Annotated in this window: 53 protein-coding genes and 1 pseudogene (1 of these 54 only partly in view); 37 read left to right on the top strand and 17 right to left on the bottom strand. The window is 51.4% G+C overall.

Annotated elements, in window-relative coordinates; translation table 11 throughout:
- The 13 genes from NWF35_RS14725 to NWF35_RS14665 form a co-directional block, all read left to right on the top strand.
- On the top strand, nucleotides 1-439 hold the 3' portion of the coding sequence (locus NWF35_RS14725; protein WP_301240116.1) for a hypothetical protein. It extends 197 nt beyond the left edge of the window; 439 of the gene's 636 nt are visible here — the last part of the coding sequence; its start codon lies beyond the left edge, outside the window; the stop codon is at nucleotides 437-439.
- A 682-nt stretch (nucleotides 440-1,121) separates the two neighbouring features.
- Nucleotides 1,122-3,545 carry a 3-hydroxyacyl-CoA dehydrogenase/enoyl-CoA hydratase family protein gene (locus NWF35_RS14720; protein ID WP_301240115.1) on the top strand — a complete coding sequence of 808 codons (2,424 nt, stop codon included), beginning with the start codon at nucleotides 1,122-1,124 and terminating at the stop codon, nucleotides 3,543-3,545.
- A gap of 282 nt (nucleotides 3,546-3,827) precedes the next feature.
- Nucleotides 3,828-5,009: an acetyl-CoA C-acetyltransferase gene (locus NWF35_RS14715; protein ID WP_301240113.1), complete on the top strand. Its 1,182-nt coding sequence runs from the start codon at nucleotides 3,828-3,830 to the stop codon at nucleotides 5,007-5,009.
- A 186-nt stretch (nucleotides 5,010-5,195) separates the two neighbouring features.
- Entirely contained in the window at nucleotides 5,196-6,971 is a 1,776-nt protein-coding gene (locus NWF35_RS14710; RefSeq protein ID WP_301240111.1) for an acyl-CoA dehydrogenase FadE, read from the top strand.
- A gap of 605 nt (nucleotides 6,972-7,576) precedes the next feature.
- Nucleotides 7,577-8,854: a nickel pincer cofactor-dependent isomerase, group 22 gene (locus NWF35_RS14705; protein WP_301240109.1), complete on the top strand. Its 1,278-nt coding sequence runs from the start codon at nucleotides 7,577-7,579 to the stop codon at nucleotides 8,852-8,854.
- 5 nt (nucleotides 8,855-8,859) lie between these two features.
- Complete coding sequence (locus NWF35_RS14700) at nucleotides 8,860-9,630, top strand: SDR family oxidoreductase (protein WP_301240108.1); 771 nt, start codon at nucleotides 8,860-8,862, stop codon at nucleotides 9,628-9,630.
- Nucleotides 9,631-9,883: 253 nt separating this feature from the next.
- Nucleotides 9,884-10,132: an excalibur calcium-binding domain-containing protein gene (locus tag NWF35_RS14695; RefSeq protein WP_301240107.1), complete on the top strand. Its 249-nt coding sequence runs from the start codon at nucleotides 9,884-9,886 to the stop codon at nucleotides 10,130-10,132.
- A 39-nt stretch (nucleotides 10,133-10,171) separates the two neighbouring features.
- Nucleotides 10,172-11,308 (top strand): hypothetical protein, encoded by a 1,137-nt coding sequence (locus NWF35_RS14690; RefSeq protein WP_301240106.1) that lies wholly within the window; start codon nucleotides 10,172-10,174, stop codon nucleotides 11,306-11,308.
- 235 nt (nucleotides 11,309-11,543) lie between these two features.
- The gene (locus NWF35_RS14685; protein WP_301240105.1) at nucleotides 11,544-12,428 is read left to right on the top strand and encodes a hypothetical protein; all 885 of its coding nucleotides are present in this window, start codon (nucleotides 11,544-11,546) and stop codon (nucleotides 12,426-12,428) included.
- Between the two features lie 63 nt (nucleotides 12,429-12,491).
- Nucleotides 12,492-13,253: an ABC transporter ATP-binding protein gene (locus NWF35_RS14680; RefSeq protein WP_301240103.1), complete on the top strand. Its 762-nt coding sequence runs from the start codon at nucleotides 12,492-12,494 to the stop codon at nucleotides 13,251-13,253.
- Nucleotides 13,222-13,971, top strand: coding sequence for an ABC transporter permease (locus tag NWF35_RS14675; RefSeq protein WP_301240102.1), 750 nt, complete (start codon nucleotides 13,222-13,224; stop codon nucleotides 13,969-13,971). Before NWF35_RS14680 ends, NWF35_RS14675 begins: the two co-directional genes overlap by 32 nt.
- A gap of 18 nt (nucleotides 13,972-13,989) precedes the next feature.
- Nucleotides 13,990-15,516: a sensor histidine kinase gene (locus NWF35_RS14670; RefSeq protein ID WP_301240101.1), complete on the top strand. Its 1,527-nt coding sequence runs from the start codon at nucleotides 13,990-13,992 to the stop codon at nucleotides 15,514-15,516.
- The gene (locus tag NWF35_RS14665) at nucleotides 15,494-16,186 is read left to right on the top strand and encodes a response regulator transcription factor (RefSeq protein ID WP_494515713.1); all 693 of its coding nucleotides are present in this window, start codon (nucleotides 15,494-15,496) and stop codon (nucleotides 16,184-16,186) included. The genes NWF35_RS14670 and NWF35_RS14665 overlap by 23 nt, the downstream gene beginning before the upstream one ends.
- 209 nt (nucleotides 16,187-16,395) lie before the next feature.
- On the opposite strand, the gene NWF35_RS14660 is transcribed toward NWF35_RS14665, so the two are convergent.
- The 4 genes from NWF35_RS14660 to NWF35_RS14650 all read right to left on the bottom strand — a co-directional run bounded on the left by NWF35_RS14660 (nucleotide 16,396) and on the right by NWF35_RS14650 (nucleotide 19,560).
- The gene (locus NWF35_RS14660; RefSeq protein WP_301240099.1) at nucleotides 16,396-17,019 is read right to left on the bottom strand and encodes a LysE family translocator; all 624 of its coding nucleotides are present in this window, start codon (nucleotides 17,017-17,019) and stop codon (nucleotides 16,396-16,398) included.
- 205 nt (nucleotides 17,020-17,224) lie between these two features.
- Complete coding sequence (locus NWF35_RS14655) at nucleotides 17,225-17,989, bottom strand: SDR family NAD(P)-dependent oxidoreductase (RefSeq protein WP_301240098.1); 765 nt, start codon at nucleotides 17,987-17,989, stop codon at nucleotides 17,225-17,227.
- 12 nt (nucleotides 17,990-18,001) lie between these two features.
- A complete protein-coding gene (locus tag NWF35_RS16895) occupies nucleotides 18,002-18,442 on the bottom strand; it encodes a VOC family protein (protein WP_363321625.1) in 441 nt (146 codons plus the stop codon).
- 197 nt (nucleotides 18,443-18,639) lie between these two features.
- Nucleotides 18,640-19,560, bottom strand: coding sequence for a proline dehydrogenase family protein (locus tag NWF35_RS14650; protein ID WP_301240097.1), 921 nt, complete (start codon nucleotides 19,558-19,560; stop codon nucleotides 18,640-18,642).
- Between the two features lie 183 nt (nucleotides 19,561-19,743).
- Here NWF35_RS14650 and pruA point away from each other — a divergent pair, with 183 nt between their 5' ends.
- On the top strand, nucleotides 19,744-21,291 hold the full coding sequence (gene pruA, locus NWF35_RS14645) for an L-glutamate gamma-semialdehyde dehydrogenase (protein WP_301240096.1): 1,548 nt from the start codon (nucleotides 19,744-19,746) through the stop codon (nucleotides 21,289-21,291).
- Between the two features lie 25 nt (nucleotides 21,292-21,316).
- Here pruA and NWF35_RS14640 read toward each other — a convergent pair whose 3' ends face one another.
- The 3 genes from NWF35_RS14640 to NWF35_RS14630 form a co-directional block, all read right to left on the bottom strand.
- Nucleotides 21,317-22,720: a DCC1-like thiol-disulfide oxidoreductase family protein gene (locus NWF35_RS14640; protein WP_301240095.1), complete on the bottom strand. Its 1,404-nt coding sequence runs from the start codon at nucleotides 22,718-22,720 to the stop codon at nucleotides 21,317-21,319.
- Entirely contained in the window at nucleotides 22,717-23,331 is a 615-nt protein-coding gene (locus tag NWF35_RS14635) for a DUF5819 family protein (protein WP_301240093.1), read from the bottom strand. The genes NWF35_RS14640 and NWF35_RS14635 overlap by 4 nt, the downstream gene beginning before the upstream one ends.
- 63 nt (nucleotides 23,332-23,394) lie before the next feature.
- Nucleotides 23,395-24,633, bottom strand: a complete 1,239-nt coding sequence (locus NWF35_RS14630; protein ID WP_301240091.1) for a cation:proton antiporter — start codon at nucleotides 24,631-24,633, stop codon at nucleotides 23,395-23,397.
- A gap of 646 nt (nucleotides 24,634-25,279) precedes the next feature.
- On the opposite strand from NWF35_RS14630, the gene NWF35_RS14625 reads away from it, so the two are divergent.
- From NWF35_RS14625 to NWF35_RS14600, 6 genes are all read left to right on the top strand, one after another.
- Nucleotides 25,280-26,008 carry an amino acid ABC transporter ATP-binding protein gene (locus NWF35_RS14625; RefSeq protein WP_301240142.1) on the top strand — a complete coding sequence of 243 codons (729 nt, stop codon included), beginning with the start codon at nucleotides 25,280-25,282 and terminating at the stop codon, nucleotides 26,006-26,008.
- 15 nt (nucleotides 26,009-26,023) lie between these two features.
- Nucleotides 26,024-26,863, top strand: a complete 840-nt coding sequence (locus tag NWF35_RS14620) for a glutamate ABC transporter substrate-binding protein (protein WP_301240090.1) — start codon at nucleotides 26,024-26,026, stop codon at nucleotides 26,861-26,863.
- A gap of 396 nt (nucleotides 26,864-27,259) precedes the next feature.
- Nucleotides 27,260-27,913, top strand: coding sequence for an amino acid ABC transporter permease (locus NWF35_RS14615; protein WP_301240089.1), 654 nt, complete (start codon nucleotides 27,260-27,262; stop codon nucleotides 27,911-27,913).
- A gap of 13 nt (nucleotides 27,914-27,926) precedes the next feature.
- Nucleotides 27,927-28,580 carry an amino acid ABC transporter permease gene (locus tag NWF35_RS14610; RefSeq protein WP_435873913.1) on the top strand — a complete coding sequence of 218 codons (654 nt, stop codon included), beginning with the start codon at nucleotides 27,927-27,929 and terminating at the stop codon, nucleotides 28,578-28,580.
- A gap of 472 nt (nucleotides 28,581-29,052) precedes the next feature.
- Entirely contained in the window at nucleotides 29,053-29,646 is a 594-nt protein-coding gene (gene uptA, locus NWF35_RS14605; RefSeq protein ID WP_301240088.1) for an undecaprenyl phosphate transporter UptA, read from the top strand.
- Nucleotides 29,647-29,837: 191 nt separating this feature from the next.
- Nucleotides 29,838-30,014 carry a twin-arginine translocase TatA/TatE family subunit gene (locus NWF35_RS14600; protein WP_363321624.1) on the top strand — a complete coding sequence of 59 codons (177 nt, stop codon included), beginning with the start codon at nucleotides 29,838-29,840 and terminating at the stop codon, nucleotides 30,012-30,014.
- A gap of 135 nt (nucleotides 30,015-30,149) precedes the next feature.
- Here the strand turns inward: NWF35_RS14600 and NWF35_RS14595 are convergent, their stop codons facing one another.
- The 5 genes and pseudogenes from NWF35_RS14595 to NWF35_RS14575 all read right to left on the bottom strand — a co-directional run bounded on the left by NWF35_RS14595 (nucleotide 30,150) and on the right by NWF35_RS14575 (nucleotide 34,173).
- A complete protein-coding gene (locus tag NWF35_RS14595; RefSeq protein ID WP_301240087.1) occupies nucleotides 30,150-30,839 on the bottom strand; it encodes a peroxiredoxin-like family protein in 690 nt (229 codons plus the stop codon).
- 94 nt (nucleotides 30,840-30,933) lie between these two features.
- Nucleotides 30,934-31,608 (bottom strand): haloacid dehalogenase type II, encoded by a 675-nt coding sequence (locus NWF35_RS14590; RefSeq protein WP_301240086.1) that lies wholly within the window; start codon nucleotides 31,606-31,608, stop codon nucleotides 30,934-30,936.
- Nucleotides 31,609-31,640: 32 nt separating this feature from the next.
- Nucleotides 31,641-31,756 (bottom strand): annotated as a pseudogene (locus tag NWF35_RS14585) (OsmC family protein); the annotation flags it as partial.
- A gap of 134 nt (nucleotides 31,757-31,890) precedes the next feature.
- Nucleotides 31,891-32,097, bottom strand: a complete 207-nt coding sequence (locus NWF35_RS14580) for a YbdD/YjiX family protein (RefSeq protein ID WP_301240085.1) — start codon at nucleotides 32,095-32,097, stop codon at nucleotides 31,891-31,893.
- Between the two features lie 12 nt (nucleotides 32,098-32,109).
- Complete coding sequence (locus NWF35_RS14575; RefSeq protein WP_301240084.1) at nucleotides 32,110-34,173, bottom strand: carbon starvation CstA family protein; 2,064 nt, start codon at nucleotides 34,171-34,173, stop codon at nucleotides 32,110-32,112.
- 571 nt (nucleotides 34,174-34,744) lie between these two features.
- Between NWF35_RS14575 and gatC the strand changes: the two genes are divergently transcribed.
- The 5 genes from gatC (at nucleotide 34,745) to NWF35_RS14550 (ending at nucleotide 39,316) form a co-directional block, all read left to right on the top strand.
- Nucleotides 34,745-35,035, top strand: coding sequence for an Asp-tRNA(Asn)/Glu-tRNA(Gln) amidotransferase subunit GatC (gene gatC / locus NWF35_RS14570; protein ID WP_301240082.1), 291 nt, complete (start codon nucleotides 34,745-34,747; stop codon nucleotides 35,033-35,035).
- A 12-nt stretch (nucleotides 35,036-35,047) separates the two neighbouring features.
- Nucleotides 35,048-36,514, top strand: coding sequence for an Asp-tRNA(Asn)/Glu-tRNA(Gln) amidotransferase subunit GatA (gatA, locus tag NWF35_RS14565; protein WP_301240081.1), 1,467 nt, complete (start codon nucleotides 35,048-35,050; stop codon nucleotides 36,512-36,514).
- Nucleotides 36,511-37,944 carry an Asp-tRNA(Asn)/Glu-tRNA(Gln) amidotransferase subunit GatB gene (gene gatB / locus NWF35_RS14560; RefSeq protein ID WP_301240079.1) on the top strand — a complete coding sequence of 478 codons (1,434 nt, stop codon included), beginning with the start codon at nucleotides 36,511-36,513 and terminating at the stop codon, nucleotides 37,942-37,944. The genes gatA and gatB overlap by 4 nt, the downstream gene beginning before the upstream one ends.
- 212 nt (nucleotides 37,945-38,156) lie before the next feature.
- Complete coding sequence (locus NWF35_RS14555; protein WP_301240077.1) at nucleotides 38,157-38,450, top strand: hypothetical protein; 294 nt, start codon at nucleotides 38,157-38,159, stop codon at nucleotides 38,448-38,450.
- An 86-nt stretch (nucleotides 38,451-38,536) separates the two neighbouring features.
- Nucleotides 38,537-39,316: a sirohydrochlorin chelatase gene (locus NWF35_RS14550; protein ID WP_301240075.1), complete on the top strand. Its 780-nt coding sequence runs from the start codon at nucleotides 38,537-38,539 to the stop codon at nucleotides 39,314-39,316.
- Between the two features lie 116 nt (nucleotides 39,317-39,432).
- On the opposite strand, the gene NWF35_RS14545 is transcribed toward NWF35_RS14550, so the two are convergent.
- Together NWF35_RS14545 and NWF35_RS14540 are read right to left on the bottom strand one after the other, a co-directional pair.
- On the bottom strand, nucleotides 39,433-40,173 hold the full coding sequence (locus NWF35_RS14545; protein WP_301240074.1) for a sulfotransferase family 2 domain-containing protein: 741 nt from the start codon (nucleotides 40,171-40,173) through the stop codon (nucleotides 39,433-39,435).
- Between the two features lie 84 nt (nucleotides 40,174-40,257).
- Entirely contained in the window at nucleotides 40,258-40,761 is a 504-nt protein-coding gene (locus NWF35_RS14540) for a hypothetical protein (protein ID WP_301240072.1), read from the bottom strand.
- A 111-nt stretch (nucleotides 40,762-40,872) separates the two neighbouring features.
- Between NWF35_RS14540 and NWF35_RS14535 the strand changes: the two genes are divergently transcribed.
- The 8 genes from NWF35_RS14535 to NWF35_RS14500 all read left to right on the top strand — a co-directional run bounded on the left by NWF35_RS14535 (nucleotide 40,873) and on the right by NWF35_RS14500 (nucleotide 49,830).
- Nucleotides 40,873-41,793, top strand: coding sequence for a YegS/Rv2252/BmrU family lipid kinase (locus NWF35_RS14535; protein ID WP_301240070.1), 921 nt, complete (start codon nucleotides 40,873-40,875; stop codon nucleotides 41,791-41,793).
- Nucleotides 41,794-41,880: 87 nt separating this feature from the next.
- Nucleotides 41,881-43,257, top strand: coding sequence for a 23S rRNA (uracil(1939)-C(5))-methyltransferase RlmD (rlmD, locus tag NWF35_RS14530; protein WP_301240069.1), 1,377 nt, complete (start codon nucleotides 41,881-41,883; stop codon nucleotides 43,255-43,257).
- A gap of 739 nt (nucleotides 43,258-43,996) precedes the next feature.
- Nucleotides 43,997-45,205 (top strand): MGDG synthase family glycosyltransferase, encoded by a 1,209-nt coding sequence (locus NWF35_RS14525; protein WP_301240068.1) that lies wholly within the window; start codon nucleotides 43,997-43,999, stop codon nucleotides 45,203-45,205.
- A gap of 147 nt (nucleotides 45,206-45,352) precedes the next feature.
- Nucleotides 45,353-46,810: an O-antigen ligase family protein gene (locus NWF35_RS14520; protein WP_301240067.1), complete on the top strand. Its 1,458-nt coding sequence runs from the start codon at nucleotides 45,353-45,355 to the stop codon at nucleotides 46,808-46,810.
- A gap of 121 nt (nucleotides 46,811-46,931) precedes the next feature.
- Nucleotides 46,932-47,531, top strand: coding sequence for a 5'-deoxynucleotidase (gene yfbR, locus NWF35_RS14515; RefSeq protein ID WP_301240066.1), 600 nt, complete (start codon nucleotides 46,932-46,934; stop codon nucleotides 47,529-47,531).
- 230 nt (nucleotides 47,532-47,761) lie between these two features.
- Nucleotides 47,762-48,409 carry a 3D domain-containing protein gene (locus tag NWF35_RS14510; protein WP_301240065.1) on the top strand — a complete coding sequence of 216 codons (648 nt, stop codon included), beginning with the start codon at nucleotides 47,762-47,764 and terminating at the stop codon, nucleotides 48,407-48,409.
- A gap of 362 nt (nucleotides 48,410-48,771) precedes the next feature.
- A complete protein-coding gene (locus NWF35_RS14505; RefSeq protein WP_301240064.1) occupies nucleotides 48,772-49,680 on the top strand; it encodes a DNA-3-methyladenine glycosylase family protein in 909 nt (302 codons plus the stop codon).
- 3 nt (nucleotides 49,681-49,683) lie between these two features.
- A complete protein-coding gene (locus tag NWF35_RS14500) occupies nucleotides 49,684-49,830 on the top strand; it encodes a hypothetical protein (protein ID WP_301240062.1) in 147 nt (48 codons plus the stop codon).
- Nucleotides 49,831-49,854: 24 nt separating this feature from the next.
- Here the strand turns inward: NWF35_RS14500 and NWF35_RS14495 are convergent, their stop codons facing one another.
- Both NWF35_RS14495 and NWF35_RS14490 read right to left on the bottom strand, forming a co-directional pair.
- Nucleotides 49,855-50,829: a mechanosensitive ion channel family protein gene (locus tag NWF35_RS14495; protein WP_301240061.1), complete on the bottom strand. Its 975-nt coding sequence runs from the start codon at nucleotides 50,827-50,829 to the stop codon at nucleotides 49,855-49,857.
- Nucleotides 50,830-50,844: 15 nt separating this feature from the next.
- Entirely contained in the window at nucleotides 50,845-51,711 is an 867-nt protein-coding gene (locus NWF35_RS14490; protein ID WP_301240060.1) for a YitT family protein, read from the bottom strand.
- Nucleotides 51,712-51,925: 214 nt separating this feature from the next.
- Between NWF35_RS14490 and NWF35_RS14485 the strand changes: the two genes are divergently transcribed.
- The 4 genes from NWF35_RS14485 to NWF35_RS16955 all read left to right on the top strand — a co-directional run bounded on the left by NWF35_RS14485 (nucleotide 51,926) and on the right by NWF35_RS16955 (nucleotide 56,225).
- Complete coding sequence (locus NWF35_RS14485) at nucleotides 51,926-52,249, top strand: hypothetical protein (RefSeq protein WP_301240058.1); 324 nt, start codon at nucleotides 51,926-51,928, stop codon at nucleotides 52,247-52,249.
- Nucleotides 52,250-52,251: 2 nt separating this feature from the next.
- A complete protein-coding gene (locus NWF35_RS14480; RefSeq protein ID WP_301240056.1) occupies nucleotides 52,252-53,631 on the top strand; it encodes a WD40 repeat domain-containing protein in 1,380 nt (459 codons plus the stop codon).
- Between the two features lie 13 nt (nucleotides 53,632-53,644).
- Nucleotides 53,645-54,751, top strand: coding sequence for an A/G-specific adenine glycosylase (gene mutY / locus NWF35_RS14475; protein WP_301240055.1), 1,107 nt, complete (start codon nucleotides 53,645-53,647; stop codon nucleotides 54,749-54,751).
- 76 nt (nucleotides 54,752-54,827) lie between these two features.
- Nucleotides 54,828-56,225 carry a VanW family protein gene (locus tag NWF35_RS16955; protein ID WP_435873912.1) on the top strand — a complete coding sequence of 466 codons (1,398 nt, stop codon included), beginning with the start codon at nucleotides 54,828-54,830 and terminating at the stop codon, nucleotides 56,223-56,225.
- A 678-nt stretch (nucleotides 56,226-56,903) separates the two neighbouring features.
- Here NWF35_RS16955 and NWF35_RS14465 read toward each other — a convergent pair.
- Nucleotides 56,904-57,581, bottom strand: coding sequence for a uracil-DNA glycosylase (locus NWF35_RS14465; RefSeq protein ID WP_301240053.1), 678 nt, complete (start codon nucleotides 57,579-57,581; stop codon nucleotides 56,904-56,906).
- Between the last annotated feature and the right edge of the window lie 90 nt (nucleotides 57,582-57,671).

The following is a 57,671-nucleotide window of genomic DNA, read 5'->3' as shown; positions in this document are numbered from 1 at the left end:
CATTCCCTTCTTTATCGAATGTCAAGGTTGTTGGTGCTGGTGGGTGTTGTTGACGGGAAATGAAGATCCACCTGTCATTGTGGAATGCTTGGAGGAAAATGCGCAGATTTTGGCTTGCGAACGGTTGTCCGATTTTATTTTTGCGTGTGCGTGGGACTTAACTATCAACGATCGGCCTTTTGTGATTCAGGGAGAATATCACAATGAATCGGAGTTTCTAGCCTGGCTTCGGAACAAATGGGAGGAAAAGCCCCGGACGAGATTGTCTTCCTCAATCCGTCGTTATCGTTTTGGGAAAAAGGACAGACGGCTCTTGCTTTGGGAGGAAACCCGTCAATTTTTTCTTTCCGCCGATACGAAAACTTCGGGGGAGGAAGCGCTCCGACAGATGGAACCTTTCGCGAAATATGTGGAAAGTAAAAACGGCCTCCATGTCTAGCTCCTCTTGTAACTTGACCCATTTTCCGAGTGGGAAGGGGAAAGATAGTTACCTGTATCATCAGCGTGCTTTTCGTTTGCTCGGTTTCCAACCTGCTACGTCAAAAACCAATCTTACTTTGCTGGATCGTGTGGAACAATCAATGGGAATTCGTTTGCCGTTATCGTTTCGTGAATGGTACTAGTATGATGGGAGAATCGAGATTTTAAGACAACACAGCAATCAAGATAATCCGGCCCCTTTGGAGAAGTTGGGGAAGTTTCGGAAGGGGATTGGTTTGCCTGGGCACCATCAAAGGAATCTCTGTTTGAATTGTTGCAGTTTCTCGATCGAGGAGGGATTCATTTCACAGGGAATGAAATGGATCATCATAAAGGTGCAGAATGGGCATTACAAAAAATTTGAAATCCCCAAACAAACTATCCGATCTGTAGAGATGAATCGTGAAAGTGCTCTATTCTATATTCAATGTGTTTTTCTGCGTGAAACGCCCCTTCTTTGCAAATGGTCCGAAAAATATGTATTCCCCTCTTGACGTCAGTGGTCGATCAGATAAATAATAATCTTTGAAAGGATTGTGAATGGAATGGAAACAAGCACCGACCCGGTTGGAGGGGTTTTTTTCTACACCATAAATGAATGATCATTCATTCACTATTTTGCCCATCGGGTCGACGCCAGTATGGGAGAGGAGGAATCCGTTTTGGCGAACATCAAACGAGCGGCTGTCATCGGTGCGGGCGTGATGGGAGCGGCCATTGCGGGACATCTGGCCAATGTGGGGATTCCCACCTTGCTGTTGGATATCGTGCCTCGGGAGGAGACGGAGGAGGAGAAGCAAAAAGGTCTCACCCTTCAGGACCCGCCGGTGCGCAACCGGCTTGCTGAGGCCGGGAAAAAACGGTTATTGAAAGAAAAGCCGTCTCCGGTCTATCACAAGGATGTCTTGGAGTTGATCACTCCGGGCAACCTGGAGGACGATCTCGAGAAATTATCCGAGGTGGACTGGATCATCGAAGCGGTTGTGGAAAATCTGGCGATCAAACAACAACTGTTTGAAAACATCGAAAAAGTGTGGAAAACAGGGACGATTGTCAGTTCCAACACGTCGGGGATTTCCATTCATGCTATGGTGGAAGGACGTTCGGAAGCGTTCCGCCGTCATTTTCTCGGCACACACTTTTTCAATCCGCCGCGGTACATGAAACTGCTGGAGATCATCCCGACTGAGGATACGGACCCGGCGATCGTCGACCAGATGAAAGCGTTTGCGGAGAGCGTGCTCGGAAAAGGCGTGGTAATGGCCAAGGACACGCCCAATTTCATCGCCAACCGGATCGGCGTGTACGGAACGCTGGTCACCTTACAGGCGATGTTTGAACAGAACCTGGGACCGGACGAAGTGGACGCTCTCACCGGCCCGGTGATGGGACGGCCCAAAAGCGCCACGTTCCGCACATTGGATTTGGTTGGACTGGATACTTTCGTTCATGTGGCTGAAAATGTTCGGGCCAATGTGGACGACCCCGAGGAAAAAGCGGCGTTCGAAGTGCCCGACGTGCTGAAGGAAATGGTGTCGCGGAACTGGTTGGGTGAGAAATCGGGACAAGGGTTCTTTAAAAAAGTGAAAACTGACAAAGGTAAAGAAATTCTTGCCCTGGATCTTGCGACGATGGAATACCGGCCGCGCAAAAAAGTGAAGGCGGCTTCGCTGGAGATGGCGAAACGGGCCAAAACCTTGCCGGAAAAGCTGCGCACCTTGGTATATGCGGATGACCCGGCGGGGAAATTCGCTTGGCAAATCATGAAAAAGGTGTTGCTCTATGCTGCGGCGCGTATCCCGGAGATCGCCGATGACATCGTCAGCGTCGACCAAGCGATGAAATGGGGCTTCAACTGGGAGTTGGGTCCGTTCGAAACCTGGGATGCGATCGGTGTGGAACGATCGGTTGCCCGTATGCGGGAAGAGGGAGAAACGATCCCGCCGTTGGTGGAGGAGCTGTTAGCCTCCGGTTACACATCGTTCTATGCCCGTGAGAAGGGCGAGGCCCCACGCGTGTTTGCAATCGACGGAAAATTTGTTGGCGTGGAGGAACATCCGAAAACGATCGATCTGGCACGTTTGAAAGAGCAGAACAAAGTGATCCGCTCCAACAAGGGCGCCTCCTTGATTGACATCGGGGACGACGTGGCGCTGTTGGAGTTCCACTCGCCCAAAAACGCTATCGGCGCGGACATTATTGCCATGATCAACGCGGCGGTCAAAGAGGTATCGGCCAACTACCGCGGATTGGTCATCGGCAACCAAGGAAGCCATTTCTGCGTGGGTGCCAACCTGATGCTGATTTTGATGGAAGCGCAGGATCATAACTGGCCCGAGTTGGACCTGATGGTACGCCAGTTCCAAAAAGCGATGGGGTCTCTGCGCTACCTTGACAAACCGGTGGTGGCGGCGCCATTCGGAATGACCCTGGGCGGTGGAGTGGAAGTGTGTCTGCCGTGTGACCGGATTCAGGCGGCGGCCGAAACCTACATGGGTCTGGTCGAAGTAGGCGTCGGCTTGATCCCTGGCGGTGGCGGCAACAAGGAGATGTTGCTTCGCTGGACGGAGGGGGTCGACCCCAAGGATCGCGTCACGTTGCAACCGTTGGTTAACCATGTGTTCGAAGTGATCGGAACGGCCAAAGTGACTACCAGTGCGCGCGAAGCACGGGATTACCGTTTCCTTCGTCCGGAGGACGGTATCACGATCAACACCGATCACCTGCTCTATGACGCCAAGCAAACGGTACTGGCTATGGACCGCGCTGGTTACCGCCCGCCGCAACCGAAGAAAATCCCTGTTGTTGGCGAAACGGGATACAACGTGCTTCGTTTGGGTGCGTACTCGATGCTGCAATCCGGATACATCACTGAACACGATTACAAGATCGCCAGCAAACTGGCCTACGTGTTGGCAGGCGGCAACGTGCCGGAAGGGACGCTGGTTACGGAGGAGTACCTCCTGGACCTGGAGCGCGAGGCATTTCTCAGTTTGTGCGGCGAGCCCAAATCGCAACAGCGGATGCAGTATATGCTGACCAAAAACAAGCCGCTTCGAAACTAAAAGCCTGTCTGAGTTCATCCATGGAATAGCGATGTTTTCCAGATGAGCAAAAACCTAAGCCCCGACTGAGCCTCGATTCGGAAAACGCAGAAATCAGCGCGGGCAATTTTCCCTTAAGCGAAGCTATTTTGCCACTTTGCCCGCGTCTGCGTTTCCGGTTCGAAGCTTGCCCTGCTCTTCTTTCCTGCAGAGCGTAAGTGGAGCGAGTCGGGAAAGCGAAGCGGACCATGATGCAGACCGTATGGATCAGACCAACTCGAAAAAGTCAAGGAGGAGAGTAGCATGCGTGAAGCCGTCATCGTCGCGGGTGTACGTACGGCGGTCGGGAAAGCGCACAAAGGCACCTTGCGGTCGACGCGACCGGACGAGATGGGCGCGGCCGTTGTCAAAGAGCTGATGAGACGCGTTCCCCAGCTGGACCCCCGCGAAGTGGAAGATGTGATTATGGGTTGCGCCATGCCGGAAGGTGAGCAGGGCCTCAATATCGCCCGCATCATCGCATTGCGGGCAGGTCTGCCGACCGATGTGCCGGGCATGACGGTCAACCGGTTCTGCTCGTCCGGCCTTCAGACGATTGCCAACGCGGCAGAGAAAATCATGTGTGGATTCGCCGACGTTGTGATTGCAGGCGGAGTAGAGAGCATGAGTATGGTACCGATGGTCGGGTACAAACCCGCGCCCAACCCTTACCTGATGGAGCATATGCCGCAAGTCTACATGTCGATGGGGCATACGGCGGAAGAAGTAGCAAAACGATACGAGATTTCGCGGGAGGATCAGGATCGTTTTGCCGTGGAAAGCCACCGCAAAGCGTACGAAGCGATTCAGTCCGGCAAGTTCCGGGACGAAATCGTTCCGCTCAACGTAACCCTTCGTACGGTGGACGACAACGGAAAATTGCATGAGCGTGAAGTGGTATTCGACACCGATGAGGGGGTACGTCCCGACACTTCGCTGGAATCGCTGGCCAAGTTGAAACCAGTCTTCCGCGTCGGCGGAACGGTGACGGCAGGCAACTCCTCACAGACCAGCGACGGTGCCGCGGCCGTTTTGGTGATGTCGGCTGAGCGGGCGCAACAGTTGGGGGTCCAACCGCTCGCTGTGTTCCGTTCCTTTGCAGTCGGCGGTGTCGACCCGGACGTGATGGGGATCGGCCCGGTCGTGGCGGTGCCGAAGGCGCTGAAATTGGCAGGCATCACGTTGGATCAGGTAGATCTGGTGGAGCTGAACGAAGCGTTCGCTTCCCAATCGGTGGCCGTCATCCGTAAGCTGGAGCTGAACCCGGACATCGTCAACGTCAACGGGGGAGCGATCGCATTGGGACACCCGCTGGGCTGTTCCGGGGCCAAACTGACCGTCACCCTGCTCAACGAGCTGAAACGTCGTGGCCAAAAATACGGCGTGGTCACCATGTGTATCGGTGGCGGTATGGGCGCAGCCGGCGTATTTGAGATGGTGCAGTGATACCGCATTAGGAATTACCGCTGTTGACAACTGTTTGTGATGCCAACTTTGGATGGCGTGAAGGGTGACCATTATTCCGCGATCCCGCAACGAACATGGTGCCCTCGTAAAAATGGACTGCTTTCCGTTGAAATTTGTCTCCATTTGTGAAATTGCCGGAAATCAATTATCAAGGAGGAACCGCGCATGTCCACGGATACGGTGATCAAAGGTGGATCGTTTCTGATTGAGCAACCTGCTCCGACCGATGTGTTTACCCCGGAAGATCTGACCGAAGAGCACAAAATGATCGCAAAAACAACGGAAGATTTCGTGAAAGAGAAAGTGTGGCCGGTGCTGGAGGAGATTGAAAACCACAACTTCGAGCATTCCGTCCGCCTGATGAAGCAAGCGGGTGAACTGGGTCTCCTCGGTGCCGACGTGCCGGAAGAATACGAGGGACTGGGATTGGACAAAATCAGCTCCACGCTGATCACCGAGAAAATCTCGCTCGCCCGTTCGTTCGGCCTGACCCACGGTGCCCACGTGGGGATCGGGAGCTTGCCGATTGTTTTCTTCGGTACGGAAGAGCAGAAGAAAAAATACCTGCCCGCTCTCGCTTCGGGTGAGAAAATCGCGGCCTACGCGCTGACCGAGCCGGGATCCGGTTCGGACGCCCTGGGAGCGAAAACGACGGCCAAACTGAGCGAGGACGGGAAGTATTACATCCTCAACGGTGAAAAACAGTGGATCACCAACAGCGGTTTTGCTGACGTCTTTGTCGTGTACGCCAAAGTAGACGGCGAGAAGTTTACCGCATTTATCGTCGAGCGGGACTTTCCGGGTGTATCCACCGGACCGGAAGAGAAGAAAATGGGGATCAAAGGCTCTTCCACCCGAACGCTCATTCTCGAAGACGTGAAGGTCCCCGTGGAAAACTTGCTGGGTGAAGTGGGCAAAGGACACGTCATCGCCTTCAACATCCTGAACATCGGCCGCTGGAAACTGGCCGCGGGGTGCTTGGGTTCGTCCAAGCGGGCGATTGAAATCTCGGTTAAATATGCCAAGGAGCGGAAACAGTTCAACACACCGATCGCCCAATTCCCGCTCATCCAAGAAAAATTGGCGCAAATGGCCACCAAGACGTTTGCGTTGGAGAGCATGGTGTACCGTACGGCCGGTTATTTCGAAGACAGCTTGAACCGCGTCGAGAATGCTGAGGGAGCGGATGTGGCCAAAGCCATCGCCGAGTATGCTTTGGAGTGCTCCATCAACAAGGTGTTCGGCTCGGAAACGCTGGATTTCGTGGTGGACGAGGGTGTGCAGATCCACGGCGGCTACGGTTTCATGCAGGAGTACGAAATTGAAAATATGTATCGCGACTCGCGTATTAACCGGATTTTTGAAGGGACCAACGAGATCAACCGCTTGCTGATCCCGGCCACCTTGCTGCGGAAAACGATGAAGGGCGAACTGCCCCTCCTGCAAGCCGCACAATCCCTGCAGGAAGAATTGCTGACGATGATGCCCAACTTGCCGGAAGAAGAACCGGCTCCGCTGGAAGAAGAGGCCAAACTGATCGACATGGCCAAGAAAGTCTTCCTGATGACCGCTGGTCTGGCTGTAGAAAAATACCAACAAAAGTTGGAAAAAGAACAGGAGATCCTGCGGGATACAGCGGATATCTGCATTGAGATCTATGCGATGGAATCCGCATGGCTCCGTGCCAAAAAAGCGCTGGATAAAGACGGATTGGAAAATGCGCAAGCCAAGGTGGATATGGTTCAGGCCTACGTCTACGATGCATTCGGTCGGATCGAGAAAAAGGCACGCCGCATCCTGTCCGCGATGGAAGAAGGCGATGTCCTGCGTACCCAACTCTCGATCCTGAAGAAGTTGACCCGCCACGAACCGATCAATGAAGTGGCGTTGAATCGCCGCATCGCCGCACGGGTGATCGAGGCGGAAAAATACGTGGTGTGACCCCATCCCTGTGCCCCGTCAGAAAGCACCTTCCCCAATTGGGAAGGTGCTTTTCAGCTTGTTGACAAAGTGCGTGGGCTCAGATTTCCCGTATCCGTGTCTGGCAAATCGATCAGGACGCAATGTTTCCCAGAAGAGCAACTGACTAAGCTCTACCGAGATTTGATTTCGGAAAGCGCAGGAATTCGTTTGCGGGTGATACCTTTAAGTTAATTGAAGGGGACCAAATCATTGTCAGCAGTCTCATGAGTAGTTCACTACTGCTCATTCTTTTTGGTTATACAGTCCTACGGGAAATTCATCGATGGTGTGCCATTGGGAAGCAGGTGGATGTAATGAAATTGGCTTATATAGCAAATTGGTTGCCCTTACCATCTCCAAAAGGGGCTGCCGAGCAACGCCGCCTTTCATCCCGCGATTGAAACCGTGGGGTTTCAGGCGACTTTTTCTGTAATACCCAACCGGCGGCCTATGGTCTTACATGGGTGACTCTTTGGATCAACTAACGGAAATCACCATAAACAAATCGAAATATTGTTAATTCCCATTCCATAGCTTTACAATAGAGGAAGAGACGGTGCAATCAGATTGGGAGGGGTGCCCGCGTGGGCGTATTGGAAGAACTGCTGCGGAATGTGCCGCTTCCCCGCATGGTAAGGGTTCGGCAACGGTTTGACGATTCACGCCTGGAGGATTGGGAACGGGAACTGATTCGGCAGTTACAGCAACCGGACGTGAGAGGACGCCTTTCCCGAGGGATACGGGTCGCCGTGGCGGTGGGCAGTCGCGGTATTGCCCGGATCGACGAAGTAACCCGCGTTGTCGTGACAGAACTGCGGAAGGCGGGAGCGTCTCCCTTCATTGTGCCGGCCATGGGCAGTCACGGTGGCGCCACCGCGGAAGGGCAGCGAGCAGTGCTGGCCAAGTTGGGTATCAGAGAAGAGACGGTGGGGGCACCGATTCTCTCCTCGATGGAAGTGGTACGCGTGGACACCTTGCCCAACGGCTTGCCGGTCTATGCCGACAGGGCCGCCGCGGAAGCGGATGCGATCGTGGTGATCAACCGGATCAAACCGCATACGGCCTTTCGTGCCAAGATTGAAAGTGGTCTGATGAAAATGATCAGCATCGGTTTGGGCAAACAGAAAGGGGCGGAAGTGTGTCACCGGCTGGGCTTCGGACAGATGGCGGAAAACATCGTGACCATGGGTCGTGTTCTGATCGCCCGTTTGCCGATCATCTTCGGAGTGGCCCTGGTGGAAAACGCGTACGACGAATTATGCCATGTGGAAGTGGTATTGTCCGAACAGATCGAAACCCGGGAACCCACTCTGCTGGAGATGGCCAAATCCCGCATGCCGCGGCTGTTGTTTCCCGATCTGGACGTGCTGGTGATCGACCGGATCGGAAAAAACATTAGCGGGGACGGGATGGACCCCAATATTACCGGACGTTATCCTACCCCCTACGCCCGGGGAGGCCCCCGGGTCAACAAAATGGTGGTGTTGGATCTGACGCCCGAGACAGGGGGAAACGCCAACGGTGTCGGAACGGCGGATTTTACTACACAACGTCTGGTGGATCGAATGGACAAAGTCGCCACCTACGCAAATGGCTTGACTTCAACGGTCGTCGCGCCGACCAAGATTCCGACCACGTTGCCCAACGATCGGTTGGCGGTTCAAGCCGCTGTCAAGACGTGTAATATCCTCGATCCGTACCGGGTGAAACTGGTTCGCATCCGAGACACATTGCATTTGGGGGAAATCCGGATCTCGGAGACATTGTTGCCGGAAGCCGAGCGGCATCCGGATGTGGAAGTGTTGTCTCAACCCGAACCGATGTCGTTTGACAGAGAGGGAAATTTCACGGATGGATGGTGAAATGCATGGGGAACCTGTTTGACCTGACAGGAAAAACTGCGGTGGTGATCGGAGGAACCAGCGTATTGGGCAGTGCCATGGCGGTGGGATTGGCGGAACACGGCGCACGCGTGGCCATCACCGGACGCAACCAGAAAAAAGCGGTGAACGTGTTAGAACAAATCGAAGCCGCAGGTGGGGAAGGACAAGCGTTTTTTGTAGAAGTAACAGTGAAGGAGAGCATTCAGGAGTTGGAGCGTTCCATTCGTGAATGGGCCGGCGGATACGACATATTGATCAATGCCGCAGGGGTGAATGCATCCACCCCGTTTTTTGATCTGGATATGGAAGAATGGGATTACATCATGAGCGTCAATCTGAAAAGCGTCGTGATGGCTTGCCAGGTGTTCGGCAAAGGTATGGTCGAGAGCGGAAAGGGCGGCAGTATCATCAACATTTCCTCCGTATCGTCGGGACCGCCGCTGTCCAAGGTGTTTACATATTCAGCGAGCAAGGCGGGTATCAACAACATCACACAATATCTGGCTCGGGAATGGGCCCCTCACCGGGTCCGGGTCAATGCGATCGTGCCCGGATTTTTCCCCGCTGAGCAAAACCGGAAATTGCTCACCCCAGAACGAACCGAGGCGATCATGCGCCACACGCCGATTGCTCGCTTCGGCAACCCCGAAGAGTTGAAGGGCACCGCGGTCTGGTTGGCTTCGGAAAAGGCGTCCGGCTTTGTGACCGGCGCATTGATCCGGGTGGACGGCGGATTCGGGGCGATGACGTTGTAATGGTACAGGTGAACGCGGAGACAGTCGTTTCCCGCACAAAAGGGAATGGTCTCCGCGTAACTGACACACCCAATCGCTTGCGATTTTATTTTCTCCCTCAAGACAATCCGTTCAAACTCTTCTTTGAGCGTGCTTTTGCCTCCGATACGAGGTCTTTTTTTTATGTCTTATCATGGATAGAAAAATATCGAGCTAAGTAGAAGTACAATTGCATGGATAGAGGTAAAACTGAGCGACAAGGGGAAGCAGTACGTTGTTGGTGGATACCCATGAAACCCATCCCATTGATCACTCGGGAGGATTCTGCCGGAACGTTGGTGGTCCGTCTTCTCCTCAACGCCAACCAGGAAATCCATATGGTTTAGATGGCGACCATGATGGTGTGGTTTGCGTACAGCTGATATCAATGGTGGATTTTAACAGAGTGGATTCAGCAGACCTTACCCGAAGTATTCATGAAATTTTAAACAAAATAAAGAAGGGATGGCAATTCTTGGTGTAGAAAAGAGGTATACACAATTTCGTGTCTTGAGGCGATGTGATGATCGCCGAAGGGAGCAATCGGCATGAAAAGGTGGATGGTCATCTGGTTGGTTTTTTTCTGGGGACGCCGGTTGTCGGAACGTTTATTCTCATCATCGCCTATCAGTTGGTATTGGACGGTGTGCGTTTTTATCCGTTTTGGCTGGGGGAATCGTATCTGTATCTGTGGTTTCCCGCCGCAGCGATCGCAACGATGACGACACACTGGGGAAAGCGGCATCCCAAAGGGTATAGTGCATTGACGATCACGCTGTTTGTATTGGTCTTTGTGCTGGGAACGGCGGATATCATGCGACAGTACGGCCCCGTCGTCAAAGGGACGGTCATACTCAAAGGCTATACTGCCGACTCCTTGGTGACCGACCGTCAGATGTATCGGGTGCCGTATTTTCCTTTTGATCAGGAAAGAGTCCTGCAGGCGGTAAGGGAAGGTCGGGCAGAACCCGTTTACCTGGCACAGGATGAAGGGATGATTCTGGCGTTTGCCGATCCCGCATACACCGGATATACATGGACCGACCGCATGGTGTACCTGACTGTGGGATTGACGGCATTAGGTGCCTTCGCGGGGTACTTCGCCTATGTGCTCAGTGTGTGGACTCGGTACGTCCAAATAACCGACGAAGCGCTCGTCTTTCACCGCTGGCGTTCCTTTACACTTCTGCCTTACAAAGAGATCATTCATATCCGTATCGATGAGAATCAAAACCGGGTCTCGGTCGAGACGGAAGAGGTGGTTCATCATTGGACAGCAGAACCGGAGGTGAAGGAACAGTTGCGACAAGCTGCCAAAAAGGCCGGTCTGATCGCTCATGCGCAGGGGAGATACAGTCGGCCGCAGCAGTACCGGGAGATTCGGTTGGCGGAAGATGCCGTCGTCATCATGGAGGATGGAGAGGAGACGCGCATTCCTTATTTGGATGTGAGGGAGGTATATTGGGATGGCGCCGTTCGGATCACTGCCAGCGACGAGGACGTACTGATCACTGATGAACGATACGTTCACCGCGATTGGTTGGAAGAATTGACGAAACGGTTGAAACAGGCCTGGCAGGAACGGGGCATCGGCCATACGATGGAAGTGAGCTTGGAAGAGGGATATGTATGGCTGGCATCGGAGTGGATATGGGAGTAAAAACAGTGGGATTTGCCAAACATGCCCGAGTACGACAGTTTTATTCGATCTAACGTACCAGCACCGACGGCGGGAAATTCAGCCCCGCTCCCAAATTGCGTGTATTGCCACCACTTTGTCAGCAGCCTCATTCCTGTTTAGCAATTTTTAAGGAATGGTTTAGGGGGCTGTTAGAATTACCATTTATATTAAAAGCATGAAAGCCATTTTGTGTATCAAATGAAGGGGTGGCAACATGAACAAAAAGAAGCTGGGGCTTTTGGCTCTGAGTGTGGGTGTCAGTGGAAGTGTTCTGTTTGCCAGTGGTTTTTCTGCAATGGCAAGTTCAACATCCGGTTATGACCAGTACAAAACGGCGTTTAAGCAGACAAAAGCGGTTCAAAATGTGACGGGAGATCTCTCCGTATCTGTGAAGGATAATGGAAAAAACTTGTTTGCCATCGATTCAACGATCAAAGAAGATATCAAAAACCATGAAGGAAGCGGAAAAATCAACATTCAAGAGAACGGAAAAACGCAAACCCTTTATGTGTACAAACAAGGAGACAAGAAGATCTTCAAATCAAGTGACAGCAATATTTATTACGTTACACAAGAAAAAGAAAAGAAACATCACGATCGGAAATATCATCGCGGCGAACACGATCAAGATGTGGAATATGTGATCGATGCGTTGATGGGTGGCTTGAGAAATGATGTTCATGCAGTAAACAAAGGGAATGGCGGTAAAGAAGTGACGCTGACCCTTTCAGGAAGCCAAATCTCTCCTGTCGTCCAAGCGCTCGGTTCGGTATTTGTCAAACATGCAACTGAAAAGCATGAATACGGTGATCACCACAAACTGCCGTTCTTCAAGGAGGAAGAGTGGAAATCAAGTTTGCCGAAGCTGACCCAGGATATCAAAATCAAACAAGTGAGCACCAAAGCAGAGATCAATAAACAAAATCTGATTCAAGAACAGACAGCCCAATTGATCGTTACCGGTAAGGACGCCGCAGGAAAAGAACACGAAGTCACTGTGAACATCAAGTTGGATCTCTCTCAATTTAATCACACAGTAACTGACAAAGTTGAATTAAAAGGAAAGAAAGTAGAAACCATTCAGCGTGAAAATCACTGACATCTTTACAGGTAGTGTCTGTCTGGTCAGACACTACCTGTAAACATGAAAAGAGGGAATTGGATGGAAAAAGTACTGGAGATAAAAGGCTTAACAAAGCGTTATCGAAATAACCGGGGCATTTTTGACATTAATTTAAGTGTGTATAAAGGTGATATTTTTGGTTTATTCGGTCCCAACGGAGTGGGAAAAACCACGCTCATTAAAACGATGACACGATTATGTAATGCAGATCAAGGTGAAGTTTCGATGTTTGGATATGATGTATTCCTTCAGTTTGAAAAAGCGATGGAAAAAGTGGGGTGCATCATCGAAACGGGTGTTTCCTTTGAGTATATGACCGCATTTCAAAACTTACAGGTCGTTTCTCGCTTTTATCCCCATATTCCCAAAACGCGGATAGATGAAGTATTGGAGTTGGTGGGATTAGAAAAATATAAGAATGAGAAAGTGAAAGGCTTCTCGTCGGGGATGAAACAACGCTTGGCCTTGGCAACCGCCTTATTCTCCAATCCAGAGCTGGTGATCTTGGATGAACCCACCAGCAGTATGGATATTGAGGGGATGATTGACTTTCGAAATATCATCAAACGGTTGTCACATGAACAGCAAACCACCTTCTTTATTTCCAGCCATTTCATTCATGAAATGGAGCGTATGTGCAATCGAATCGGGATTCTCTATGATGGAAGACTCATCACCAGCGGATTGGTTTCGGAGATCATCAATAAAAATGAGTCATTGGAAAACTATTATCTATCACAAATTCAACGAGTCAGGGGGGATGAATCCGATGTCTGTTTTGTACGCGAATACAATCAATGAAACGCAAAAAATCTTGGTACAGAGGAAAACAAAAGGTTTTCTTATTTTTACATTCATGATTCCCATCTTGATCGCGGGCGCGCTTCATTATATACAAAATAGGCTAGGAATGAACATTCTCTCCGAATCGGATTTTTCCTATTTGTTATTGGATTGGTTTACCTCCATAATTCTACCTTTGTTTATTTTTATGGTCGCCACTGATTTGTTTGTGGGAGAAGTTTCCGCTCGGACTTTGAAACTGACTTTGGTTCGTCCCATTTCCCGGTTCAAAGTGTATGTATCCAAGATCTTGGCCATGGGGATATCTATTATCATCCAATTGGGAATCATGTGGTTTACGTCCCTTGCAGTGGGAAGTCTTGTCTTTCATGGATGGTCTATGCACGACTTTTTTCAAGTATGGCTCGGATATGCGCTTGATTTTATCCCGATGTTTACGTTGGGTGTATTTGCTGTGTTGATCGGACAGTTTCTGACCAGTACCAGTGGCGCATTTGCGTTATGTACCGTGCTGTTTGTCATTGCAAAAATCTTGGGCATCTTCTTTCCTTCATTAAGCGCGTTTTTGTTTACATCTTATACAGATTGGCATTCTTTGTGGATAGACAGTTCTGCATCGGGAAGTCATCTCATCAGTGTAACTTTAGTCATTTTGTCAAGTTTGATCCTGTTTTTTTCAATCGGTTATTATCAATTTGATACCAAAGAAGTCTGATCAGTAGGGGGATTCTGTTTGTCGATTCGCGTGAAATTATTGCTATCGTATATAGTCATGCTGATTCTTCCCGTATTCTTGTTTTTGATCGCTATCTTGATGATGGGTTTTGCTTTTTTCGGCGATATCAAGAATACAACGAGGTTCTATAATATTGATTTGAAAGAACCTCATACCATCACACGATTAATTTATGCAGATGATATCTTTTTTACAGAGTTGAAGGATGTTGCAAAATATGCGCCGCAAAAACTGGAAGATCCTCGATTCCTGAGAGGCATGGATCGAGAACTGAACAAAGTTCAATCTGGACTGATCATTCGACAAGGTCGTCAACTGGTTTATACATCCCCATTTTTCCGAGATCCTGCGATCATTCATGCACTTCCCCCTGTTTTTCAAAAAAAAGTGAACGATGAAGAGGATGAACATGAACATCATGAGATCAGAGTTCATCATCATTGGTACTCTTATAAGCAATACGATTTTTTCACCCAAGATCATCAAGTGATGACCATCTTTATTTTGCGGGATGTTAGCACGCTCACTCATTTAGCGCGAAAATTTTTTCGTACCATTATTATTACCTTATTTCTGGCTTTGGCAGTTACCAATGGATTACTCACTTATCTGGTTTCCAGAAGCATTCTCAAACCTTTAAACGTCTTAAAACACGCAACGGAACAGATCAAAGAAGAAAACCTGGACTTTCGAATCGTCCCCACATCCAAGGATGAATTGGGAGAGCTGAGCCTCGCCTTTGAAGAAATGAGACAAAAATTGAAGGAGTCCATCGATCTGCAACTGCAATACGAAGAAAATCGAAAGGAATTAATCTCGAATATTTCCCATGACTTAAAAACACCGCTGACCGCCATTAAGGGATATGTGGAGGGGATTCGGGATGGAGTGGCAGATACTCCCGAAAAGATAGAAAAATATCTTTCCATCATCGCCAAAAAAGCGGAAGATATGGATCAATTAATCGATGAGTTATTTTTATTTTCGAAGTTGGATCTAAAGAAGTTGCCGTTTTTCTTTGAACATGTGGAAATCGTGAAGTATCTGGACGAGTGTATTGAAGAAGTGAAATTTGACTTAGAAAAACACGGGATTTCAATAAAATGGGCAAGGAAAATCGCTCCCACAATCGTGATTGCTGATCGAGAAAAATTAAAAAGAGTCATCATGAACATCATCGGAAACAGCGTTAAATTTATGAACAAAACAAAAGGCGAAATCGGCTTCAGTCTCATAGACAAACCTGAAAAAGTCGTGATTCAAATTACAGACAACGGACCGGGAATCGATCCGGAAGCTTTACCATTCATCTTCGATCGATTTTACCGGATCGACAAATCAAGAAATAGCCTGACAGGAGGGAGTGGTCTGGGGCTTGCGATTGCGAAACAGATCATAGAAGAGCACAAAGGTGAAATATGGGCAAAGAGCGAACTAAACAAAGGAACGACCATCTCTTTTACACTACAAAAAGCATCGAAAAGAACAAAGGGTGGTAGTTTTGAAAAGGATCCTGATCATTGAAGATGAAGCAAGCATTGCGGAGCTGGAGAAAGATTATCTGGAAATCAATGGTTTTGATGTGGACATTGAATGCTCAGGGAAAAAAGGGTTACAGCGAGCACTTCAAACTCCCTATGATTTATTGATTTTGGATGTGATGCTGCCCGAATTGGATGGGTTTGAAATATGTAAACAAGTACGGGACCATAAAAACATTCCCATATTGATGGTAACAGCCAAAAAAGAGGACATTGATAAAATCAGAGGTCTTGGTCTGGGGGCAGATGATTATATTGTAAAACCGTTTAGTCCTGGTGAGTTAGTGGCAAGAGTGAAATCTCATCTTTCACGATATGAGCGGTTAACTGGAGCCAGAGAGGCAAAAAAAGGAGATGAGATTCGAATCAGAGGACTTTATATCAATAAAGCTTCACGCAGGGTCTTTGTCAATGACAAAGAAGTAAAAGTGACTACCAGGGAATTTGATTTATTGGTTTTTTTAGCTGAAAATCCCAATCGTGTATTTAGTAAAGAACACTTATTTGAAAGAATATGGGGACTGGATGCGAAAGGTGATGTAGCTACCGTAACCGTTCATATCAGGAAATTACGAGAAAAAATTGAGATGGATCCTTCCAACCCACAATATATTGAAACGATTTGGGGAGCCGGCTATCGGTTTAATGTTTAGCAATACTGGGCCAAATGAATCGGAGCCCACTTTATGCGGCGAAGCGCGGCAATGTCAATCTTATCTCTTAAGAGGCTTCTTTACTGGTGGAAACGGAGCGAAGGGCCCCGAGCATATGAATGAGTCGCGTATCCTTCAACTGCCCGGATGCCCTGGAATGGGAATGATGGCTTCAAATATGAAGACATCTGACTGAGAGGGAAACGTCTTCAACGCTCCATCAGGGCGAGCCGGATTCCCAAAATGGCGAACAGGGCCGCCTTCACCTTGTTGACATGTCTCGCAACGGCCGGGCGCCGAAGCCATCGTTGCCCGATCATACCGGCAAATATGGAGACAGCGGTAAACACCACCAATGCTTGCAGGAGAAAGAGGAAGCCCAACAATATCATCGGCCACACGGCGTTCTCCGCAGACGGGGGGACGAATTGCGGCAAAAACGCAAGAAAAAACAATGATACCTTCGGATTGAGCAGATTCATGAAAATCCCTTTGCGATAGAGAGCCCAGTGCGGACGTTGTTCCGCTTGTGGAAGGTCAAACGTTGCTTTTCCTTCCCGCGCCGCCTGCCAAGCCAAATAGAGCAGATACAGTGCCCCGGCGTACTTCAAAACGGCAAACGCGATCGCCGATTGGTGCAAAATCGCTGCAACACCTAGGGCGGCGGCCAGTGTGTGAACGATCAATCCGGTACACAAACCGAGAGCAGTGGCGATCCCGGCGGTTTTTCCCCGGCTCATGCTTTGCGCGATCACGAACAAAATGTCGGGGCCGGGCATCAGTGTGATGGCCACCGAAGCGGTGAAAAAATACAGGATGTGGACGGTGTCCATTGTGCAACACCTCGCATTCAAGGATGGAAGGATACGCCGATATCATGGTGCGGATGAGCATGGATCAAGGGATATTCTAATATTTGGTGGTTACCTCAACAATCTTCGTGGAGGAGATCATAGGTAAGACCGTTCGTTTATCCTCCAATTCAAACCGGTATCAGATAGAGCCAACCATCATGTGAATGAACGGCGATCCGGACCTTCAACGATCCGGCCTTCGATCACGGAAAAAGACAGCGATGAGCCGCCGCATGGTTTTCCTCGACAAGAAGCGGGGCAACCTGGTGATCCAGCGGTTGCGGACCCCGGTCACCACGACCGTTTTTTGTTGTTCCCATCCGTCAAGTGCCTCCCGCACCACTTGTTCAGCAGGGACGGCATAGGGCTGCGTAATCCCCGTTCGCCCCGCAAATTCGCTTTGGGTACTGCCCGGACATACAACGGTTACGGTGATGCCGGTGCCTTTCAGCTCCTCAGCCAACGCCTCTGTGTAATGAAGCAAAAAAGTTTTGGCTGCTCCGTATACGGCCATGTAGGGAGTGGGGAAAAAGGCCAGAGAGGAGGACACTTGGATGATCCCGCCCTGCTTTCGTGTGATCATACCAGGCAAAACGGCACGGGTGAGGGCCAACGGCACTTGGATGTGAAGACGAACCAACGCCTGTTCCAAGCGCGCATCGGTATGAATGACAGGCCCGTACAGCCCGATTCCCGCATTGTTGACGAGCAGGTCGATTTGATGCTGAGTCATCCACTGACTGATCCGAGCAACCTCATCCTCGTTGGTCAAATCGGCCGTGATCACATTTGCCTTCGCCCCCCGTTGTTCGACGAAGTTTGCCACCTCTTGCAGCAAGGAGGTTCTGCGGGCGACCAGCACCAAATCATATCCCCTATTCGCCAGCTCCTCGGCAAACGCGCGGCCAATCCCCGACGATGCTCCGGTGATAAGGGCAACCGGTCGCATGATGTTTCCTCCTTACGAAAAACAACAAATCTCGATGCGGTTGCCATCGAGGTCCTGGAACCACATCCATTTTACATCTTTGTCATCGAAAATCTCACTTACGATTACATTATGTTTCAGCAGATGGTTTCTCGCCATCTCTGTATCGGAGACGTAAAAATTGAAAAACGCCCGCCTGGCAGGTTGGAACGGCTCACCGGGAGGGGATTGTATCAGGGTTAGTGGTGTTTCACTGATATTCAGGGAACAGATATCGTCATTTTCAAAACGAATAGAGAATCCGAATACATCCTGATACCACCTTTTTGCTTGTTCCAAGTCTTGAACATAGCAGAATACCGTGTCGACCCGTTGAAACAGCGAGGATATGTTCCCCCACCTCCATAGAAGGATCGTCCTTTTCTTCCATTCGTCATCATGGTCTTGAATCCCTATAGGAATTATGTAGATCACGCTGTAACGAAAAAACAAAAAAAGGCGGCCTGATCCATCCAGCCACCTTGTCAGAGCCGGGAAAGCAATGTGGACAGTATCCACCAGACACACCCTAAAAAAGGGTGGCCGTTTTCCAACGAGCAATCTTTGAGCTTTGTGGAAGAGGACCGAGAGGGAAAACAGCCCAAAATCGTGATTGGTTAATACCGCGTTTTTTAATCCTTGAAAAAGCTTTTGAGCACGAACAGTGCGTTGGCCGGGCGTTCGGCGATTCGGCGCGTGAAGTAGGGATACCAATCTTTCCCGAACGGTGTATACACCCGCACTTTGTAGCCTTCTGCCACCAGTTGCCGCTGCAGTCCGTTGCGCACCCCGTACAACATCTGGAATTCGTACAGGTCGTCAGGAATGTTGTTTTCCTTGACGAACTGTTTGGTCCAGTTGATGATGTTTTCGTCGTGGGTGGCGATGGCAGTGTAGCAGCCGTTTTTCAGGTGCATAGCGACCAACTTGAGATAGTTTTCGTCCACGTCCTTTTTGTCCGGGAAAGCTACATCCTTGGGCTCCTTATAGGCTCCTTTGACAATCCGCAGATTGACGCCCATCTCGCCCAGCTCTTTGACGTCTGATTCGGATCTGTACAGATAGGATTGAATGACAAGGCCCACATGTTCTTTCCCGTATTCATTGACCAGCGTTTTGAAGAGATCGATCGTTTGTTGCACTCGAGGAGAATCTTCCATGTCGATGCGGACAAAGTTGCTCTTTTCTTTGGCTTTGGCCGCAATTCGGTGCATGTTTTCCAAACAGAAGTCGTAGCTGATGTCCAATCCCAGTTGGGTCAGCTTGACGGAGACGTTGGAATGGACACCGCTTTGGGCGATGGCGTCAAATATCGCCAAAATGGCGTCGGTGGCTTGCCGGGCTTCTTCCTCGGTGGTCACACTTTCACCCAGCAAGTCCAAAGTGACGACCAAGCCCTCTTCATTCAGCTTTTTGACGATGTCCACCGCTTCGTCCAATGTTTCCCCTGCGACAAAACGGGATGCCCCCAGCTTCAATCCGTATTTGGAAACAAATCTCGTGACGAGAGGGTTTCCAGCAATTGTTAGGACCGCTTTGCGTGAGAAGGACATCCTCATCCCTCCTTTTTCGAGGTCAATTGTATATAATAGTCATAGCATTCACCTTTAAACCGTTTTCATTATACACTAGCATGGGTGATCTGCAATCCTTTTTATCATTCAAACGATTTGAAGATTTTCTATGAGGTAGGGTACAATAAGGGAGGCAAATCAGGATAAGAGGAGGCGTTTTCGTTGGTAGTCGAATTTCGCAATGAACCCTTCACCGATTTCTCCAAAGAAGAAAACCGACGCGCATTTGAAGAGGCACTGGCTAAAGTGGAATCCGAACTGGGGCGCGAATACGACTTGATCATCGGCGGAGAGCGGATCAAAACCGAAGAGAAGTACCGCTCCATCAACCCGTCCAATGTGGATCAAGTAGTCGGATTCACGTCGAAAGGCACGGAAGAGCACGCGGAACAAGCCATCCAAGTGGCGGCGAAAACGTTCGAAACTTGGAAAAAAGTTTCTCCTGAAGCCCGTGCCCGGATTTTGTTCAAAGCGGCGTCCATTTTGCGCCGGAAAAAACATGAGTTCTCTGCTTGGATGGTGTTCGAGGCGGGCAAATCCTGGCCGGAAGCCGATGCCGACACCGCCGAAGCGATTGACTTTTTGGAGTTTTACGGTCGTGAAATGATTCGTCTGAGCGAACGGCAACCGCTTACCCGCGTTCCGGGAGAGGACAACGAACTCACCTACATTCCGCTGGGAGTGGGGATCATTATCCCGCCGTGGAACTTCCCGTTGGCTATCATGGTCGGCATGACCTCCTCCGCGATTGTCGCGGGTAACACAGTGGTGCTGAAACCAGCCGGTCCGACGACGGTGATCGCTGCCAAGTTCATGGAAATCCTCGAGGAAGCCGGTCTGCCGGCGGGCGTTGTCAACTTCGTGCCCGGATCCGGACCGGTCGTGGGTGAGTACTTGGTGAAACATCCGTTGGCACGGTTCATCTCCTTCACCGGTTCCCGTGACGTGGGGCTGCGCATCAACGAGCTGGCTGCCAAACGGGCCAAAGGGCAAAAATGGATCAAGCGCGTCATCGCGGAGATGGGTGGAAAAGACTCTATCATCGTGGACAAAGAGGCAGACCTGGATCTGGCTGCGCAAGCGATTGTCACTTCGGCTTTTGGGTTCTCCGGTCAAAAATGTTCGGCTTGCTCTCGAGCGATCGTCCATCAAGACGTCTACGACGAAGTGTTGGCCAAAGTAACCGAGAGAGTAAAAAACCTCAAAGTGGCCGAAGCGCGTGAATTCGGCATCGATATGGGTCCGGTGATCGACGAAAACGCCTATAAGAAAATCCTGGAATATATTGAGATCGGAAAACAGGAAGGCCGTTTGGTGATCGGTGGCGGAAAAGCCGAAGGAAACGGGTACTTCATTCAACCGACGATCTTTGCCGATGTGGACCCGAACGCCCGGATCGCCCAGGAAGAGATCTTCGGTCCGGTAGTGGCGTTCATTAAGGCGAAAGACTTTGATCATGCGCTGGAAATTGCCAACAACACCGAGTACGGGTTGACCGGTTCCGTTATTTCCAGAAACCGCGCCAACCTGGAAAAAGCGCGTGAAGAGTTCCATGTTGGCAACCTGTACTTCAACCGCAAATGTACCGGTGCATTGGTGGGTGTGCATCCGTTCGGTGGTTTCAATATGTCCGGTACTGACTCCAAAGCGGGCGGCCGCGACTACCTGCTCTTGTTCACCCAAGCCAAAGTGGTCTCTGAGCTGTTCTGATGCCATAAGCAAAACCCCGGCAGGTTTATGCCTTGCCGGGGTTTTCGGTTTCTTCGCTGGCGGATGCAGTCTCTTTTTCTGCCGGGTTGACAGGGCAAGTATCATCGCAACCTCCCGCAGGAATCACCGTTCGTCGGCTGGCGATAAAATCGTACACTTTTTGGCCCATTCCGATCCGGCGCGCGATCCACATCAGTGGCACCAAGGGCCACAGGAGTGGCAGGCGGGAGGACATCTGGATGATACCGTCAATCCCGTCACGAAAATGTCGGCCGTCGGCGGTACTGTGCAAGCGTTTCTCCACTTTTTCCGCCGCCAATCCGTATCGTTCGATGACGCCCGGCTCCCGGAACGAGACAAACGAAAGCAGGGAGAACCAGTCCAGTTTGCGGGCCGTATCCACACTTTGTCTACAAAACGGGCACCATCCGTCATAAAACACGATGACACGGTGACGTTGCACCCAATTCTGTTCTCCGATCCATCGGGTCCAATTCTCCCATCCTAGCCTCAATTGATCTCCCACCCATCTGAAGGCTGTGCCGATTCGTCGGTAGTCGCGGTCGGTCAGCAAAATCATCTCACTGCCGATCATCACCCACGAAAATTCGATCAGTCCCATGAACATGGCGATTCCGATATGCATGGAGACGGCGAAACAGACAGCTGCGTATTTGGTATAGCGATTGAGCAGCAAAAAAGGAAATGAGACCTGAAATAATACGGTTGCATAGCTCAACAGAACCACTACAATATCATATTTCCAGATCCACTCGCTGTAACCGGGCCAGTAAAACTCGTTGACCCGCGTGGCATAGTAGATGGCTGTTCCGTGTTGCCACATGCTGCCCATCACTTTATACATACCCGAAGTAAAGTACACCATGGCCAGTTGGATCATGACAGCTAGTACTGCTGCGTTGTGAAGAACCGCCAGCATCTGGCGCGGGAGGGAGGCGGCCGTTTGATCCAGCTGCCTCCGGCGACGGCGGGCATCCCACGAGAAATAGGCGCCGGTGTTGGCGAACATGAGATAAAACAGGTCCAATCGGAGAACGTTGTCCCCACCGTTGGTGATATAAGGGTTGCGGATGAACAGGGACCAATACAGCACCGCGAGCAGTACGCCGGTGACCCGTGACCGGTAGCCGATCAGGTAGGCCAATGCGACCAAAATGGTCACATGATATACCCATTCGAAATAAATGCGATCCGCACTGAGTTGGTAAAGCGAAAAGGTGTGACGCTCCCGGAGATAACGCAAAAAGTCTTCGTATGGCCAAATGCCGTGAATGCCCCACAACAAATGGCGGTCGGTATAGTTGGAGAGTAAGTAATAGAGAATAGCCACAGCGACGGCGATCCGCACCAGACTGGCTCCGATCAATACATGTTCCTTGGTGAGAAAGCGAAAGATCCGGGTGGTCATCGGAAGTTCCCTCCCGTAGTTCCCGCATCGATGGGACGAACGTTCATCCAATCCGTTTCGCGGTAGTAAAACGTACCCTTGCGATCAGGTTTGTGCCGTTCGTAAAACCGCGGAAATACGTTCGTGACGATGCGCACTTTTACTTGCAGCACGTGGGGCCGGTGCGGAAAGTCGCGGATCGCGTTGGCGGCCACTCGCTCCAGCATATGTTCACCCATGGCCTTGCGGTTTTGGTCTTTGTCGGTGAACCAGGTGATGGCAGTGTATTGAAACCGGTACAAACGTCCGTCGTTGGAAAAACGGTCCTGTTGGATATGGGTGATCAGGGGCTGGGAAACATCGCGCCAAGGGGTCTCCTTGATCTGGCCGGTCTCAGGATCCTTCCACTTCGCCTTGACGAAGATATTCTGGTGTTGGGAGACAGGATTGGGAGCAAATAATTTCCAGTTCTGCATGAACAAAGGGTCCATATATTTCATCATGGGCTCAAACCATGCTTGTTTGATCGGGTTGGGTGGTGCCAGATACAATGCGGTCATGCCGAAGTGAAAGCCCAACAAGCACGCCAGTCCGATGATCCAAGCGCTCAATACAGCGGTTTTCCATTTCACGGACCTCACCTCGTCCGGGAAGGTTCAATTTTCATCCTACCATACTTGGGAAACAAAAAGCGTTCATTCTTTAGCTACAGCCACTCCGAGCCAACGGGCGACCACGCCGGTGGTGCTCGCCTGGAGCACGATAGTAAACAGGATAGCGATAAACGTGACCGCCGCAATCACGTTGGCATGAGCGACACCGGCACCGACGATCATGCCGGACAGTGCGGCAGGGATCACGCCGGTTTCCCGCACCCAAAAGAAAAACAACACCTCCCGCCACCGCCAACGCGCGAGTCGGTCGGGCAGGGTACATGCCAGCACGGTAAGCGGACGGGCAACAAACATCAACACAAACACGACCAGTATACCTTGCCACCAGTATTGGGACAATACAGCGAAATTGACTTGGGTCCCGAGCAGAACGAAAATCAGTTTGCGCAACAGCAATGTGACAGTGTCTCCGAATAAGACGATTTCCGAAACGGTGTCTTCCGGGATGCGCAACCGGAACAGATCTGGGTTACCGAAGACGACGCCCGCGGCAAAAGTAGCCATAAAACCGCTGGCGTGGATCGATCCTACCACCAAGTAGGAACCGATCGCCACCAGCAGGCTGACGACTGTACCATACCGGCGAAATACACCTATTCGATGCTCGGATGTGACCAACAAACCCAGCCAGCCAATCAGGATGCCGATGATCAATCCGCCACCGGCCTCGCGAACAAAACTCCAAATGGTATCGATGGCGGAAAAACGGGTTTCACCGAGGATCAGTTCCAAGACAGTGAAGGTGAGAATCGAGCCGGTGGCATCATTGAAAGCCGATTCGGACTCAACGGTTTGACGTACCCGGGGTTCCACCGCCACTTGGCGGAAGACGGGGATCAATGTCGCCGGATCGGTCGATGCGATCACTGCTGCCAACAAGGCGGCATACAGGACCGGCAGTTTCAATAAGGCGACCGCCGTTACTGTCACGATGGCAGCAGTGATGAGCACGCCGGGAACGGACAACAGGGTCACCGTGATCCATACGCGCTTTAACACGGAAAATTGAATCGCACGCCCCCCTTCAAACAGGATCAACGTGGACCCGATCAAAATGATGAACTGATAGGCCACAGAGTTGCCGGGTTGTACGATCCAGTTCAATCCCGCCGGACCGACGAGCATGCCAAGTATCAGGAATAATACGAAATCGGGGATGCGGATTCGTTGTGCCAGTCGGGTAGCGATCAGCCCGAGCAGAAAGACCATGGTAAACATGTACATTTCGGTTTGTGCGATTTCCATAACTTCGGATTTCATCGTGCTGACTCCTTCTGAGGTTCGACTGGTTGTTTCTTCAAGAGTGAGTCTGGTAATACTGTCCAATTGCTTTCCCGGTTGGCTCCACCTACGCCCTGCAAGGAAGCGGGTCATGGCCGCTCCGACCCGAAGCGCAGGATGCGGGCAAAGTACGCTTCGCTTAGAGGTGGTTGCTCGCGATTTCATTTCTGCGCTTTCCGGGTCTTCGCTCACCTGGGAGAGCATTTTCTCCTTCACGGATTTACCAGACACGCCCTAAAGGCGTTTTTCGTGCGTCTCCATTTCTATCCTGTTTCATACATGAATGGCTCGGCGGACCGTGTTCCATTTCGCCCCGCAGCGCGAAAAGGCCAACCTGAAACGGATGGTTTCAAGTCGCTCAGTCGGGGGAAGATCACGATTGCATGTGCAGGTGCCAATCTGATTATACCTTAATGATGAACAATTTGTCGGACAATGATGGGGTCATTTGGTAACATAACCAAAGCTCGCTCATTTAACCTCATTTCTTTCCGATAAGACAGAAGAATCGGATTCATTCCTTGACATTGGGAGGGAGGAATGGGTATATTCACCTTACGGATAGTGTTTTTCTTCCTCATTCCTCATATTGATTTCAAAATTGTCTGCAATGGAGGGATGTACGATCATTCAGTTCCGCCAGGTCAACAAATGGTTCGGAGATTTTCACGTCCTAAAAGACATCAACTTGACGATCCAAGCGGGCGAAGTGGTCGTGATTCTTGGACCCAGCGGATCGGGCAAAAGCACCTTGCTCCGCTGTATCAATCAGTTAGAAACGGTATCTGAGGGCGAAGTCATCGTGGACGGGGTAAAAATGAACGACCCCAAAACCAATCTGAACAAAGCACGACAGGAAATCGGCATGGTTTTCCAGCACTTTCATCTGTATCCTCACAAAACGGTGTTGGAAAACATTATGCTCGCCCCGATGAAAGTAAAGAAAATGCCTGAAGAGGAAGCGCGAAAGATTGCGGAATTTTACCTGCAAAAAGTAGGAATCCCAGAGAAGGCCAACGCCTATCCCTCCCAATTGTCGGGCGGCCAGCAGCAGCGCGTCGCGATCGCCAGAGGATTGGCGATGAAACCGAAGATCATGTTGTTCGACGAGCCCACTTCCGCACTCGATCCCGAAATGATCGGTGAAGTGCTGGACGTGATGCGAACGCTGGCCAAAGAAGGCATGACCATGGTGGTAGTGACCCACGAGATGGGGTTCGCGCGGGAAGTGGCGGATCGGGTGATCTTTATGGATGAAGGACGGATTTTGGAGGAATCCGAGCCGGAGACGTTTTTCAACAATCCAAAAGAAGAACGAACCCGGCAGTTTTTAAGTAGAATTCTGAAACATTAAAAAAGGGGGAATTCGATGCGGTTTTGGAAGCGTTGGTTGGTGTTTTGTCTGTCCGCGGTGTTGGCGTTTTCCCTGACGGCTTGCGGTGGTGGAAGCTCGGCCGACGGTTCGTCGCTTGCGGCGATCAAAAAGCGGGGGAAATTGGTCGTCGGTGTCAAGTATGACACCAACCTGTTCGGCTACAAAGATCCCGCTGACGGTCAAGTGAAAGGATTTGAAATCGATTTGATGCGCGAGTTTGCCAAGAGATTGCTGGGCGACGAAAAGAAAGTGGAGTTCAAGGAGGTCACCTCCAAAACGCGGATCAAGATGCTGCAAAGCGGTGATATCGACTTGGTCGCGGCGACGATGACCATCACCGACAAGCGGAAGAAACAGGTGGATTTTTCCCGCGTCTATTTCATGGCTGGACAATCCTTGCTGGTACCGACCAACAGTCCGATCACGGGGCTGAAATCTTTGAATGGAAAAGTGGTGGCCACGGCCAAAGGAGCCACGAGTGGCCGGAACCTGCAAAAATTGGTACCTGGTGTGAAGATCAAGGAGTATGAAAACTATGCCGATGCGTTCACGGCACTCAAGAGCGGTCAAGCGGATGCCGTGACGACCGATGACAGTATTTTGATGGGAATGCAGCAACAGGACCCCACCCACTTCAAACTCGTCGGCGGGCAGTTTACGCAAGAGCCGTACGGGATGGCGGTGAAAAAGGGGAACAAGGATCTGTTGAAAGCGGTGAACGATTTCTTGAACGAAATCATGAAAGATGGCACCTATCAGAAACTCTATCGGAAGTGGTTCAAAAAGAACCCGCCGGCCCATATTCCGGCAGAAGCAGTGCAAAAAGCTCCATGATCAAGCGTACATCTATTTAGGGTGTGTCTGTTCATTCCGTGAGGAGGCAATGTTTTCCCAGGTGAGGATCACCTTAGAGCCCGACCATGTGGACAACCGGAAAGCGCAGGAATGCATTCGCGGGCAATTTCCCCCATGCGAGGCGTGTTTTGCCCGCGTTCTGCGCTCCCCGGTCTCAAGCAGCCATGATCCTTTTCCGAGAGGGCGCATGTGGAGCGAACTGGGAAAGCGAAGAGGACTGTATTGATCAGGAATGCCCTAGCGATGGAGCCCATCGGTTCTGCAGTAAGGTGGCGAATGAGCTTCATTTAGGCGAAATAGGTACGATGCAGGAAAAGGCTCATCCAAAGGAATCTATTTACCAGATATGTTTTAGAGAGAAAGCGAGGGTGAGCGATGTTCGATATAGCGGTTTTAGCTGATTACAAGCAGGAGTTTATCGATGGGTTTCTTGTCACGCTTTCGGCAAGTGTACTGGCGTTGGGACTCAGTTTGGCCATCGGTACGTTCATCGCGGTATTGCGATTGTCCGGGGTGCGACCATTGGAAATCCTGGGAACGGCTTATGTGGAATTTTTCCGCAACACACCCATTGTGATTCAGGTGTTTATGTTTGCGATTGGACTCCCCACATTGGGTATTCGGTTTTCCGAGTTTACCAGCGGCGTGTTGGGACTGTCCATCTACACCGGGGCATTTATCGCCGAGGCGCTTCGTGCTGGGATTCAGTCCGTGCCAAAAGGACAGATGGAAGCGGCACGTTCATCCGGGATGAGTTATGTGCAGGCCATGCGATACGTGATTTTGCCGCAAGCGTTCAAGCTGGTCATCCCGCCCCTCGGCAACCAGTTCGTCAACTTGGTGAAAAACTCGTCGGTTCTGGCTATCATCGCCGGCGGGGATTTGCTGTATACCGCGGACAGTGTATCGTCGGATACGTTTGAGGTAGCGGTCGTCTACGGTTTTGTCGCTTTGCTGTATCTGGTCATCACCCTGCCGATCAGTATCGGTGTCAACTGGTTGGAACGTCGGCTCAGTAAAAATCGTTGAAAGGGGGATGCCGGTGGATTTCCAACACACATTCGCGCCCGAAACGCTCCGCACATTGATGGAAGGGTTACTGGTCACTTTGGAAGTGGCGGCATCCGCCATCGTGCTCAGTTTTATCTTGGGTATTATTCTGGGCATCCTGCGGTACACGAAATTGCCGGTATTGTCCCAGCTGGCGGTGTTGTACATTGAGGTGATGCGCAATTTGCCGCTGTTGCTCATCATCTTTTTCGGCTATTTCGGTTTGCGCGACATGGGGATTGATTTACCCGTGACCATGGCGGCGATTGCAGGACTCACGGTATTCACTTCAGCGTTGATCGCTGAGATTGTGCGAAGTGGATTGAACTCGGTGGAAAAAGGACAAATCGAAGCCGCACGTTCCCAAGGGTTTACCTATGTACAAACCTTGTGGTACATCATTTTGCCGCAAGCCCTCAAACGCATGATCCCACCGCTGGTCAGCCAGTTCATCACGTTGGTGAAGGACACGTCACTCGCGGTTGTGATCAGTTTGGAGGAAATGATGCACAACGCACAGATCGTTTACAACAAGTACGTGAATGCGACCATCCCGTTGCTCTTGTTGGTGGCGTTTATCTATTTCACCATCAATTACAGCCTCTCAAGGGTGAGCCGGTATTTGGAAAAACGGTTGGCGGGCTGACGCGGTTGACCTCCACTGATATTTCATCCCGGTATTGGTATTCGTTGACTGGTGTCACCACCAACAAATCATGCCCATCCCGGTCGATTTACCCCGAGGTGACTATTTTCCGGGACGAGAGAGTCTGGTCTGGCGAGCTTTTGGGTATTGGTGACCCAAGCGAAGGGTGGTCATTTTCCGGAGAGCGACATTAGAGTGTGTGTCGCAGATATGACATGGAAAATGGCTCACCCCAAGCAAAATGCTGAAACCAGACATGCCCTCATCGTGTGGATGCAGTTTCATCCAACACACAATCTTCACGGAATCCCTTTCGGCGAATATGGACACAACTACGTAGATGGAATAAGATCAAAATGGTGAACTCAATTCATACATATTCGTGGAGCCCGTTTGACGGGTTGCTTTTGATGTAAATCCCACTTTTGCATACACACTATGAATCAATGGAGCCGAAAGAAAGGGGTCAGGGATGGGCGGATTTATTCAATCTTTTTTACACTGGTTGGCGGATCTCGGTTATCTGGGCATTGCTTTGGGATTGATGGTGGAAGTGATCCCGAGCGAAATCGTTCTCGCCTATGGGGGGTACCTTGTCTCTCGCGGAGAAGTGACGTTTGTGGGTGCCGTAATAGCCGGTACGATCGGCGGTTTGCTGGCACAGTTATTCCTATACTGGGCAGGGTATTATGGCGGTCGACCCTTCCTGGAGAAATATGGGAAATACGTGCTTATCAAGAAAAAGCATCTCGATGTGGCGGAAGAGTGGTTTCACCGCTACGGCGCAGGCGTCATCTTCGGAGCTCGTTTCATCCCGGTTGTCCGTCATGCCATCTCAATCCCGGCTGGGATTGCCAAAATGTCATGGATGAAGTTTACGGCGTATACTACGATGGCCATTGTCCCTTGGTCGATTTTCTTTGTTTATATCGGTTGGGAACTGGGAGACCGCTGGGAAGACTTCAAACAGATCGCTGAACCGTATGTACAGCCGTTGGCGATCGCTGCGGTCATCCTCCTCGCTGGTTATGTGTTGGTGCAATCGATGAAGAAAAAACGCGCGTAAAACAATGGTTGATCTTGAATCATCCTCATTTGCACGATTGGGAAAAACTGAGGCCATGAAAATGTCAAGATGCTCTCCCATGGATACATGAATCTTTGTTACAATAAGGGCAGAATAGGATACGCTGAAAACAAACGCAGTCATGGAGCGTTCACATAAGGGAAATTGAAGAAACAGGGAGGGCGTCATCGATGCACATGCCTTCGTTGAGCGGATGGATCATTATTTTGGTGATCGCGCTGTTGGTGTTCGGCCCGAGCAAGTTGCCGCAGTTAGGTAAGTCTCTCGGCAGTGCCTTGCGGGAGTTCAAAGAAGCTGTCGGTGGTGTAGACAAGGACGATCAAAACAAAGACAAAACCAGCACCTGAGAAAAAGGGACGGGGAAAAAACCCCGTCCCTTTCTTTTACAACAGCGCCGGACATGCCACCGTATTTTTCATCGTTGGCCCAGCGATGAAATTCCCTTTCTGACATGGGCTGTTGGTCTTACATCAAGTCATTGGTTATCTCATTCCATCTACTTCTGCCTTAGAGGATTTAGCTACCACTTTTTTAAGTTCATCGAGGACTTCGGATGGTTCAACACGATCTTTATAATCTGCTTTCGTGTATTCAAAAGCGATTTTACCATCCTGTCCAATGATATAAGTGGCAGATACAGGAAGGGTCCAGGAATGGTCACCGTTATAGGAAGAAACATCCAATCCAAGCTCTTTATACAAGTCAATCAAGTAATCGGGTAAACGGTAAACGAGATTATATTTTTGAGCCACTTTATTTCCCACGTCACTTAACACATGGAACCGTAGCTCATTTTTTTCTTTGGTGCTCAAGGAATGGTCCGGCGTTTGGGGGCTGATTGCAATGAGTTGACCGCCTGCTTGATGAATGTCATCCAAGATACTTTGGTATGCCCGCAATTCCATGTTGCAATATGGACACCACCCTCCACGATAGAAAGTGAGGATGACTGGGCCTTTTTTAAGTTCTTCGTACAAAGATACGTCTTTTCCGTTTGCATCCGGCAATGTAAAATCCGGGGCCTGTTGTCCTTTACGTAAACCCGTCGCTACACCGGACGCCTCCAGTTCTTCAATTGCCCGATTCATTAATTCTTGCTGCTCTTGTGGTACTTTCTTTCGAAAATTTTCCAAATACTGTTTAAACTGTTCCCGCATTTGCGTTTTTGCCATCGATTTTCACTCCCTATCAGATGTTGATATTATCCTCTTTTCATCTGTATTTTTGGGATGACACCGATCTATTCAAAAAAATAGTTCTTTATTTTTAATAACAAACAATCCTGACTAATTCATTTAAATCAGAAATAATATAATCCGGTTGCTGACCCATACGATCAAAAACCAATTGAGATTTTCGGTTGACCCATGCTGTTAGGAACCCAAAGCTAGATGCACCTGTAATATCCCATGTATTCGATGAAACAAATAATATGTCCTCGCGTTTGCAATTGAATCTGTCGAGAACATACGAGTATGCTGCTGGCGAAGGTTTGTATTGTTTCACGTCATCAATACTCATCACTAGAGTAAAGTATGGGGTCAGATGATGATATTCAACTAATGTTTGAATCATGTTAAGTGTTCCATTGGTCAAAATGGCAAGCTGACAATGGTTTGCCAACTGTTTCAGTGCGTTCGGTACTTCTTCATATAAAGACAGGGTCAAATATGAATCGAGCAATTCCTTCTCCTTTTCCTTCGTCAGAGTTACTCCTAATTGTTCGCAAGTAAACCGAAGACTGTTTCTCGTAATTTCATCAAATGGTTGGTAACGACCGATGATTTGTTGGATGAACGCATACTCCAGTTGCTTCGTTCGCCATAACTCGCTGATCTGTCGACCACGAGTTGGGAAGAGTCTCTCACTTTTTTCTGAGACGGAATGTACGTCAAACAAGGTTCCATATGCATCAAAAACAATGGTTGTAAGGTGTTCCAACTCAATTCATAGCCTCCTTTTAGGGGCTTTTGTTATGCTTTTACCCAATTTGGAACTATTCTACACCCGCTGCTTTCGGTGTTGTGTAGACCGGGCAACGCAAATCGGTTTTTTCCAGCAATTCTTTTATACGTTCTTCTGATTCGCTATTTGGATCACACCTCTTCTCGAAGAGAGGGAGAGGCTATTGACAAACCCAGCGGTTTTTCCGCTGGGTTTGTTGAGACTAACCTGATACCCTTTGTTAGTAGTCTTGTGACAGTGTTTTTCACGTCCCTTTCTTCAACAACAGCGCCGGACACCTTTGCCACCGTATTTTTCATCGTTGGCCCAGCGATGAAATTCCCTTTCTGACATGGGCTGTTGGTCGGGATGGTAGCGGCGCATGTGTTCCAGGTATCTTTGATAATCAGGTACTCCGGCGATGGCGTTCAGATAGTTGGCTACCGCCTTGAACGGGCGCAGGCAACGCGTCAACAAACCGTCCATGCATCTCCCTCCTCATCGGGTCGACGTTACCGGTGTGTAGGGCGTTTCCATGAGCGGCAAGCGTTCCCGCTTAATGATCAATTTATACCATACGCGCAACGAATCCAGTATGATCAGGGCGATCAGCAGCATGAAGATGGCGGTCAAAATGGCGTCGATCTGATTGTTCAGCACGATGCGTTGCATTTCCTCCATTGATTGCGCCGGAGGCAGTACTTTGCCAGCGTTGATCGCTGCTTGGTATTTATCTGCTGCCGCCAGGAAGCTGACTTTGGCGCTGGGATCGAACAGTTTCTGCCATCCGGCCGTCATGGTAGCGGTAGTAAGCCAGACGGTCGGTAGCAGAGTCACCCAGGCGTAACGAGTTTTGCCCATTTTCAAAAGAATTGTCGTGCCGACGACCAGTGCGACGACAGCCAGCATCTGGTTGGCGATCCCGAAGAGCGGCCACAGTGTGTTGATGCCACCGAGCGGATCTACGACCCCTTGGTAAAGGAAGTAACCCCAAGCCGCCACGACCAAACCGCTCGTCAGCACATTGGCGAAATAGTTCGATGTATCGCCCAATTTTTTATGGAAGTGTCCGAGCAGATCCTGCAGCATGAACCGCCCGACGCGCGTACCGGCATCAATCGTTGTTAGAATGAAGACGGCTTCAAACAGAATCGCAAAGTGGTACCAGAAGGCCATGAATGCCTTTCCGCCGATAACAGCAGAGAAGATTTGTGCCATACCGACTGCCAGCGTGGGTGCACCGCCGGTTCTGGACAGCAGGGTTTGTTCGCCGATGTCTTTGGCCAATGTTTGCAATTGGTCCGGTGTTAATGTGAAGCCCCACGAGGTGATCGTCTTCGCCGCGGTCACCACATCGGTGCCGATCGCGGCCGCGGGGCTGTTCATCGCGAAATAGACGCCCGGTGTCAGCGCGCAAGCCGCGATCATCGCCATAATCGCGACGAACGATTCCATCAACATGGCGCCATATCCAATCATACGAGCATGGGATTCGCGGGCAATCATCTTCGGCGTCGTACCGGAGGAAACCAGCGAGTGGAACCCGGAGACGGCACCACATGCGATCGTGATGAAGACAAATGGGAACAAGTCACCGGCGAACACCGGACCCGTACCATCGATAAACTTGGTGAATGCCGGCATGTGCAAAGGCGGCAACACCAGCAGAATGCCCAGTGCCAAAGCGCCGATCGTGCCGATTTTCAGGAACGTGCTCAGGTAATCGCGCGGCGCCAGCAACAGCCACACGGGGATGACGGAGGCAACAAAGCCGTAGATGATCATCATCCATGCGATCGTGGTGCCCTCAAAGGTGAACATTTTGGACAATGTGGGATGCTCCGACACATACTGTCCCAGATACAGGGAAAGCAACAGCAGGCCGAAACCGATCACCGACGTTTCCAGCACGCGCCCCGGGCGGATATAACGCATATACACGCCCATGAACAAGGCGATCGGAATCGTCGCAGCGATGGTAAACATGCCCCACGGACTGTTTGCGAGCGCTTTCACCACAACCAAAGCCAAAACGGCCAACAAGATAATCATGATGCCGAGGATGGCGAACAGCGCGATGAACCCGCCAACCGGCCCGATCTCCTGTTTTGCCATTTCTCCGAGCGACTTGCCGTTACGGCGCATCGATCCGAACAGAATGATGAAGTCCTGTACGGCCCCCCCCAATACGACCCCGACCAGAATCCATAAAGTACCGGGCAGATATCCCATCTGCGCGGCCAAAATCGGGCCGACCAGCGGTCCCGCACCGGCGATGGCGGCGAAATGGTGGCCGAACAACACCCACTTGTTGGTGGGCACGTAGTCTTTACCGTCATTGATGCGCTCAGCAGGCGTTTGCCGGTTGTCATCCAAACCGAAAACCTTGTTTGCCAAAAAGCGGCTGTAAAAACGGTACGCGATGGCATAGGTGCAGATGGCGGCCACCAGCATCCATGCCGCATTCACCGTCTCACCGCGATTGAGTGCCAAAAAGGCGAACCCAGCCGCACCTGCCGCAGAGATCAATCCCCAGAGCAAAACGGAAGCCCATTTGTTCATAATATTTTGACCCCCTTTGACAACATTGGTGAAGGAATCTTCCTTTAATAATGATTATACTGCAAAATGAAGCAAATCTGGACCGGTCAATTTTTCCCTTGGGGTTGCACCGTCAAGATTTTGTCCCGAAAAGCTGTACGGGTCGTGAAAGAAACGGGAAGAGTTTGTGCTATACTGTCATAGGAAGGATGGGAGAAAACGGACGTCGGGCTCGTCCGGTTTGTCGATGCGGGAGAAGTTTTCTCGAGCAAGTGACGCCGGAGCACTGCTTGGGGTGTGTCTGGTTCGACCTTAAGGCGGCAACGTTTTCTTGTGAGCGAGTTCCCAAGCCCGACTGAGTGAAGAACCGGAAATCGCAGGATCCCCATCGCGGGCTTTTTTTGAGCGAAGATACTTGGGCCGCGTCTTGCCACCGCATCGAGGGTCCTTGGTATTCTTCCGGGCAGAGGTGTTACGAGTTGGGAACACGAAATGGACGATCATGATCCAGACCTATTCCAACAACGTGGCTTCCCCGCAGTTTGCATGATACAATGGATCAGATACTGAGCGTTTTTCGGAGGTGAAACCAATGGCCATTTCCAAGGAACAAGTGCAGCATGTCGCGCAACTGGCGCGTTTGGCGTTAACGGAGAAGGAAGTGGAGCAGTTCACCACGCAGTTGAACGATATCCTCCACTTTGCGGAAAAATTGAACGAATTGAACACGGAAAACGTGGAACCGACCTCTCACGTGTTGCCGTTGGCTAACGTGTTGCGCGAAGATGAAGTGCGTCCCTCCATTCCGCGGGACAAAGCACTGGCTAACGCACCGGAAAAACGGGACGGCATGTTCCGCGTGCCGGCTGTATTCGAGGAGTAAAGGGGGAGAACCATGTCGCTGTTGAGAGAATCGCTGAAGTCGATACATAGCCGTCTGGCGAATCGCGAGCTAACGGTACGCGATTTGGTGGATGCATCGCTCGCCCGGATTCGCGAAGTGGACGAGCAGGTACGCGCGTTTTTGACGGTGGATGAAGACGGGGCCCGTGAGCGGGCTGAAGCATTGGATCAGGAACGAGTGGAGTCAGATCAGCGGGGGATCCTGTTCGGATTGCCTGCGGGCATCAAGGACAACATCTGTACGGAAGGGCTGAAAACCACTTGTGCCAGCCGGTTGTTGGCCAACTATGAACCGATTTACTCAGCCACGGTGATGAAGAAACTGGAACAAGCCCAAGCTGTCACGGTCGGCAAAATGAACATGGACGAGTTTGCGATGGGTTCATCGACGGAAAACTCCGGTTTCCACCCGACATACAACCCATGGGATCTCAGTCGCGTTCCCGGCGGTTCCAGTGGGGGATCGGCAGCCGCTATCGCAGCGGGGGAAGTGTATTTCGCGCTCGGATCGGACACCGGTGGATCGATTCGGCAACCGGCCGCATATTGCGGGGTTGTCGGGTTAAAACCCACTTACGGACGGGTGTCCCGGTTCGGTTTGGTCGCGTTTGCTTCTTCGCTGGACCAGATCGGGCCTCTGACGAAAAATGTGGAAGATGCGGCGTACGTTTTGCAGGCGATTGCCGGACATGATCCGATGGATTCCACCTCGGCCGATGTGGAGGTGCCGGATTATCTCTCCGCGCTGACGGGGGATGTGAAAGGTCTCAAAGTGGCCGTTCCCAAGGAGATGATGGGAGAGGGCATCGATCCCGGCGTTCGCGAGAAAGTGCAGCAGGCGTTGCGGGTGCTGGAAAGCTTGGGTGCCGTCATCGAGGAAGTCTCCCTGCCGCATTCCGAGTATGCCGTGGCCACGTATTACCTGCTGGCTCCGGCTGAAGCGTCTTCCAACCTGGCACGTTACGACGGAGTGCGCTACGGGGTGCGCGTCGAAGCGGACTCGTTGGTGGAGATGTACAAACAGACGCGCAGCCAAGGGTTTGGCAGCGAGGTAAAACGCCGGATCATGCTGGGAACGTACTCTCTGAGCTCCGGTTACTACGATGCCTACTATCTGAAGGCACAAAAAGTGCGTACCTTGATCAAGCAGGACTTCGACCGGGTTTTTGAGCAATACGACGTCATCGTCGGACCGACTGCACCGACCACCGCTTTCAAAATCGGGGAAAAGGTCGACAATCCGCTCACCATGTATCTGAACGATATTCTCACCATCCCGGTGAACCTGGCAGGATTGCCGGCGATCAGCGTGCCATGCGGGCTGTCTGATGGACTGCCGGTTGGTCTGCAAATTATCGGCAAGGCGTTTGACGAATCCACGGTGTTGCGGGTGGCCCATGCCTATGAGCAGCACGGGGAGCGTTTGCCGGAGCCGACGATCGGAGGTGCGGAAGCATGACGCAGTTCGAAACGGTCATCGGATTGGAAGTGCACGTGGAGCTTTCCACCAAAACAAAAATTTTCTGTGGTTGTTCCACCGAATTCGGCGCCCCGCCGAACACGCACACTTGCCCGATTTGCCTGGGGCATCCCGGCGTACTTCCCGTGTTGAACCGGCAAGCTGTGGAATACGCGATGAAGGCGGCGATGGCGCTCAACTGCGAAATCGCTGAATACAGCAAATTCGACCGGAAAAACTACTTCTACCCCGATTTGCCCAAGGCCTATCAAATTTCGCAGTATGACCAGCCGATCGGTCGAAACGGATGGATCGAAATCGAAGTGAACGGGGAGAAGAAACGGATTGGAATCACGCGTGTCCATCTCGAGGAGGATGCAGGCAAGCTGAACCACATGGAAAACGAGGAAGGCTCACTGGTTGACTTCAACCGCGTGGGTGTCCCGCTGATTGAGATCGTCTCCGAGCCGGATCTGCGTTCGCCGCAGGAAGCACGGGCATATCTCGAAAAATTGAAGGCGATTATGCAATATACCGGTGTCTCCGATGTAAAAATGGAAGAAGGATCTCTCCGGTGCGACGCCAACATCAGTTTGCGCCCGGTTGGCTCCGAGAAGTTTGGTACCAAAACCGAGCTGAAAAACCTGAACTCGTTCCGCAACGTGGAACGCGGTCTGGAGTACGAACAAAAGCGGCAAGCGGAAATTCTCTCCCAAGGGGGCGAAATCACCCAACAAACGTTGCGGTGGTTGGAGGATGAGGGACGGACCAAAGTGATGCGCAGCAAAGAGGAAGCACATGATTACCGGTACTTCCCGGAACCCGATCTGGTCCGTCTGCACATCGACGATGAATGGAAAGAGCTGGTTCGCGCCACGATTCCGGAGCTGCCGGATGCACGTCAAGCCCGTTATACCAAGGAGTACGGCTTGTCCAACTATGATGCCGGTTTGCTTACCGCCTCCAAGGTGATCGCCGACTTTTTCGACCAAACGGTGGAAGCCGGGGCTGAACCGAAAGCGGCCGCCAACTGGATCGCCAGTGAATTGCTGGGTTATCTCAATGCCCATGACAAAGAACTGGCCGACACCCAGATCACGCCACAAGGGTTGGCCGGCATGATCAGGTTGATTCAAGACGGAACGATCAGCACCAAAATCGCCAAGAAAGTGTTCAAAGAACTGGTCGAAAAAGGCGGGGACCCGAAACGGATCGTCGAGGAAAAAGGGTTGGTACAGATCAGTGACGAGGGGCAACTACGGCAGATCGTGGAGCAGGTGTTGGCCGAGAACCAGCAGTCGGTGGAGGATTACCGCAACGGAAAAGACCGCGCTCTGGGTTACCTTGTGGGACAAGTGATGAAACTGACCAAAGGCAAAGCCAATCCACAGTTGGTCAACCAATTGATCCGGGAACAGATCAACGCTTGATGCCGAGATCCATCAGAACGGTGTCCTTTTTAGAGGATGCCAAACTGTGGACTCCGCGATGGAAGTCCGGGAGCCGTCTCCTGATCGACGGGAGAACGGCTCCCGTCAGGTTTAGATATCAGGTTGTGATAAACGAACGCCGTCTTTAAGCGTATGTTGCTCAAAGATAGGTTGGTCTGTTAAGTCCAGCGTTGAGATGGGAGGTGTTGGAAGTGCAAGCTTTGTACACCGCCATTGTGCTCTTGTTTTTGGGCATGGGCGTGTATTATTTGAATACGGAACCGGTCGTGGCGGTGCATCATTTTTTGATCTCCCTCTATTTCTTTGTTTTTTTGTATGAGATTCGGGGAAAACCCTTTTCGAGAAGCGTCTACTGGTTGTTGTTGCTGTTGTTGGTCGGGGATGCTTGCATGCAGTTTTCCATCGGGGATATGAATCTGATCAGCGGATTGGTCAGTGCGATGTTTGCGCTGTCCACCTGGCAAGCCCAACGGCGATTGTCTTGACGTCAAACCTCCGGATGCGTGTCATGATCCCGTCTGCCGGTCTTAAATGTGATTGTTTGAACATGGACGAACCGAGGTGGTCACGGATGGCCCAACGTGGTGTTTTGGTCATTGCGCACGGGTCCAGCAAACCGGAATGGGTGCAGTTGGTTGATGAAGCGGTATCAAGGGTTCGATTGGATTTGCCTGTGGAGATTGGTTTTTTGGAGTTGGTGCCGGGCCGGGCGATTGCGGACGCCATACAGTCACTGCGCCGCCGAGGTGTGGATGAAATCATTGCCGTACCATTGTTCGTCTCTTCCGGAAGCACGCATATTGAGGAGATCGGATATCTTTTGGGTGTGATTTCCAAGCCGCGTCTTCCGTTCAAGGAAAAACCCATCCCCTTGGAGATACCCGTACATTACACACCGGCGATGGATGGTCACCCGTTGATCGGTGAGATTGTGACGGAGCGTGCTCGCAAACTGAGCCAACGGCCTGAGGAAGAAGTTGTCGTGCTGGTCGGCCACGGCAGCGAGGTGTCTGGATTCCGGGAAAAATGGGAAGAAGGCGCCAATCAGCTTGCTGCACAGGTGCAGCGTGCATTGGGGTTTCGGCAAACGGTATACGCGTCTTTGCATCCGGATCATTTGCATGAGGTGGTCCGCGCCTGGAGCGCACGACATCGGGTGTTGGTGTTGCCATTGTTTTTGAGTGAAGGGTACTTTACCAAAAAAGTGATCCCGTCGAAATTGGCGGGGCTGGATTATGTGTATTCCGGAGAGACATATCTGCCGCATCCGTTGATTTCTCGTTGGATCGAAGAAACGGTGAGGGATGCGATCGGTCAATCCCGGCGCGCACCTTCCGCCGCCACCCAGTGACGAAATTGGCGTGGGTGAGCCCAAACCACGGGGCGTACAATGTCGGGTAAGACCGGCAGCCGGATGTCAGCATCCCGCCCTGACAATCATCGGCCGTCCCGTGAGGGACGGTTTTTTCACGCCTGTTGATGCAGTTTGACATATAGCGCCAACTGGCGTTTGGTTACGGGGTTCAGATTGTTGAGTCGCCGGATCAACAATTGTTTGGCGTAATGGTACAACTGTAGGTCGAGAGCATTGTTTTGTTTGATGATGTGGATGAGTTCCTTTTGAATCTGTTGTTTTTGCGGGCGGCGCTTGGTGACATTTTGCCTGGTGTAGTTGACGTTGCCCCATCCCAGAGCCTGTTTCATCAGGAACACCGAATGCGGATACAATTCGGTAATGCCCACGATGACGTAATGTTTGCGGAGATTTTGTTTGGCCAGATCCAGATCAGGCTGATGTTTGCCGGAGAGGAATCGGGTTTGGTGATTCCAAAGCTGCGTTTGAATGTCGTCGTTTTTACTGAGAATGAACTCTTTGAAACTCATAGAGTTGACTTTGGCATAGAGTTTGGTATTTGGGTTGGATTTGATGTAATAATAGGCGGAAATGACTCGGTTGACGGGATCGCGCAACATGGTGATATACCTGAAGGGTCGCTGGAAATAGCGATGAGTTCCGAAACGGCAATGACCGTATACACATTTGATTTTCTCCCGTTGGGTGGCGGACAGTTTTTTTACGGCTTCCTGCTGGTGATGGGCCGGGTATTTGTAGATCTGGTCCGGTCGGTACTGCCTGTCGATAATGCTGCGTAAGGTCAGACCGCCTGCTTTGGGGATGTGGGAAAAAATGATGATGGGTTGGCGCATGGTGGCGTTCTCCTCCTTTTGTCCACTCTTGGTACAACTATTGTATGGACCAGTGTACCGACCCGTTCTAGGGATCGTTCTATCTTATGTTTCGGGCATCCACCGGGTCCATTGACGCGTCCCTAGCAGATGCTGTGCACCGACCATCGCTTCTTGCAAATGCGCCTCAGCATGACGGTTCCAAACGAGAAGCAATTCCGCCGTGGGACGGAATCCTTCCGAAGCTGAACCGCACAACCGGTGAAAATATCCTTGTTTGATACGATCCGCCCGTCGGGCGAGATACAAGCATTGTACCAGTGTCATCAACAGGGTTTCATGCCAATCCCCCATCGCCATCCGTTTGAGGCAACCAGAAGCGGTCAGACGGTAGTGGTTGGACAGCATGCATTCCCGATGTGCTTCCTCCCAGCCGTCCCAATCGCATGCAAACGCGGAACAACGCAGTTGATAACAAATGGAACTCAACGTTTCGTCTGCGGCAATGCTCTGGTCCAACGCGTGTTGTACTTCGGTCAACCGATAGGGCTCCGGCCCGTCCTGGATCGGTTGCGACTCTCTTCTGGAGGACGTGTGGGAATCAGTCATCGACGGTTCCTCCTTTCTCAAGCGGACGAAGTCTTGTCTTTCACCATTGTATGCGGGGGGCGGGAAAAAAAGCAGACCGTCCGGCGAAACGACAAAAAGAGGTGATCCCAAATGTACAGGCGCGCGAGATTGATTTACAATCCCACGGCAGGGAGAGAGATGTTTGTACGGCAGTTGCCCCGCATTCTCGAACGGTTGGAGCGGGCGGGATTGGAAACGTCCTGTCACGCGACGCGAGAACCGGGTCAGGCGACCATTGCGGCGCGGCAGGCGTCAGAACGCGGGTTTGACGTGGTGATCGCTGCTGGAGGAGACGGGACGGTGCATGAAGTAGTCACCGGCATATCACAAGGTCCGTACCGTCCGATTCTGGGTGTTTTGCCGTGTGGCACGACCAACGATTTTGCGCGTGGTATGGGGTTACCCCGTGACTTGTTACGGGCGTGCGACGTGATTGGTGATGGATTCGTGCGGACAGTGGATGCGGGGCGTGTGGGAGAACGGCTGTTTGTCAACGTGGCGGCAGTCGGTGACGTGACGGCCGTCACCTACGAGGCGCCCAGCAGATTGAAAACGCTGGTTGGCCCATTGGCTTATTATTTGAAAGGACTGGAGAAAATAGGATCATTGTCGCGTTCGTTTCCGGTTTGCATTGAGGCGGACGGCCGACAATGGGAGGAAGACATTTTGTTGATGATGGTGGCCAATACCCGATCGGTGGGTGGATTTGAACAGTTGGCTCCGAAAGCGGATTTGAACGACGGAAAATTGGATGTGATCGTGGTGCGCAAAACCAGTATTGCCGATCTGATTCCGTTGGTCAGAATCGCGAGGAAGGGCGGGCACATCTATGATCCGAGCGTCTTGTATTTTCAAGCGCGACGCCTCTATGTTGAATCGGATGAGCCGCTGCGTTGGAACCTGGATGGGGAGCTGGGTGGAATCCTGCCCGGTATTTGTGAATCGTTGCCGGGTCATCTGCGGGTGTTGTGCCCGCGGCCAGCTGCAAAAGGGTCGAATAACGCCGGATGAAAAGGTTCTGGTATAATCGAGCCGAGACCCTGTGGAACGAGTTACAGCAGATGAAGAATGATGGTGAGGAGCAAAGGAGCAAACGAGATGAAACCACCTGTTACCACGGGAGAAATCATCGAACTGACCGTCACCGGCCAGAGCCATACCGGGGACGGCGTTGGAAAATACGAGGGGTTCACCGTGTTCGTCCCGCTGGCGTTGACCGGTGAACGAATTCGGGCGAAAATCACGAAGGTGAAAAAAACATACGCTCACGGCCAAATGTTGGAGATATTGGAACCGGCCCCGGCACGAACGGAACCGGCTTGTCCCGTTTTCGAACGGTGTGGCGGATGTCAGTTGCAGCACGTGAGCTATGAGGAGCAGTTACAGATCAAACGGCAGCAAGTGATCGACAGTTTTCAACGGATCGGCGGGTGGGAGGATGTGGTGCCCGTTTTGCCCGTGATCGGGATGCAAGATCCGTGGGCATACCGCAACAAAGCGCAAGTGCCATTCGGCTTGCGCGGCGGGGAGCTGGTTGCCGGTTTTTACGCCGCCGGTACACATACGATTGTCGACATGGACACATGTGGTATTCAACATCCTGACAATGACCGGGCAGTCCGGGAAGTGAAGCGGCTGGTCAAGGAATTGGGAATCCCACCGTACGATGAAAAAAACCACCGTGGGGTGCTGCGCCATGTCATGGTTCGAACCGGGTTTGCTACCGGCGAGATGATGGTCGTACTGGTGACCAATGGAAAACGGCTGCCACACCGAGAAACGCTGGTGTCGGAACTAAGGCATGCGCTGCCGCGGTTGAAATCGCTGGTACAAAACATCAACGACCGTCGGACTAATGTGATATTGGGTCGGGAAAACCGTTTGTTGTGGGGTGAGCCGATGATCCGTGACCGGATCGGGCCAGTGACCTACGTGATTTCTCCGCAGTCGTTTTTTCAGGTCAATCCCATCCAGACACGTGTGCTGTACGATCAGGTGCGCCAGTATGCCCGGTTGACGGGGCGGGAGATCGTAATGGATGTCTATTGCGGTGCCGGTACTATCGGATTGTATCTGGCCGACGGCGCGGCGTGGGTGTACGGGGTGGAATCGGTGCCTGAGGCGATTGAAGACGCACAACGCAATGCGCAGATCAACGAAATCGAACATGTTACGTTCGTGGCGGGCAAAGCGGAGGAAGTGATGCCGAGGTGGCGGGAACAGGGTATCCGGCCCGACGTCATCGTGGTGGACCCGCCGCGCAAAGGCTGTGATCCTGTGTTGTTGGATACGGTGGTGGACATGCATCCCAAGCGGTTGGTTTATGTCTCGTGCAACCCGGCTACGTTGGCACGCGATGCCCGTCATTTGCGGGAGCGGGGCTTTGACACCCTTGAAGTGCAGCCGGTGGACATGTTCCCGCACACCAGTCATGTGGAGTGCGTTGCTTGGATGGAACCGGTGAGGAATTGGTAAACAGGTGCAAACCATGAAACAACGGCAGCCACATCGTTTGAAAAAATAAAGCCCCAGCAAGTATCACGAAAGAGAACCCCTTTACTGAAATCTTACTTAGACATTAATTGGATTTTACCCGAAGTCATCGTAGTCCTGCTTCAATGACGGGACGGGTCGCCTCCTAAGCGGGAGGGGAAAACCCCATTGCCAGCCTTGCGAAACCTCGTTTGCTAGGGGCGTGGGGTTTTTTTCGTCTCTTACGGTTTTTTTGGCCTCAGCATCTTCAGGAGCCGCGCCCCACGATCTCTACCACCTACCACATCTTTCATCCGTCCGGGATATTTCCCAATCTAATGTAGTCGTGGATACATCTTTTGCTCTGGAGGTTCCCTGTTCAAATAGGATTCACAGTGGACGATTCACAGTGGACGCACTGTCGATTCTCGATTCTGCAAACGTCGATCTGGTTGTACTGGATGTCATGTTGCTCCGTGTGAACGAGCAACGGGTGTGTTTGCAAGCCTGTTTCTTGTAACCAAAGTTGCACCCTTTTTCGAAACAAGTCAAAATGAGAAGGGAGTTCCGGAAAAAGAAGATGGCTGAAAAGGAGAATATTGTATCGTCCGGCGAATAACATGGGAGAGTGCGACTCATACATATGGTATAATAAGGGAACTTGAAACCGAACGGCGATGGAACACGTTCGCTGGGGTGGATATGTGGGAATGTGAGACGGCAAGAAGAGGGGGAGGAAAACATGGATCGGATCGCTCATACGGGCGCCTGGGATGGATTGGCGAGAATCAATGATGCAGTGGCTCATGGCCCCGTCGATATCCTACTGGTCTCCGAAAACTTTGGAAGCGGTCATACGCGCGCGGCGGAAGCCTTGGCCAACGGCATTGAACGGTCCCGTCCTGAGTTGCGGGTACAACTGATTGAGCTGGGGAGGGCGCTGCAACCGCAAATCAACCGTGCGCTCTTGACCTCGTATCTGGGCATGATCAGACGGGCGCCCAACTTATGGCGAAAAGTGTACGGGCGCCACCATGGGCGACTGTTTCCACGTTGGTTGCAGTGGTGCTTGCATCAGACACTGTATGCCAGTTTATCTGATTTGATTGAAACCTTCCGCCCCAAACTCGTCGTTTCCACCCATCCGTTTGCCAGCTCCGGCGTGGGCAAACTGAAACAAAAAGGGTTCCCCCTTCGCCTGTGTACAGTCATCACCGATTTCACAGCACACGGCTCATGGGTTCATCCCGAAGTGGACCGTTACTTGGTTCCCACCCCCCAGGTACGTGAACAACTGGTGCAGTTGGGTGTAGAGGATTGCCGCATTCAGGTGACGGGCATCCCCACGGATGTGCAGTTTTGGGAAGAAGGGAATCGGTTGCATGCCAGACAGCGCGTCGGTTTGTTGGACAAGCCAACCGTTTTGATCCTGGGAGGCGGATTGGGCATCGGTACGGACATGCTCGTCCAGATGGCCGCCAAGTGGAAAGAAGAGATGCAAATCGTGGTCTGCACGGGGCATAACCGAAAAGTGTACCAGTGGTTGCGGAGCGATCCATCCCTGAAGCACCCCCACATTCGCGTCTTGGGGTACACTCGAAGGCTGTCAGATTGGATGGATGCGGCCGACCTCATTTTGTCCAAACCTGGTGCGCTGACATGTTCGGAAGCGATCGCCAAGGGAACACCGCTCTTGTTGTATGGATCAATCCCCGGACACGAGGAGCAAAACAGTCGGTTTCTTGTTTCTCACGGATTGGCTGTCCAGGCGAAAAACGAAGAGGAGTTGGACGCGTGCTTTGCCCAGTTGTTGCGTAAACCGGATCGGTTTCAAATCATACGGGAGAATATGCTCCGATGGCGTAAGCACATCCATCCCTCCAACAGTGTGGAGGCCGTGTTGGAGATGATGGTGTCCGAACCGTCTTCGGAGTTCCTGATAAAGGCATAAATGTGGGGTTTTGTTTTACTTGCCCTTTTGTGCTTCCATCGATATAATGCAAAGGGCAGGTATAAATTCACAGATGTGACTAAGCGTTGACAACTGACTGCGGTTCAAACGTAGTAATCGATATGGGATGAGGATGTTATTAGAGCCATGGATAAACAACCTTCAGATATCGTGATACCGGATACCGGTATTTATTCCAAAAAGCTGGGGCAAACCGACACCCGGATCAGTGCCTGGATTGCTCGGTTCGCCCGGTTTTGGGTAAAGGGAGTCATCTCTTTGAAGATTGAATCGACTCAACAGCTGGCCATTCGCATCATCCATTTGTTGTTTTTGAGCATCTTAGTGTCGCCGTGGCTGCCGCCGTTGGTGACGCTGGGGATTGGCTTTTTGACGCCTTTTTTCTATAAATGCAAATGGCCGGTGCGCGGTTGGCCCGAGGGGATTTTTCTTGGTTTTGCGTTTCTTTCCCTCATCAGCTGGGCGTTTAATCCCTCGTGGTTCTGGTGGATTCCCATCGGTATCATCCCGATCATCCTGTTCGGGTTGTATTATCTTTTGACGATATGGATCAAACATCTGACGGAATGGTCGTGGCAACAACTTCAGCGGCTGTATCTTCAATTTTGGCTGGGCGGCATTTATGTCGCCATCGTCGTGCTTATGCAACGGTGGGACCTGTTGCCACACGAAAAGTCGTTTTGGACGTACATGCTAGGGTTTTATCCGTTATGGCAGACGGACATGGAGCGAAGTGTGGGTACAGCGGCCAATTCCAATCTGGCTGCGGCCATGCTGATCTGTTTGGCATTGATGAGTATTTACGCGTCCTCGGTGGTCCGGGGAGCGTGGAAAAAAGTTGGTTGCTTCGCGATTTTTGCCTTGTATTCAGTGGCTATTTGGTGTACCGGTTCCCGCGGTGCATGGGTGGGCTTGTTGATCGGTCTGTTGGTTCAGGTGTGGATGACCGGAAACCGCCGTCGCACGGTGTTGTTATTCTGCGCACTGTTACTTTTGGGCGGTGTGATCTATACCAATCAAACTCTGATCCCGCGGGAAGAGACGCTGTTTGCGACGGTGGAAGTGCGTATTTTTGTCTGGCAGCATGCGTTTCAAATTTTCCGGGAACATTGGTTGCTTGGCGTTTTGCCGCTCCATTTCGGCCAACTGTTCGCCAAGCTGACAGGCAAATACATGTTTCATGCGCATAACGTATTTTTGGGAATTGCGACGGAGTACGGCGTCATCGGTCTGGGATTGTTCTTGGCGTTGATCGTGGTAACGACATACCGAGCCCGGCGGTGGCGGAAAACGGCCAATCGGAAGGAAGAAAAGAGGTTGGCAGGGTTGTTGATTTCGATCATTTTTGCGCTGTTGGGTCACGGGATGTATGATTATCCCATCATTTCCCCGCAAATCGGATTGATCTTCATTTTGAGCCTGATCATGATCCATGCACAGTATGAACGGCGGTGCCTGAAGAAACCGGATTGGAGTCAGGAATTGTACATGGACAATGCCGCCGAGAAAAAGATGGATAAATGGGAGGCGGCATTGATTACCGTGCGCAGTCTATGGAAGGCATTGCTCGGAGGACGGGTATAATGTACCTTATTCCAGGGATGAATGAGGGCCCAAAGCGTTCATGATCTGTTTCCCTTCAGGGTGCATGTGGAAGTGATACGGACGATCATCTAAAACAGAGTAACGGAAACCGGGGTGGAAAATGAACGCATTTTTCGCCTATTTGTATCGATTGCGGTTGATTCGAAGATGGAGCCTGATGCGCAACGTGATGCCGGAAAACGTGGCGGAACACAGCTATCACGTAGCGCTGCTGACACACGCCCTATGTACGATCGGCATCGAGGTGTTCGGTAAGAAGATCCCAGTGGAAAAGGCGGTTACACTGGCATTGTTTCACGATGTGACGGAAGTGATCACCGGCGACATTCCTTCCCCGGTGAAACATCACAACGATAAGCTGCTGGGTGGATTCCGGGAGTTGGAGAATTTGGCTGCGGAGCGGTTGTGCGACATGATCCCCGAACCGCTGCACCGGCATTACCGCCCGTTGATTCATGGTGAAGATGGCGATTTGCACCATTGGGTGAAAGCAGCCGACTTGCTGGATGCCTATCTCAAATGCGAGATGGAGATTTCAGCAGGAAACCGAGAGTTCGCTGTGGCCAGGCAGGAGATTGAGCGGCGTCTGCAATCGCTCGACATGCCGGAAGTGGACTATTTCCTTCGCCATTTCGGATCCAGTTTCACCCGGACTCTAGATGAACTGCATGATATGGATGATTCGGATGTGAATCGTTAGTTGGTGACGGTTCTGATGGCGCGAACGGCGCCTTTTTTCTTTTTAGGGGTCACAACACAAGCGGAAACGTTGGTGTGTGAAACGGATGACATGCTCCTCCTCATCCGTGTAGGTGTAAAGCATAGTGGTTCGCCTATGCAACGGAAGGAAAAACGTCCATCTAAGTATAAAACCGGCAAAGCGCGGTCATGCTGTTACCAGAATCTATCAATCTATGAGGTGGTTTTACTATGTTCAAACACCGCGCTTTCTGGTTGATCGTCGGCGTCATCACCATCATTGGTTTGACGCATTGGGGCGGCGACTTTCCTTCTTCTCCGCAAGCGTATGCGGAAAAAAAGGGTCTCATCGCTGTTCGTGTCCAACATGGGGACACGCTTTACCGGATCGCCAAACAACATGGGACCGATGTGGTTACCGTGGCACGGATCAACCATTTGCATGATCCATCACACATCCGAACGGGACAGATTTTATGGGTGCCCGAAACAAAACAGCAAACTGACGCACCCCTACGCGAATCCGGCTCTGTTCCTGCGATGTCCCGCGGAGTTTCGATGGGTGATTTTACCCTGACCGCATACACTGCCGGACCGGAATCGACGGGGAAAACACCGGGTCACCCCGACTACGGTATCACCGCATCCGGTGCCAAAGCCAGAGAAGGTGTCACCATCGCTGTTGACCCTAGGGTAATCCCGATTGGATCGCGCGTATATATCGAGGGCATCGGTTATCGTACGGCACAGGATGTGGGTGGAGCGATCAAGGGAAATCGGATCGATGTGTTTATGAACGACCTGAGTGAGGCGCGAAAATTTGGCGTCAAGAAACACGTTCGGGTGATGTTGGTGCCGACATCCTATGTGATGGAATGAGCCTCCCTGTGCCTGAAGAAGGATTCCTGGATTGTTGGTGTCACCCGAAGCGGCTTTGTCAGCAGTTTCTAGAGCTTATTTCAAAATCGATCAACCTGGTGTGTTTTGCACTTGTTTTTCCGGCTCGCTACGCCAGTCGCCCGCGTGCAAAACTCGCTCACGCTCAAACATCTAGCCCGCGTTTATGCCCATTGCATAATGAGATTTCATTCTTTTTGAAATGGCTTCTAGACAATGTCCTGGATTCAAGGATACGGAGCATAAGCGCAAGACCCTTTTCCTGAGGAGAACGGCAGTGGAGCGAGACGTAAAAATACGATAAAATGGACGGGCAGGAACCCCACGAAAAGGGGGGGGAGTGAATGAAGCAGGTGTTTCCGCTCCGTTATCCCTACTCGTTTGAGGCAACCGTCCGGCGTCTCACTTCATTCGAAAAGTCCAGCTACCGCTTACATAACGGACGTTTGGTGCGGGCGATTGAGGCGGGGGGACGTCCTTATGTGGTGGAAATCGGTTGGCAGTCGGAACCTCGTTCGTTGACGGTGTACGTACACGGTAATCCATCGGAGGCGGAACGGGAACGGGTGGAAGCCAAACTGCGGCGGATGTTTTCGGTGAATGTGGATTTAACCCCTTTCTATCGACAGATGGAAGCAGACCCTTACCTGGGGCCGGTTATCACAAAACGGAGGGGTTTGCATCTGGTGTTAGATGCTTCGGTGTATGAGTGCCTGATCAAAACCGTCATCAGCCAACAACTCAACGTGGCGTTCGCCGCCAAGCTGATCGAGCGGTTGATCGACCTGGCGGGCGAACGATTGACGTTTGAGGGGGAGTCGTTGCCTGTGTTTCCCTCGCCTGAACGGGTGGCCGCACTTGAATACGAGCAATTGCAGGTTCTGCAGTTCAACCGGCGGAAAGCCGAGTATGTCATCGATATCTCCCGTCAAGTCGTCTCGGGGACATTGGATTTGGAAGCCTTGTGGACAATGGAAGACGAAGCGGTGATGGAGCGTTTGTTGCCCCTGAGGGGAGTGGGGCGATGGACAGTGGAATGTTTGTTACTGTTCGGTTTGGGGCGCCCCGATCTCTTGCCAGCGGCGGACATTGGGCTTCGAAACGCGGTCCGTTACGTGTACGGATTGGCACATCAACCGGGGGAAGAAGAAATCCGAAAGATCGGACGGGATTGGTCTCCCTGGCGAAGCTATGCTACGTTTTATCTGTGGGATGCGTTGAGCGAATGGAAGCCGAAGAAAAAAGGAGGATGAAGCATGGGACGGAAGAAGAAAAAGCAGACCGAGGTAAAAACGGTTGATCCGATCGTCACGCTGACCCATGATCTGAAGCGGGTTGCGCTGTGGACGGCAATTGCGGTCGGAGTAGCGGCGGTCTTGGCGTTGACGGTCCCGTCGTTCTAAAAAACAAGGCCGGGAGGGAAACTCCTAGCCTTGTTTTTTTGTTGAGGGCGATTCTGATGATTCTCTTGGTTGGGTGGATGCCCGCATCATTGCGATCTCGGGCGGACTCATCAAGATTTGCCGCGGGTATGCCACATCGATGTCGTGTTCTTGGAAAGCGGTGATGATGGTTTTGCGCAATTCGCGTTCAATCCGCCACACTTCCTGCGGATCGCTCAGTGCGGTGACAGTGAATTGCACCCCATCCCGCTCGATATTGGTCACGCCAAATACGGACGGTTCCTCCAGCAGATAGGGGGAGAACCGCTTGTGAATGTCCCGGCATACCTCTTCCAACACTTCGTGCACCCGGCCCAGATCGGATTCATACGGAACCGTGACAGTTACGATCGCCCGCATCCGATCGCGGTTGTAGTTGGTGACCTGCGTGATTTCACCGTTGGAGATGTAGTGCAGCCGTTGGTTCCATTCACGGATTTTGGTCACCCGAAGCCCGATCTCCTCCACCGTGCCCGTGATTTGGCCGTTGATCTCGACAAAATCGCCCACTTCCAGCTGATTTTCAAAGATCAGGAAAAAACCGGTGATGACGTCCCGCACCAGATTTTGCGCACCGAAGCCGATCGCCAAACCGAGGATCCCGGCACCGGCCAGCACCGGCGTCATGTTGACGCCCAGCCGATCCAAAATCATTAACAGTGCGATGAAATAAATGGAATAACGCGCCGTCGATTTGATCAGCTTGCTCATGGTTACGGCACGCTTACTGTCCGTTTTGCTCAGTTTCAAGATGTGATCGATCAGTCGGTTAACCAAACGCAAGGCGATCAACGTGATCAGGACGATCAACAAAATCTGCCCCAGTGGCAATAGCAGGTAATCCACCGGGTTCTTGAAAATCGCGCTTATTTTATCGCCCATGCTTTGGATCAGGCCTACACTGTGATCGGGATGGGCGGGGATTTCCGGTTTGGCGAGGTCCAGTTCCTTTTCCAGCATGTCATCACCCCTCAGTCAGTGGATGGATTTTTTCTTGAATCGTCCGCCCAACACATCGTGGACATGCTCGATTGCAACAAAGGCGTGCGGGTCGATTTCGCTGACAATGCTCTTCAACTTGGCGACTTCCAGTCGCGTCACGATGCAGTAAAGCAGTTCCTTCTCCTCTTTGGTGTAGCCGCCTTTTCCATAAATATGCGTTACACCACGACCCAGACGGTACATAATGGCTTCAGATATCTCATCAGGTTTGTCGGAGATGATCATGACTGATTTTGATTCGTCCAGTCCTTCCACGACCACGTCGATCGTCTTGTAGGCGATGAAATATGCAATGAGCGAATACATCGCTTTATCCCATCCGAAGATGAACCCCGCACTTCCCAGAATGAACACGTTGAAAAACATGACGATCTCGCCAACGGAGAAGCCCAGTTTTTCGTTGCCGATGATGGCCAACACTTCGGTCCCATCCAACGATCCACCATTGCGGATGATGAGTCCCACGCCCATACCCAAGATGATGCCACCGAATACGGTCGCCAAAAAGAGGTTGTCGGTCGCTTGCGGAAAATGGTGGATGAAATCGGTCAATACGGCCAGTAGAATCACTGAATATATGGTACAAAACGTGAAGGTCTTTCCGATTTGTTTGTAGCCCAGGAACCAAAACGGCAGGTTGATTAATATCAGAAAAACGGACAAGGACCAAGGTGTAATAGAACTGAAAATGATGGAAATACCGACCACACCGCCGTCGATGATCTGGTTGGGGATCAAAAACAGCTCCAAGCCAATGGCAACAAAGATACAGCCCAGCGTGAGTGAAATGAGGCGTCGCCACCAACGCCAAGAGGGAATACGAAAAATGGATGGGTTCACTGTGTGCGAGCTCCCTCCTATCCGGATCTATTTTGTAGTCTTTCACGATTATAGCATAGCCTGGAATGTAGACGGTGACGTTTGATTGATTGTCACAGATGGCAGACAGGAGATGGAACGGGTGATGCCGTATCGTGGGACATGGAAAGTGTCATCCTTTCTCCCTTAACCCCATCGCCGATTTCTGTTAAACTGAACCAAAGGAGTGCTGTTCGTGGAAAACGGTGGTTTCATTGTCTTTCTTGAGTATCGAGTACATACACATAAAAGGGAACTGTATCTACAACTTCTGGACTATTTGCGATCCGAAACCGCCCGTGCCGGGGCGATTATCCGGCACGAGTGGATGGAAAGTGTGGATCAACCGGGATTGTTCGTCGAGATGATTCGCGTGCCGGATGAAGAAACCAGCCAACGTGTGATCTCTCTTAGAAAAAACCTCGTTTTAAACGGACGGATGAGGAATATGGTAGACAAAGTGAATATCTGGACATTCCGACTCGCCGAACCATCATCTACCGGAAAAAAGGATGTTTGATCATGGGTGCGAAAGATCCGTCGGCTCGCTGGTTTGTATGGCGGCGCACCAGAAGGCGGTTTCACCGGATTTGTATGGAGCCTTCTGTGTCACCGGTGCGCATTGCGGTGTTGACGGGATTATTGGCCGCCGCTTTCATCTGCCTGCTCATATGGGGATGGCGGGATGAGGAGAGGCCCCGCGTTTCTTCCCCCATTGTCCAAACGGCGGAATTTGAGAAAGTGAAACCGGAGCGCCTTCAGGAAGATCGTTTCTTTTTCCGAGGAAAGTCGGGGCGAGGGGAAGCTGAATACGAGTGGAACCTGCGCACAGGAGCTTTATTGAAAGTGGGGGAAAAGAGCGGAACGGACGTAGTCTCCTTGGGAAAACACGGCGTTCTGACCGTGCTGTCCGAAGGTGCCGTCCGGTCAATGGTGGTGCAAAAAGGATCTCATCGCACCCGGATTGCTTTCAATGTCCCGGCGGGGATGCACCATCCGATATCGGTGTCGCCGCAGGGAGATGCCATCGTGTATCCGGTAGGAGATGCGGAAGATGTGTCGTTAGCCTTGTTCCGTCCCAAAGAGGGACGTTCTCACCCAATTCCCGAAACTCAATTTTCGTCCCGTACCAACATATCGTCGGCGGTATCTTGGTCCCCGAGTGGCCGTTTTCTATCAGTGGCGGACAGAGTGTACGCGGTGGGTGATACTGTCCCTGTCCCCATCCTTCGAAGCGCTCCGGGCTGGTGGTCTCCAACGGCGGATGTGCGGGCAATCGTGGAGGACAATCGACGGTTGGTCCTGTGGAATGCCGTGACGGGGGAACGACGGGTCGAATTTGAAACCCCTTCAGGCGAGGAGATCGTCCCGCCTGTTGTGTGGGATCCCCAAGGTTATTATTTCGCTTTTGCAACCGGTCGTAGGGTGAGCGGAGAACTATTTTTTGAAAGAGTACATGTAATGGACGGACAATTGTATCATTACGTGGAGAATGAACATAATCTGCAATCAACGCAGTTGGATCGCCTCATGATCGGACCCGGCGGCGGTTATGTATCATACGTGATCAACGGGATGTTGAAGCTGATTCATCTCCGTACGCAAAATTCGTTGGTATTCGATGTGTATCATCAGGTGGCGGGACAGTCCCATCCCTTTATTCGTCACGAGCGTAACGGGGTATGGCTGGCGGAGGGCCACCATATCCTGTTTATCGACGACGGTATGAAGGAGAGGGAGATTTATCGAACTTCCCGTCCATTGATGGGGTTTTATCTATCCCCTCATCTGCATCGTCTGCTGATTGTGGAAAAAATGCCGCAAGGGTGTAAGGTGAGCCTGATCGATCTGAAACGGTTGGGCCAATCGTCGTCCTCTGGCGATCCGGGCAATACAGGATAAAGGAGCACGAGCAATGACCAAAGTCTCAACGAAGCAATCGGCACTTCCTTTTACGGAAGAGCGAAAAGCATCCATTCAACGACGTTTGCTCCAATGGTATCGCATTCACCAACGGGATCTACCTTGGCGTCGGGATCAGGACCCCTATAAGATCTGGGTATCCGAAGTGATGCTGCAGCAGACGCGGGTAGAAACCGTGATCCCCTATTTTCATCGTTTCTTGGAACGTTTCCCCACACTGGAAGCGCTGGCGGCGGCCGATGAGGCCGACGTCATCAAAGCGTGGGAAGGATTGGGGTATTATTCGCGCGTGCGCAACCTGCATGCTGCTGTTAAGGAGGTGGTGGAGAAACACGGAGGGAAAGTGCCTGACACATTGGAGGCCATCTCTCAGCTGAAGGGAGTGGGACCGTACACGGCGGGTGCCATTTTGAGTATCGCGTATAACCGGCGGGTGCCGGCCGTCGACGGTAATGTGTTGCGCGTCTTTTCCCGGTTGTTCGCTTCGGCGGATGACATCGCCCGTGTCCAGACACGCAAAAAAATGGAAACGTGGGCTTATCATCTAATTCCGGAATCCAATCCGCGCGATTTCAATCAGGCGTTGATGGAGCTGGGGGCGATGGTGTGTACGCCAACATCGCCTTCCTGTGAGACTTGTCCGATCCGCTCCGATTGTCTGGCATACCAAAAAGGGATGCAACATGAATTGCCCGTCAAGAAAAAAGCGAAACCGCCAGTTTCGGTTTCGCTCGTGTTCGGTTGGATTCGGGACGGCGATCGCGTGTTGCTGGAACGGAGACCGGAGGCGGGACTCTTGGCGGGGATGTGGGGATTACCCACACTGGAGACGGATGCCAGCGATTCGGTTCAGGCATTGATTGTTTGGATGAAAAAACATGGTATATCCATACAACCCGGCGAAACGTTGGGGATGGTGGAGCATGTCTTCACGCATCGCAAATGGCATGCTACGATCATCGGTGGTACGTGCGTCGGGATAAAGGGAGAACTTCCGCAACATTGGCGGTGGGCAACGCTGGATGAACTAGAAACGTTGGCATTGCCCAAGGTATACCAAAAGGCCGTTCAAACCGCTTTATCTTCCATTTTTGCTTGAGATTCTGACCATGATGGGAAACACGGTGAATGTGGCCACCGTGCAGGCGAGGGAGAAACCGAGGGGGAATTGATCCGTGGAAGAGAAAAAAGAGCCGAACGTCGACGACTCCAAAGAAACAACCAACGAGTCGCCGTCCTCCCCAATAGTCCCCGATTCGCAATCGGAGGCGGATCGGTCGACGGACACAAAGAAGAAAGTGGATGAATCGGTACCGGAATGGGTAGAGATGTCCGAAGAAACAGAATCAAATGACCGTGAGACTTCAACGGAGCCGGACATGACCGGTTCGGCGGAAAGCACGCCTTCTTCTCCCGAACGGGAAGAGATGGCTGCCGCTGCATTGGTGTCTGGATCCTCACAAGTGAGCGTGTGGGATCGGATCAACCGAGTGTTGCATCGCATGCCGCTGGTCAACCGCATTCCGTTTGAACAAATCGGTCCGAAAAAAACTGTTATCGGCACGCTGGTGGTGGCTTTCGCTTTGGTGGGAAGTTTGTCCGTGTTTGCATTTGACGGAACGACCGATGCCAAAGAGGCCCCACGGGCAGGTGTGACAAAGCCGCATCAACAGCTGAAACCGCAACCAATTCCTTTTACCGTCACCTATGAGGGTCGGCAATGGACTGTTGATCTCCGTACCCTTGGCTATGACGGAAAAGATCCATCCACATTAAATCGCGACAAATGGTTGGCTTGGTTTCGTAAGGTGAAAAAAGAAGTGGACCAACCAGCCGTGGACGCGGAGCAAAATTGGTTTGGCGGTAAATTGACCCCGTCGAAAACGGGAAGATTGGTGGATATGGACACCATCGAAAAAGAATGGCTGCCCCGTTTGACGGCGATGACCGGCCAGCCACAGGAGCTGCCGATGGTAATCGATCAGCCGGAGGTGACCGAGGCGGATTTTCAACAGGTGGATCAACGGTTGATAGGCAAATATACGACGTACTTCGATGGAAGCAATGTCAACCGCACCACCAACATTCGATTGGCCTCCAAGGCGATCAACAATCTGATCCTGAGCCCAGGAGAGCGCTTCTCCTTCAACCGGATCGTAGGACCTCGCACACCGGGTCGTGGGTACAAATCAGCCAAGGTGATTGTGCGGGGGGAATACAGTGAAGGCATCGGCGGCGGAATCTGCCAAGTGTCGAGCACACTGTTCAACAGCGTCGATGAAGCGGGGCTGAGAATCCTCCAGCGCAATTCCCACAGCAAAGAGGTAGCGTACGTTCCGCCCGGGCGCGATGCAACCGTCTCGTGGGGCGGACCGGACTTCCGTTTTAAAAACAATCTGACCAAGCCGGTATTGATCCGTATCCGGGTGACCAGCAATTCGATCACAGCTTATGTATACACGACACCGGATGCCCGGGTGAAAAAACGGAAACCGGTGCAACCCGCACCAACCAAAGTGGAATCGGTGCCCGTCACCAACCCCGGCGCTTCGAACGGGAAACATCCGCAGTGACCAATGGAAGGCCAGCCTTTCACAGGAAAGCGAGACTGCTGACAAAGGTAGAAGGTCAGCAGTCTTTTTTGTTGAAAGAAAGAAGAAGATAACATCAAGAGTAAAGGAGAGAATAGGATTTTTCAAACCCTTACTCTTCGGCAAGGCTGATGCTGGTGGGGCGAAAAGGCAAAGATGATACGGTTCTTCAATCAGCCATACCTTTGAAAAAATCGCATCGTTGGTCAAGGGATAAAAAGGACGCAAACAGCCCGCATCAGATCGATGCAGGCTTCATTTTACGGGATGCTATTTCAAGCTAACAACAACAACCATGAAAACAAACGCACTTATGATTGTGTACGCATACCACTTCTTTTTATTTTTTCTTTCAAATAAGCATAAATAAATGCCGTAACACAAGTAAATGACCAAAAGTCCCCAAGGAACAAAATCAAAATAGTATATAAGTTTGATCAGTACTTTCACCAATACCAAAATGAGGTCCCAAGGAAGTTTTTCCATGAAGAGTTGCCATGGAGAAGAACCATTCATCAAGGGGATTCATTCATCCCGCGAAGGTGGGTGGCCTTTTTCCGTGAATGGATATGGGAGACGGAAAAAGGCACACTCGCTTAATCGGGATCCAACCCTGGAGTTGGACAAAGGATTGTCAATTGAATGAGGCCGTCCTAATGATCAAATATCCTCCAGTTGCCAGTCGATGGGTTGCAAACCGACCTTTTGCAAAAATTCATTGGTTCGGGAAAACGGACGACTGCCGAAAAAGCCGCGATTGGCGGAATATGGACTGGGATGGGCTGATTCGATTACCAGGTGATGATCGCGGGTGATCAATGCTTTTTTCTCCTGCGCATTTCTTCCCCACAAGAGAAAGACGACGGGTTGTTCCCGTTCATTCAATGTGCGGATCACCTGGCTCGTGAACGTTTCCCATCCTTTACCCTTATGGGAATTGGGCTGGCCCCGGCGAACGGTCAAGACGTTGTTGAGGAGCAGGACGCCTTGTTCCGCCCATTTGACCAGATGACCGTGGTTGGGAATCCGGCACCCGAGATCATCGTGCAACTCTTTGAAAATGTTTTGGAGCGAAGGTGGTACTTTTACGCCGGGTTTGACAGAAAAACTGAGACCGTGTGCTTGACCCGGGCCGTGATACGGGTCTTGTCCGATGATGACGACCTTGGTGTCGGCATAAGGGGTGAGATGCAAGGCGGAGTAAATATCATATTTGTCCGGATAGACAGTATACGTATTGTATTCGTGGATCAAAAACTGGCGCAACTTTAGGTAATACGGCTTTTCGAATTCAGCGTTCAAATGATCGGCCCAATCATTTTTCAGGATGGGCGCCATGTTTCTCTCCTCCCAATGATGTAGCTTATGTATAAAATTATTTTCACACATATGATGGTGCCTTGTAAAATGGGGTCACTGTCAAAAAAA

The sequence above is a fragment of the Polycladomyces subterraneus genome (assembly GCF_030433435.1).
GTDB classification, from domain to species: Bacteria; Bacillota; Bacilli; order Thermoactinomycetales; family JIR-001; genus Polycladomyces; species Polycladomyces subterraneus.
Note: the sequence above shows the minus strand (reverse complement) of the source record. Positions and strands in the feature narration are given on the sequence as shown.

Coding starts and splice junctions, on each gene's coding strand:
- NWF35_RS14720 (WP_301240115.1), top strand. CDS start 1,122: ATGGGAGAGGAGGAATCCGTTTTGGCGAACATCAAACGAGCGGCTGTC.
- NWF35_RS14715 (WP_301240113.1), top strand. CDS start 3,828: ATGCGTGAAGCCGTCATCGTCGCGGGTGTACGTACGGCGGTCGGGAAA.
- NWF35_RS14710 (WP_301240111.1), top strand. CDS start 5,196: ATGTCCACGGATACGGTGATCAAAGGTGGATCGTTTCTGATTGAGCAA.
- NWF35_RS14700 (WP_301240108.1), top strand. CDS start 8,860: ATGGGGAACCTGTTTGACCTGACAGGAAAAACTGCGGTGGTGATCGGA.
- NWF35_RS14690 (WP_301240106.1), top strand. CDS start 10,172: ATGATCGCCGAAGGGAGCAATCGGCATGAAAAGGTGGATGGTCATCTG.
- NWF35_RS14685 (WP_301240105.1), top strand. CDS start 11,544: ATGAACAAAAAGAAGCTGGGGCTTTTGGCTCTGAGTGTGGGTGTCAGT.
- NWF35_RS14680 (WP_301240103.1), top strand. CDS start 12,492: ATGGAAAAAGTACTGGAGATAAAAGGCTTAACAAAGCGTTATCGAAAT.
- NWF35_RS14675 (WP_301240102.1), top strand. CDS start 13,222: ATGTCTGTTTTGTACGCGAATACAATCAATGAAACGCAAAAAATCTTG.
- NWF35_RS14660 (WP_301240099.1), bottom strand. CDS start 17,019: ATGGACACCGTCCACATCCTGTATTTTTTCACCGCTTCGGTGGCCATC.
- NWF35_RS14655 (WP_301240098.1), bottom strand. CDS start 17,989: ATGCGACCGGTTGCCCTTATCACCGGAGCATCGTCGGGGATTGGCCGC.
- NWF35_RS14650 (WP_301240097.1), bottom strand. CDS start 19,560: ATGTCCTTCTCACGCAAAGCGGTCCTAACAATTGCTGGAAACCCTCTC.
- NWF35_RS14640 (WP_301240095.1), bottom strand. CDS start 22,720: ATGACCACCCGGATCTTTCGCTTTCTCACCAAGGAACATGTATTGATC.
- NWF35_RS14630 (WP_301240091.1), bottom strand. CDS start 24,633: ATGAAATCCGAAGTTATGGAAATCGCACAAACCGAAATGTACATGTTT.
- NWF35_RS14620 (WP_301240090.1), top strand. CDS start 26,024: ATGCGGTTTTGGAAGCGTTGGTTGGTGTTTTGTCTGTCCGCGGTGTTG.
- NWF35_RS14615 (WP_301240089.1), top strand. CDS start 27,260: ATGTTCGATATAGCGGTTTTAGCTGATTACAAGCAGGAGTTTATCGAT.
- uptA (WP_301240088.1), top strand. CDS start 29,053: ATGGGCGGATTTATTCAATCTTTTTTACACTGGTTGGCGGATCTCGGT.
- NWF35_RS14600 (WP_363321624.1), top strand. CDS start 29,838: ATGCACATGCCTTCGTTGAGCGGATGGATCATTATTTTGGTGATCGCG.
- NWF35_RS14595 (WP_301240087.1), bottom strand. CDS start 30,839: ATGGCAAAAACGCAAATGCGGGAACAGTTTAAACAGTATTTGGAAAAT.
- NWF35_RS14580 (WP_301240085.1), bottom strand. CDS start 32,097: ATGGACGGTTTGTTGACGCGTTGCCTGCGCCCGTTCAAGGCGGTAGCC.
- NWF35_RS14575 (WP_301240084.1), bottom strand. CDS start 34,173: ATGAACAAATGGGCTTCCGTTTTGCTCTGGGGATTGATCTCTGCGGCA.
- gatC (WP_301240082.1), top strand. CDS start 34,745: ATGGCCATTTCCAAGGAACAAGTGCAGCATGTCGCGCAACTGGCGCGT.
- gatA (WP_301240081.1), top strand. CDS start 35,048: ATGTCGCTGTTGAGAGAATCGCTGAAGTCGATACATAGCCGTCTGGCG.
- gatB (WP_301240079.1), top strand. CDS start 36,511: ATGACGCAGTTCGAAACGGTCATCGGATTGGAAGTGCACGTGGAGCTT.
- NWF35_RS14550 (WP_301240075.1), top strand. CDS start 38,537: ATGGCCCAACGTGGTGTTTTGGTCATTGCGCACGGGTCCAGCAAACCG.
- NWF35_RS14545 (WP_301240074.1), bottom strand. CDS start 40,173: ATGCGCCAACCCATCATCATTTTTTCCCACATCCCCAAAGCAGGCGGT.
- NWF35_RS14540 (WP_301240072.1), bottom strand. CDS start 40,761: ATGACTGATTCCCACACGTCCTCCAGAAGAGAGTCGCAACCGATCCAG.
- NWF35_RS14535 (WP_301240070.1), top strand. CDS start 40,873: ATGTACAGGCGCGCGAGATTGATTTACAATCCCACGGCAGGGAGAGAG.
- rlmD (WP_301240069.1), top strand. CDS start 41,881: ATGAAACCACCTGTTACCACGGGAGAAATCATCGAACTGACCGTCACC.
- NWF35_RS14525 (WP_301240068.1), top strand. CDS start 43,997: ATGGATCGGATCGCTCATACGGGCGCCTGGGATGGATTGGCGAGAATC.
- NWF35_RS14520 (WP_301240067.1), top strand. CDS start 45,353: ATGGATAAACAACCTTCAGATATCGTGATACCGGATACCGGTATTTAT.
- yfbR (WP_301240066.1), top strand. CDS start 46,932: ATGAACGCATTTTTCGCCTATTTGTATCGATTGCGGTTGATTCGAAGA.
- NWF35_RS14510 (WP_301240065.1), top strand. CDS start 47,762: ATGTTCAAACACCGCGCTTTCTGGTTGATCGTCGGCGTCATCACCATC.
- NWF35_RS14505 (WP_301240064.1), top strand. CDS start 48,772: ATGAAGCAGGTGTTTCCGCTCCGTTATCCCTACTCGTTTGAGGCAACC.
- NWF35_RS14500 (WP_301240062.1), top strand. CDS start 49,684: ATGGGACGGAAGAAGAAAAAGCAGACCGAGGTAAAAACGGTTGATCCG.
- NWF35_RS14495 (WP_301240061.1), bottom strand. CDS start 50,829: ATGCTGGAAAAGGAACTGGACCTCGCCAAACCGGAAATCCCCGCCCAT.
- NWF35_RS14480 (WP_301240056.1), top strand. CDS start 52,252: ATGGGTGCGAAAGATCCGTCGGCTCGCTGGTTTGTATGGCGGCGCACC.
- mutY (WP_301240055.1), top strand. CDS start 53,645: ATGACCAAAGTCTCAACGAAGCAATCGGCACTTCCTTTTACGGAAGAG.
- NWF35_RS14465 (WP_301240053.1), bottom strand. CDS start 57,581: ATGGCGCCCATCCTGAAAAATGATTGGGCCGATCATTTGAACGCTGAA.